Origin of the sequence: Marinobacter sp. (assembly GCF_041595835.1) — a bacterium.
Taxonomy (GTDB): domain Bacteria; phylum Pseudomonadota; class Gammaproteobacteria; order Pseudomonadales; family Oleiphilaceae; genus Marinobacter.
Genome location: NZ_JBFHJO010000002.1, coordinates 57,672 through 115,342, shown reverse-complemented (window position 1 = coordinate 115,342; position 57,671 = coordinate 57,672). Strand labels below are relative to the sequence as shown.

General features: G+C 54.3%; 55 protein-coding genes (2 of these 55 cut by a window edge). 15 read left to right on the top strand and 40 right to left on the bottom strand.

The window, feature by feature from the left end; genetic code table 11:
* The 3 genes from ABYA77_RS01815 to ABYA77_RS01805 form a co-directional block, all read right to left on the bottom strand.
* Nucleotides 1-3,506, bottom strand: the 5' portion of a protein-coding gene (locus ABYA77_RS01815) for a DNA repair ATPase (RefSeq protein WP_372964220.1). Its footprint begins 1,747 nt before the window's first position; the window shows 3,506 of its 5,253 coding nt (coding positions 1-3,506); it begins with the start codon at nucleotides 3,504-3,506; the stop codon falls past the left edge of the window.
* Nucleotides 3,507-3,589: 83 nt separating this feature from the next.
* Complete coding sequence (locus tag ABYA77_RS01810; RefSeq protein WP_372964219.1) at nucleotides 3,590-5,593, bottom strand: hypothetical protein; 2,004 nt, start codon at nucleotides 5,591-5,593, stop codon at nucleotides 3,590-3,592.
* A 44-nt stretch (nucleotides 5,594-5,637) separates the two neighbouring features.
* Nucleotides 5,638-6,264 carry a hypothetical protein gene (locus ABYA77_RS01805; RefSeq protein ID WP_372964218.1) on the bottom strand — a complete coding sequence of 209 codons (627 nt, stop codon included), beginning with the start codon at nucleotides 6,262-6,264 and terminating at the stop codon, nucleotides 5,638-5,640.
* A gap of 203 nt (nucleotides 6,265-6,467) precedes the next feature.
* Here ABYA77_RS01805 and ABYA77_RS01800 point away from each other — a divergent pair, with 203 nt between their 5' ends.
* The 4 genes from ABYA77_RS01800 (at nucleotide 6,468) to ABYA77_RS01785 (ending at nucleotide 9,127) form a co-directional block, all read left to right on the top strand.
* Entirely contained in the window at nucleotides 6,468-6,872 is a 405-nt protein-coding gene (locus ABYA77_RS01800; protein ID WP_372964217.1) for a YjfI family protein, read from the top strand.
* A 14-nt stretch (nucleotides 6,873-6,886) separates the two neighbouring features.
* Nucleotides 6,887-7,582 (top strand): PspA/IM30 family protein, encoded by a 696-nt coding sequence (locus ABYA77_RS01795; protein WP_372964216.1) that lies wholly within the window; start codon nucleotides 6,887-6,889, stop codon nucleotides 7,580-7,582.
* A gap of 46 nt (nucleotides 7,583-7,628) precedes the next feature.
* Nucleotides 7,629-7,958 (top strand): hypothetical protein, encoded by a 330-nt coding sequence (locus tag ABYA77_RS01790; RefSeq protein ID WP_372964215.1) that lies wholly within the window; start codon nucleotides 7,629-7,631, stop codon nucleotides 7,956-7,958.
* 74 nt (nucleotides 7,959-8,032) lie between these two features.
* On the top strand, nucleotides 8,033-9,127 hold the full coding sequence (locus ABYA77_RS01785; RefSeq protein WP_372964214.1) for a rhomboid family intramembrane serine protease: 1,095 nt from the start codon (nucleotides 8,033-8,035) through the stop codon (nucleotides 9,125-9,127).
* A 27-nt stretch (nucleotides 9,128-9,154) separates the two neighbouring features.
* Here the strand turns inward: ABYA77_RS01785 and ABYA77_RS01780 are convergent, their stop codons facing one another.
* The 16 genes from ABYA77_RS01780 to tssB form a co-directional block, all read right to left on the bottom strand.
* Nucleotides 9,155-9,598, bottom strand: coding sequence for a DUF4124 domain-containing protein (locus ABYA77_RS01780; protein ID WP_372964213.1), 444 nt, complete (start codon nucleotides 9,596-9,598; stop codon nucleotides 9,155-9,157).
* A 219-nt stretch (nucleotides 9,599-9,817) separates the two neighbouring features.
* Nucleotides 9,818-10,039, bottom strand: a complete 222-nt coding sequence (locus ABYA77_RS01775; protein ID WP_372964275.1) for a hypothetical protein — start codon at nucleotides 10,037-10,039, stop codon at nucleotides 9,818-9,820.
* A gap of 3 nt (nucleotides 10,040-10,042) precedes the next feature.
* Entirely contained in the window at nucleotides 10,043-13,636 is a 3,594-nt protein-coding gene (gene tssM / locus ABYA77_RS01770; protein WP_372964212.1) for a type VI secretion system membrane subunit TssM, read from the bottom strand.
* Nucleotides 13,637-13,660: 24 nt separating this feature from the next.
* Nucleotides 13,661-15,106: a type VI secretion system protein TssA gene (gene tssA, locus ABYA77_RS01765; protein ID WP_372964211.1), complete on the bottom strand. Its 1,446-nt coding sequence runs from the start codon at nucleotides 15,104-15,106 to the stop codon at nucleotides 13,661-13,663.
* A gap of 12 nt (nucleotides 15,107-15,118) precedes the next feature.
* Nucleotides 15,119-15,760 carry a type VI secretion system-associated protein VasI gene (gene vasI / locus ABYA77_RS01760; protein WP_372964210.1) on the bottom strand — a complete coding sequence of 214 codons (642 nt, stop codon included), beginning with the start codon at nucleotides 15,758-15,760 and terminating at the stop codon, nucleotides 15,119-15,121.
* Entirely contained in the window at nucleotides 15,757-17,322 is a 1,566-nt protein-coding gene (locus tag ABYA77_RS01755) for a sigma 54-interacting transcriptional regulator (protein ID WP_372964273.1), read from the bottom strand. Before ABYA77_RS01755 ends, vasI begins: the two co-directional genes overlap by 4 nt.
* Nucleotides 17,323-17,586: 264 nt before the next feature.
* Entirely contained in the window at nucleotides 17,587-20,274 is a 2,688-nt protein-coding gene (gene tssH, locus ABYA77_RS01750; RefSeq protein ID WP_372964209.1) for a type VI secretion system ATPase TssH, read from the bottom strand.
* Complete coding sequence (gene icmH / locus ABYA77_RS01745) at nucleotides 20,240-21,061, bottom strand: type IVB secretion system protein IcmH/DotU (RefSeq protein ID WP_372964208.1); 822 nt, start codon at nucleotides 21,059-21,061, stop codon at nucleotides 20,240-20,242. The genes tssH and icmH overlap by 35 nt, the downstream gene beginning before the upstream one ends.
* A 3-nt stretch (nucleotides 21,062-21,064) precedes the next feature.
* Nucleotides 21,065-22,399, bottom strand: a complete 1,335-nt coding sequence (tssK, locus tag ABYA77_RS01740; protein ID WP_372964207.1) for a type VI secretion system baseplate subunit TssK — start codon at nucleotides 22,397-22,399, stop codon at nucleotides 21,065-21,067.
* Nucleotides 22,399-22,932, bottom strand: a complete 534-nt coding sequence (gene tssJ / locus ABYA77_RS01735; RefSeq protein ID WP_372964206.1) for a type VI secretion system lipoprotein TssJ — start codon at nucleotides 22,930-22,932, stop codon at nucleotides 22,399-22,401. Before tssJ ends, tssK begins: the two co-directional genes overlap by 1 nt.
* 2 nt (nucleotides 22,933-22,934) lie before the next feature.
* Entirely contained in the window at nucleotides 22,935-24,125 is a 1,191-nt protein-coding gene (gene tagH, locus ABYA77_RS01730; protein WP_372964205.1) for a type VI secretion system-associated FHA domain protein TagH, read from the bottom strand.
* Nucleotides 24,126-24,142: 17 nt separating this feature from the next.
* Nucleotides 24,143-25,159, bottom strand: coding sequence for a type VI secretion system baseplate subunit TssG (gene tssG / locus ABYA77_RS01725; RefSeq protein WP_372964204.1), 1,017 nt, complete (start codon nucleotides 25,157-25,159; stop codon nucleotides 24,143-24,145).
* Nucleotides 25,123-26,895 (bottom strand): type VI secretion system baseplate subunit TssF, encoded by a 1,773-nt coding sequence (gene tssF, locus ABYA77_RS01720; RefSeq protein WP_372964203.1) that lies wholly within the window; start codon nucleotides 26,893-26,895, stop codon nucleotides 25,123-25,125. Before tssF ends, tssG begins: the two co-directional genes overlap by 37 nt.
* 31 nt (nucleotides 26,896-26,926) lie before the next feature.
* A complete protein-coding gene (gene tssE, locus ABYA77_RS01715) occupies nucleotides 26,927-27,364 on the bottom strand; it encodes a type VI secretion system baseplate subunit TssE (protein WP_372964202.1) in 438 nt (145 codons plus the stop codon).
* Between the two features lie 3 nt (nucleotides 27,365-27,367).
* Complete coding sequence (gene tssC, locus ABYA77_RS01710) at nucleotides 27,368-28,849, bottom strand: type VI secretion system contractile sheath large subunit (protein WP_372964201.1); 1,482 nt, start codon at nucleotides 28,847-28,849, stop codon at nucleotides 27,368-27,370.
* 63 nt (nucleotides 28,850-28,912) lie between these two features.
* Nucleotides 28,913-29,410: a type VI secretion system contractile sheath small subunit gene (gene tssB, locus ABYA77_RS01705; RefSeq protein ID WP_372964200.1), complete on the bottom strand. Its 498-nt coding sequence runs from the start codon at nucleotides 29,408-29,410 to the stop codon at nucleotides 28,913-28,915.
* 270 nt (nucleotides 29,411-29,680) lie between these two features.
* Between tssB and ABYA77_RS01700 the strand changes: the two genes are divergently transcribed.
* Both ABYA77_RS01700 and ABYA77_RS01695 read left to right on the top strand, forming a co-directional pair.
* On the top strand, nucleotides 29,681-29,941 hold the full coding sequence (locus ABYA77_RS01700) for an acyl-CoA-binding protein (RefSeq protein WP_372964199.1): 261 nt from the start codon (nucleotides 29,681-29,683) through the stop codon (nucleotides 29,939-29,941).
* Nucleotides 29,942-30,085: 144 nt separating this feature from the next.
* The gene (locus tag ABYA77_RS01695; RefSeq protein ID WP_372964198.1) at nucleotides 30,086-30,397 is read left to right on the top strand and encodes a phage integrase N-terminal SAM-like domain-containing protein; all 312 of its coding nucleotides are present in this window, start codon (nucleotides 30,086-30,088) and stop codon (nucleotides 30,395-30,397) included.
* A gap of 11 nt (nucleotides 30,398-30,408) precedes the next feature.
* Here ABYA77_RS01695 and ABYA77_RS01690 read toward each other — a convergent pair whose 3' ends face one another.
* Together ABYA77_RS01690 and greB are read right to left on the bottom strand one after the other, a co-directional pair.
* On the bottom strand, nucleotides 30,409-30,876 hold the full coding sequence (locus tag ABYA77_RS01690; RefSeq protein WP_372964197.1) for a hypothetical protein: 468 nt from the start codon (nucleotides 30,874-30,876) through the stop codon (nucleotides 30,409-30,411).
* Nucleotides 30,877-31,005: 129 nt separating this feature from the next.
* Nucleotides 31,006-31,506, bottom strand: coding sequence for a transcription elongation factor GreB (greB, locus tag ABYA77_RS01685; RefSeq protein WP_372964196.1), 501 nt, complete (start codon nucleotides 31,504-31,506; stop codon nucleotides 31,006-31,008).
* A gap of 290 nt (nucleotides 31,507-31,796) precedes the next feature.
* Between greB and ABYA77_RS01680 the strand changes: the two genes are divergently transcribed.
* Nucleotides 31,797-32,078, top strand: a complete 282-nt coding sequence (locus tag ABYA77_RS01680) for a hypothetical protein (RefSeq protein ID WP_372964195.1) — start codon at nucleotides 31,797-31,799, stop codon at nucleotides 32,076-32,078.
* 2 nt (nucleotides 32,079-32,080) lie between these two features.
* Here the strand turns inward: ABYA77_RS01680 and ABYA77_RS01675 are convergent, their stop codons facing one another.
* From ABYA77_RS01675 to ftsY, 8 genes are all read right to left on the bottom strand, one after another.
* Nucleotides 32,081-33,556, bottom strand: coding sequence for an ATP-binding protein (locus tag ABYA77_RS01675; protein ID WP_372964194.1), 1,476 nt, complete (start codon nucleotides 33,554-33,556; stop codon nucleotides 32,081-32,083).
* Nucleotides 33,543-34,223 carry a winged helix-turn-helix domain-containing protein gene (locus ABYA77_RS01670; RefSeq protein WP_372964193.1) on the bottom strand — a complete coding sequence of 227 codons (681 nt, stop codon included), beginning with the start codon at nucleotides 34,221-34,223 and terminating at the stop codon, nucleotides 33,543-33,545. Before ABYA77_RS01670 ends, ABYA77_RS01675 begins: the two co-directional genes overlap by 14 nt.
* A 109-nt stretch (nucleotides 34,224-34,332) precedes the next feature.
* The gene (gene hyi / locus ABYA77_RS01665) at nucleotides 34,333-35,106 is read right to left on the bottom strand and encodes a hydroxypyruvate isomerase (protein ID WP_372964192.1); all 774 of its coding nucleotides are present in this window, start codon (nucleotides 35,104-35,106) and stop codon (nucleotides 34,333-34,335) included.
* Between the two features lie 25 nt (nucleotides 35,107-35,131).
* On the bottom strand, nucleotides 35,132-36,043 hold the full coding sequence (locus ABYA77_RS01660) for an NAD(P)-dependent oxidoreductase (protein ID WP_372964191.1): 912 nt from the start codon (nucleotides 36,041-36,043) through the stop codon (nucleotides 35,132-35,134).
* Between the two features lie 166 nt (nucleotides 36,044-36,209).
* On the bottom strand, nucleotides 36,210-37,070 hold the full coding sequence (rpoH, locus tag ABYA77_RS01655) for an RNA polymerase sigma factor RpoH (protein ID WP_372964190.1): 861 nt from the start codon (nucleotides 37,068-37,070) through the stop codon (nucleotides 36,210-36,212).
* A gap of 202 nt (nucleotides 37,071-37,272) precedes the next feature.
* The gene (gene ftsX, locus ABYA77_RS01650) at nucleotides 37,273-38,280 is read right to left on the bottom strand and encodes a permease-like cell division protein FtsX (protein WP_372964189.1); all 1,008 of its coding nucleotides are present in this window, start codon (nucleotides 38,278-38,280) and stop codon (nucleotides 37,273-37,275) included.
* Nucleotides 38,270-38,962 (bottom strand): cell division ATP-binding protein FtsE, encoded by a 693-nt coding sequence (gene ftsE / locus ABYA77_RS01645; protein ID WP_372964188.1) that lies wholly within the window; start codon nucleotides 38,960-38,962, stop codon nucleotides 38,270-38,272. Before ftsE ends, ftsX begins: the two co-directional genes overlap by 11 nt.
* Before the next feature lie 28 nt (nucleotides 38,963-38,990).
* Nucleotides 38,991-40,187, bottom strand: coding sequence for a signal recognition particle-docking protein FtsY (gene ftsY / locus ABYA77_RS01640; protein WP_372964187.1), 1,197 nt, complete (start codon nucleotides 40,185-40,187; stop codon nucleotides 38,991-38,993).
* A 157-nt stretch (nucleotides 40,188-40,344) separates the two neighbouring features.
* Between ftsY and rsmD the strand changes: the two genes are divergently transcribed.
* Complete coding sequence (gene rsmD / locus ABYA77_RS01635) at nucleotides 40,345-41,013, top strand: 16S rRNA (guanine(966)-N(2))-methyltransferase RsmD (RefSeq protein WP_372964186.1); 669 nt, start codon at nucleotides 40,345-40,347, stop codon at nucleotides 41,011-41,013.
* A gap of 55 nt (nucleotides 41,014-41,068) precedes the next feature.
* Here the strand turns inward: rsmD and ABYA77_RS01630 are convergent, their stop codons facing one another.
* A complete protein-coding gene (locus ABYA77_RS01630; protein ID WP_372964185.1) occupies nucleotides 41,069-42,244 on the bottom strand; it encodes a fatty acid desaturase in 1,176 nt (391 codons plus the stop codon).
* Between the two features lie 184 nt (nucleotides 42,245-42,428).
* On the opposite strand from ABYA77_RS01630, the gene mutM reads away from it, so the two are divergent.
* From mutM to ABYA77_RS01600, 6 genes are all read left to right on the top strand, one after another.
* On the top strand, nucleotides 42,429-43,241 hold the full coding sequence (gene mutM / locus ABYA77_RS01625) for a bifunctional DNA-formamidopyrimidine glycosylase/DNA-(apurinic or apyrimidinic site) lyase (protein WP_372964184.1): 813 nt from the start codon (nucleotides 42,429-42,431) through the stop codon (nucleotides 43,239-43,241).
* 189 nt (nucleotides 43,242-43,430) lie between these two features.
* A complete protein-coding gene (locus tag ABYA77_RS01620; protein WP_372964183.1) occupies nucleotides 43,431-43,763 on the top strand; it encodes a hypothetical protein in 333 nt (110 codons plus the stop codon).
* 86 nt (nucleotides 43,764-43,849) lie between these two features.
* Nucleotides 43,850-44,536: a GMP/IMP nucleotidase gene (yrfG, locus tag ABYA77_RS01615; RefSeq protein ID WP_372964182.1), complete on the top strand. Its 687-nt coding sequence runs from the start codon at nucleotides 43,850-43,852 to the stop codon at nucleotides 44,534-44,536.
* A gap of 68 nt (nucleotides 44,537-44,604) precedes the next feature.
* Nucleotides 44,605-45,012, top strand: a complete 408-nt coding sequence (gene hslR, locus ABYA77_RS01610; protein ID WP_372964181.1) for a ribosome-associated heat shock protein Hsp15 — start codon at nucleotides 44,605-44,607, stop codon at nucleotides 45,010-45,012.
* Nucleotides 45,013-45,111: 99 nt separating this feature from the next.
* Nucleotides 45,112-45,966 (top strand): Hsp33 family molecular chaperone HslO, encoded by an 855-nt coding sequence (hslO, locus tag ABYA77_RS01605; protein ID WP_372964180.1) that lies wholly within the window; start codon nucleotides 45,112-45,114, stop codon nucleotides 45,964-45,966.
* Between the two features lie 174 nt (nucleotides 45,967-46,140).
* Complete coding sequence (locus ABYA77_RS01600) at nucleotides 46,141-47,676, top strand: phosphoenolpyruvate carboxykinase (protein ID WP_372964179.1); 1,536 nt, start codon at nucleotides 46,141-46,143, stop codon at nucleotides 47,674-47,676.
* Nucleotides 47,677-47,770: 94 nt separating this feature from the next.
* On the opposite strand, the gene ABYA77_RS01595 is transcribed toward ABYA77_RS01600, so the two are convergent.
* Together ABYA77_RS01595 and ABYA77_RS01590 are read right to left on the bottom strand one after the other, a co-directional pair.
* Complete coding sequence (locus tag ABYA77_RS01595) at nucleotides 47,771-49,837, bottom strand: TRAP transporter large permease subunit (RefSeq protein WP_372964178.1); 2,067 nt, start codon at nucleotides 49,835-49,837, stop codon at nucleotides 47,771-47,773.
* 26 nt (nucleotides 49,838-49,863) lie between these two features.
* On the bottom strand, nucleotides 49,864-50,865 hold the full coding sequence (locus ABYA77_RS01590; RefSeq protein WP_372964177.1) for a hypothetical protein: 1,002 nt from the start codon (nucleotides 50,863-50,865) through the stop codon (nucleotides 49,864-49,866).
* A 323-nt stretch (nucleotides 50,866-51,188) separates the two neighbouring features.
* Between ABYA77_RS01590 and ABYA77_RS01585 the strand changes: the two genes are divergently transcribed.
* Entirely contained in the window at nucleotides 51,189-51,461 is a 273-nt protein-coding gene (locus ABYA77_RS01585; protein WP_372964176.1) for an HU family DNA-binding protein, read from the top strand.
* Between the two features lie 44 nt (nucleotides 51,462-51,505).
* Here the strand turns inward: ABYA77_RS01585 and ABYA77_RS01580 are convergent, their stop codons facing one another.
* The 8 genes from ABYA77_RS01580 to gshB all read right to left on the bottom strand — a co-directional run.
* Nucleotides 51,506-52,498 (bottom strand): putative solute-binding protein, encoded by a 993-nt coding sequence (locus ABYA77_RS01580; protein WP_372964272.1) that lies wholly within the window; start codon nucleotides 52,496-52,498, stop codon nucleotides 51,506-51,508.
* Between the two features lie 236 nt (nucleotides 52,499-52,734).
* Complete coding sequence (locus ABYA77_RS01575) at nucleotides 52,735-54,033, bottom strand: dihydroorotase family protein (RefSeq protein WP_372964175.1); 1,299 nt, start codon at nucleotides 54,031-54,033, stop codon at nucleotides 52,735-52,737.
* Nucleotides 54,030-55,049, bottom strand: coding sequence for an aspartate carbamoyltransferase catalytic subunit (locus ABYA77_RS01570; RefSeq protein ID WP_372964174.1), 1,020 nt, complete (start codon nucleotides 55,047-55,049; stop codon nucleotides 54,030-54,032). Before ABYA77_RS01570 ends, ABYA77_RS01575 begins: the two co-directional genes overlap by 4 nt.
* Nucleotides 55,050-55,076: 27 nt before the next feature.
* Nucleotides 55,077-55,586, bottom strand: coding sequence for a bifunctional pyr operon transcriptional regulator/uracil phosphoribosyltransferase PyrR (gene pyrR, locus ABYA77_RS01565; RefSeq protein WP_372964173.1), 510 nt, complete (start codon nucleotides 55,584-55,586; stop codon nucleotides 55,077-55,079).
* 19 nt (nucleotides 55,587-55,605) lie between these two features.
* A complete protein-coding gene (ruvX, locus tag ABYA77_RS01560) occupies nucleotides 55,606-56,037 on the bottom strand; it encodes a Holliday junction resolvase RuvX (protein ID WP_372964172.1) in 432 nt (143 codons plus the stop codon).
* Nucleotides 56,030-56,596, bottom strand: coding sequence for a YqgE/AlgH family protein (locus ABYA77_RS01555; RefSeq protein ID WP_372964171.1), 567 nt, complete (start codon nucleotides 56,594-56,596; stop codon nucleotides 56,030-56,032). The genes ruvX and ABYA77_RS01555 overlap by 8 nt, the downstream gene beginning before the upstream one ends.
* On the bottom strand, nucleotides 56,593-57,450 hold the full coding sequence (locus tag ABYA77_RS01550) for a TonB family protein (protein WP_372964170.1): 858 nt from the start codon (nucleotides 57,448-57,450) through the stop codon (nucleotides 56,593-56,595). The genes ABYA77_RS01555 and ABYA77_RS01550 overlap by 4 nt, the downstream gene beginning before the upstream one ends.
* A gap of 32 nt (nucleotides 57,451-57,482) precedes the next feature.
* Nucleotides 57,483-57,671 carry the end of a glutathione synthase gene (gshB, locus tag ABYA77_RS01545; RefSeq protein WP_372964169.1) on the bottom strand. It continues 765 nt past the right edge of the window, so 189 of the gene's 954 nt are visible here — the last part of the coding sequence; its start codon lies off the right edge, out of view; it ends in the stop codon at nucleotides 57,483-57,485.

Sequence of the window (57,671 nt, the reverse complement as noted above, 5' to 3'; positions counted from 1 at the left end):
CCGGCGTTGAGCACCGCCACCACTTCCGGCAGGTAATGCAGTAAATGCTGCTGGTTGGCCTTGCCCATCCAGGCTTTTACCCAATGGCTGGTGATGCTCCAGCGCGCGGCAGGCTTTCCGGCCACCACATTTAACGCCGTCTCGTACTGGGCAAACTGATTATCCCTCTTCAGGGCTTCAATAAAGCCTTCGGCCAGCTCACCGGCATAGCGAGTGATTTCAAAGGCTTCTGCTTCTTCTGCCAACTGTAAAACCAGATACTGGGCTGCGGATTTCAGCAGAGTGCGTTCGGCACTGCCTTTTTCGGTTAATCTGAGCTCATGAATCTCAACAAATTCCGACAACTTTGGCCCAAGCTCCTGCTCCAGAGACTGCAGCAATTCATTGGACTGCATCATGCGCCTCAGTATGCCAGCCGACAGGCAGCGAGAACGCAGCTGTTGTGCAGAAATCTTCTGTTGAATCAGCTCTGCCCAGAACAGCATAGCCAGCGCACGGGCATTCGGGCTGAAGCGCAGCAGTCCGGCGTTTTGAATGGCGGGCCACAAGGTTCTGACAAGCAATGCGGCATCGTGGTCATGGATACCTTTCTCGTAGCCTTCACGATAACGGGGCGAAGCAAAATGACGAATATAACCAGTCAGCTCTTCAACATCGGCAACGTTCACCGGTAAATCAGACGACTTCCGGAATTCTTCAATCACCAGCGCTGCCAGATACTCAGCCCGGTAAACCTTGTCGGACTCAGACGGCTGGCTCATGTTCCAGTAACCCCGCAGGCGATCCAGTTCCGGCTCATCCAGCCGTTCGTAATACTGGGTGCCGGTGAGGTGTAGCAGCACATGGTCATCCCGGGGAATCAGAGTGAGATCCAGCTCTTGCTGGTTTACGCTGAACTTATGCCTGCCGAGACGAATAACCGCGCCACCTTCTTCGAAGATGTCAGCTTTGTCCCGCACGCTGCGCAGAGCGGTATCCTGAGTGGCTTTCAGCTGCCCCAGGCAATCGTCAGCTTCCATAGCTGCGCCCAGGTCACGAAGCTCTTCAGCCATGCTGCGCAGGCGCGCCACCATGGCATCGGAGGCAAAGAAAGCGTGCAGTTCTTCCGGGCTGGAAAAACGTTCCGTTCGGCGACTGACGTTTTTCAGAATACGTTCAGCCGCATCCGTCAACGTTGTTACCCGGCGTTGCTGCTGATCCTGAAGCTGCTGACGCCGGGCCTCAATACTTTCGTGGGCGTTTTCACGCTGTTCCAGAACGGCAGCAAGAAACTCATCGTACTCACCAAACTGGCTCTCGAGCTCTTGTAGCTGATCAAGCATGCGGGTCATCAAACCATCACATTCCCGCACATCTGAAAGCGCACTGACGCCGTTTGCCAGACTCTGCTCAAACAGCCGGATCCGGGCGGCAAACTGAGCCCGCGCCTCGGCACTGCCCTGCTCTTTCAGGCGAATTTCTGCTTCTGAACGCTGCTGATTGATACTGGCGTATATCCCCGAAATGTTATCGGTGATGGCCGTTTCCAGCGCAGCATCATCACCCGCCATGGAAGCCAGCATGCCCTGAATCATATCCAGACCGGTGGTCAGCTCCCGGTATCGCTCTACAATCTTTTTCAAAGCATCCCGGCTTCCGGCTTCCGCCAGTGCGGCTTGCAATTCTGCCAGGGTATTGCGGTAACCCTCTAAAGCTTCGGGCGAAGCAAGGAAACGGAACGTTCGATCCGTCAGCCTCTCTTCCGCCTCCGCCAGCTCCTTTTCCAGGGCCTCTATGCGGTTTTTGTCTGCGTAGCGGCGATCACTCAGCGTCCGCACCCGGCCCCGGTGTTCCCGAAGCCTGGCCAGATAACCCACAAACTGATCTGGCGCTTTCCAGCTATCCGGTTTCAGATCGCGCATCAGGGCACTCTGAACATCGGCCACTTCACTGATAGCCATTTCTGTTTGCGCCCGGATGCTCTGCACTTTTTCGTATTCGTCCAGCACCAACTCGGCGGTATTGCGAATCGTGCTCAGCTGCTCATGCAAGCCAGCAAACAGCGCTTCATCCTGCCTCGCTGTAAGCCAGTAAAACTGGTCGAGAACACGGTCTACGGTACGGATCAGTGCTGTAAAGTGACGCTCACTGGCGCTCTTGGCTTCTACCAGGGTAATAACCGTATTCAGTTCAGCAATGCCGCGCACCAAATCCGGGTTACCGATACGGGCCAGTTCAGAATCATTAGCAACACTGGCCTGTGCATGGAAACTCTCCGAGGTAAACGGCGTATCCCAAACCTGCAGCGGGTGCACCAGCGTCGGCTCATTATCCGCATTGAAAACCACCAGATGGCCATTTTCAAAGAGCGCAAACCCATGGCCGATCAACGGCACATCCGCTTGTTTACGGATCAGATTGTAGCGGAACAGAATGACCTGCCCGGTAAGCTGCTCAAAAAACACATACAGCACATCCTCACCGTTAGGCGAGCGCAACGAACGCTTGAGGCGGAAGTCGCCTTCCGGGATCTGGAAGGTTTTCAGTTCACCGGTAGTGAGGTAGTAGCCGGAGGGGAAGATCAGGCCATGATTATCCGGCAGCGATGCCACCGAACCCGCCATGCTATCCACCCGTTCAATTTTTCGCTGGGTACGGTTGAACAGGTAATAGCGCCAAAGTTTTTCATTGAAGGGCAGAATCCGCACCAGAAGAATCTCGCCCAGGTCGGCGTATTCAAACGTGGCGTCGTCCAGAGACTGAGAGTCCGATTCTACCGGATCTGCATAAATGCCTTCCCCGGTGGCAGTATTGTTTTCCACCTTGAAGGTAATGTCACCCCGCAGGTTATCCACAAACAAGGTGTCAGCAATGTTCAGGTGCGGAGAGCGGCCCTGAACCTGCAAATCACGACCAACGGGTTTCCAGGGAAAACTGAAGCGTTCAGGGAAAGTCAGATCCCGCTCACCCCGATTGTCGATATAGCGACTGACATCGCCACCCGGCGTCAGCTCCCAGCGGAAAATCCGCAGATCATCCAGCTTGTCGCCGATGCGAAACGCCATCAGCAGCATGCCTTTGAGGATCACCAGCTGAGACAGCGTGGCCGTGTTGTAGTACTGCTGCAGCTCCCGGAAGTCAGTGGCAAACCGGGCATCCTTCAGGAAAGTCCCTTCAATGGTGGCTTCGGTCATTTCAAAGCCATCATCACCGTCGTTCAGGTGATACAGGCAAAAGACATCGTCTATTTCCAGGGTTTTACGCAACCCCAGTTGCAGGTTAAAGCCAAACAACAGCTTGTCACCCAGACGCACCACATCACGTGGAATGGCGTTATTCTCGGTTCTGACCCGGGCCCGCCCGAGCACACTCATACTGGCACTGCCGAAAATTTCTTCACGGGTCTGATTCAACCCGGATACCTGCGAGCGCAGTTGCCCCCCCTGCTCTTTCAGCCGACGCTGAATGGTTTCAAAAGCAGAGCCTTCCTGAATGATGCTTTCAAGGCCGGAGCGATCCGTCGACATACCAAATCTTCCTGAACTGGGGGAGAGGAACTTGAATAAAAACTGGCACCACTCTCTTAAGAAGCAGCGGTGCCATGGGCTTTTTAAGCCGACTCAGAGGTATCGCCGGACTTGTCACCCGCAACCCGCCCGGCAATGCCCGCTAAAGCAGCCTGTAGCGATGGGCTTTTGTCCAGGACGCCCTGTACGCTCTTGCCATAACCCATTCCCTGGGCGAACTTCTCGAAGATACCGCCATCACCACCGATCATTTCAAACTTGGCATCCTTCAATGCGGCAGCCATTACCCGGCCATTTTCCAGAATGCCCGTCTGGTGAGCTTCAATCCTGGCCATTACTTCTTTCTCATGAACTTCCAGGTTCATACGGAATTCTTCAAAGTGACGGGCTTCTTCAGACATTCCATCGTACGCTTTCAGTTTTTCTACCAAGCCAGAAGCTTCAGCCTTCGCCATAGCTTCACGGGCTTCCGCTTTCGCATGGCCCATACGCTCCTCACCTTCGGCCTCAGCCAGAACCATGGCCTTACGGGCATCGGCCTTCGCCAGACCCAGCTTCTCTTCACCCATAGCTTCCGTTTCAAGCCGCTGTTCCAGCACTCGAACTTCCGCCATACCAGCGTCTTCATCCGCTTTGGCTGTGGCGGTTTTAACCTCGGCACGGGCCAGGCCATCCGCACGAATGGCAGAGGCCTGAGCTTCTCGAACCTGTGCTTCAGCCAACCCGTCAGAAGCAGACATAGCCTGACGACCACGAGCCCGTTTTTCATCAGCGATGGCTTGCTTCTCAGCGGCATCCAGCTCCGCCTGCGCCGTAACACGAATCTGTTCTGCTTCCAGTTTAGAGCGTTCAAACGCGGCTTCTGCGGCTTTCACATCCTTCAGTTTCAGTTCATCCGCATCGGCTTCAGCCGCCACCACTTTCGTAACTTTCAAACGCTCAGCTTCGGAACGGTTGCGAACATCCTTGATGTTCTCTTCCTCTTCCGCCACGTTGCGCTCAACCGCAATCCGCTGGCTGGTGATGTCGGCAATTTCTTTGCGCTCACCTTCCAGCGCTTTTTCCATACCAATCCGCTCGATTTCAACCGCACGTTCACGGTTTACATCTTCAAGTTCGCGAGCCTGGCGAATCCGTACTTCTTCAATCTGTACCGCACGTTCACGGGCTTTTTGTGCCATTTCAATCTGGCGCTGCTTGTTCTCTTCCGCAATGGCCAGCTCCTCATCGGTCTTGATGCGAGCAGCTTCAGCCCGGGCTCGTTCTTGTTCGCGCACCTGCTCAGTTTCCGACGTTTCACGAGCCTGCAGGGTTTCAATTTCGCGGCGCTGACGAGCTTCCGCATCAGCCTGACTGCGCTCCAGCTCCAGCGAGGCTTCACGGGCAGATACGTTCTTGCGCTGAATTTCCAGTTCCTGATCACGCTCTAAGCGGTTCGTCTCGACATTATGGAATGCCGTAATTTCAGTAATCCGCTTGATGCCCTCGGAATCCAGAATGTTGTTCGGATCCAGCGACGTTTTTGGCGTCTGCTCCAGGTAATCGATAGCTACGTCTTCAAGGATATAGCCGTTAAGGTCTTCACCAATGGTTTCAATGATGGAGTCACGGAAGTGCTGGCGCTCTTCAAACAGCTGCATAAACTCCAGCTTCTTACCCACGGTTTTCAGCGCTTCACTGAATTTGGCGTTGAACAACTCGTTCACCGCATCACGGTCTGAAGCACGACCAACTCCAACCGACTTGGCAACCCGAAGAACATCTTCCGGGGTTTCATTCACACGCAGATAGAAAGCAACGGTGATATCCGCCCGCAAATTATCTTTACAGATCAACCCTTCCTTGCCAGTACGGTTCAACTCCAGTGTGATAACCGAGATTTTCATGGTCTCGGCGCGGTGGATAACCGGCAACACCATGGCACCGGTGAAGTACACCTTCGGCGTTGGCGAAAGGTCGTTCACAATCAGTGCCTGGCCCTGATCTACTTTACGATAGAACGCTTTGAACAGGGTAAGCACACCCAGTATCAGCAAGACCAGAACACCAACGGTCATCAGTGCCGGCATCATCCACGATAAATCCATTTAGCAATTCTCCTGAGCTGGTTGAAAGGGAGATTAAGTCAGCGTTATCCGGCAGAATCACCGGAATGAAATTCCGATTCCGGGACCACCCACCAGGCATTGTGTTCCGGAATATGTTCAATAATGACGGCCCTATCCCGATGGGACAACGGCGAATGGCTGCGAATCTGAAGCACCAGATGAGCACCATCAAGAATACTTTCACCCCTGCCAGAGGTTTCAGTCACCGTTGAAGAAAGCACGACACAGGGAGTACCGATAATTCGCTTTTGAAGCGGCGGTAAGAATGCGCGACGGAACAGGGGCCTGAGCGGACGAACAACAACCGCGGTAGTCAGCACACCAACCACCAGTGCCACAAAAATAACGACAATTCCAAATAGCCAGTGCAACACACTACCGGGAACAAGCGCACCGAAAATAAGATCCATAAAATAACTGGCCAGCCAGCCAAACAGGAACAAAAGCGTCAGCACCAGCGGAAGCGGTACACCCTGAAGCCCCAGAGTCACCATCAGGCCGCTAAAGTCGCCACTGGCGTCAATTTCACCGTCTGCGTCTATATCCCCCATACCAAGCAGAGAGATCAGCCAATAAATAATGGCTACACACAATAGAACGGAAAAAACCACCGTTGGAAAAGAGAAAGCTACAATGAAGAATGTTTCCATACGCGACTGGACATCCGTTCTGGAAAAACGAGTGACTGACAGTTTGTGTCAAACGAAAAAACGTTATAACGCAAACAAACTAACTCTTGCAAATGTTTAATTGCGAGGTATAGACTCAGTTTATTGACATAAAATGTCAAGCCATAGGACACGGTCCGTTCGAATCGGCCGAACCGGTTCAACGCCACAGGAAGGAGCTATTTGTGGATATTCAAACTCTCACCCTGGCCCTGGGAGACGCTACCCATGCAGGCCGAACCTTCGACGTTATGCCCATTTCCGGGGATGAACCGGTACTGCAAGTAACCGTTTCCGGGGCAGAAGAAACACCGGTGTACGTTACCGTAACCGACACGCAGATTCTGTGTCTTGCGTATCTTTTTAATGAACAGGAACTGAACCCGGAGCGCATACAGGACCTGCATGAAAACATGCTACGCATCAGCGTTCCCATGCCACTAAGCTCTCTCGGTAAAACCGGGGACCACTATGTGGTATATGGCGCTCTCAGCCCAACCTCCGGCACAGCCGAAATCATGCAGGAACTGGTCACACTGGCCGAAAATGCCATCGACCTGTTACAGACATTTGAAGACTACCTGGCTTAAATGAGGGCTGAGACATGAGATCCGTACTGAAAAAGATTCTGACCGCTATGCGCGGTGGCGTTAACGAACTGGGTGAAGCCGTAGTGGATAACCAGGGCAACCGTATTCTGGAACAGGAACTACGCGATGCTGAGCAAGAGCTGAAACAAGCCAAACATGAGCTTGCCGGACTGATGGCTGAATCAGCATCTTTAGCACGCCAGATTCGCTCTGAACAAGACAGCTCCAGCAAACGAGAGCAAGATGCCCGCAAGGCCATCGCTGCCGGTCAGGAAGATTTGGCCAGAGAAGTCGCCGAACGCATTGTTGGCCATGAACGCCGTGCCGCAGAACTGACTCAGACCCGGGAATTGCTGCAACAGCGAATTGCAGGGCTGAAAGAGCGAGTACAACGCGCAGAGAAACAACTGGGTGACTATCGCAGGGAACTGCAAGTGGTGAAAACCAACGAGCGTGTGCTGCGCACCACCGCCCAGATTGACACCAACATCAACAGTCAACAATCCTCCCTGAGCACCGCCAAAGAAACTCTGGAGCGCATCCGTGAGCGCCAGGCCCGGGAAGAAGATCGACAAACCGCCAACGCCAGCCTTGAAAAAGAGCTGACCGGTGCCGATCTGGACGAAAAGCTGAAAGCTGCCGGCATTGATGGCGAACAAGACGCTGTAAATAGCGTACTAGCTCGCCTCAAAGATAAGTCCGCACAATAAAATCGATGCCCCCGCATGCCGGGGGCATAACCCTCAGGTTATACTCATGGCAAACAAACCGGATTGGTCAAAAGAAGAGCAGGCGGTTCAGGCCGTACAAATGGCCTTCGACCTCTCCAACGATATTCAAAGAGCTTTCCGGGTGTCTGCTGCCATGCAGGATATGAGCACCGCCGATATGGTACGCAAGGTTCTCCAGCTGCCCTATCGTAAAGGCAGAGCCCGCCCCCGGCTGACCATTACCCTCAAGGACGAAGACTTCGAACTGCTGGCCCGGAAGTATAACCTTGCTCCGCAAGACCGGGCGACCATTCGTCAGCGTGTCTCAGAGGACTTACAGGCCTTTGCCCACAACTACCTGACAGAATCTGACTAACCCATACGGACCACTTATTTCTACAGGCTCCGGAACAGACACCGAAGCCTCCGCTGAATCAGGAAAAGGATTTCATGCCCAGAACACACGCTAAACTTTGTCCTTCCTGCACGATTGGCAGCCTGACGCCTACCAGCAACCCGGCCATACTTAACTGCCGGCACTGCCACGGCGTCTGGTTTGAAGACGGATCACTGAACCAGGCCATTGCACAGCAGCACGAGTTTATAGAACAGTACAGTCACGAGCTTCATCTCGGCCCAGCCCTTCGCACCAGCGACCGCTTGTGCAGGCGTTGCCGGGTACCGATGACCCACTATCAGTTACTTACGCACTACACTACTGAAATCGACTGCTGCCCGGACTGTGATGGTGTCTGGCTCGATAAACATGAAATAGATCAGGTCATGCACTCACCCAGGCTGAAGCAGGCCCTAACAACCTTGAATCAGAAAGTGACCTGGAAGTCCTGGTTATTCCAGTTTCTGACGGCTATGCCGGTGGAGTACAACATACAGCCCCATCGAACCCCCTGGGTTACGCGAACGCTGGTTGTTTTGTGTGGCCTGATTTTCGGCACTGGCCTGCTGTCACCGGCAGCGAATGAATGGATTTTCCTGAACCTGGCGCTGAACTCAGAGACCCAAAGCCCCATACACTTTGCCCTGCAACTATTGACCTACCAGTTCGTCCACGGTGGCCTGATGCATCTGGCCGGCAACATGTATTTCCTATGGATTATTGGCGACAATCTTGAAGATGCCCTGGGCCATAGTGCCTTTTTGGGGCTCTACCTGTTCATGGGAGCGGTGGCAGCGTTGATCGAATTACTGGTATTCGACAGCAGCCAGGGCCCTTTGCTGCTGGTTGGCGCCAGCGGTGCGATTGCGGCTCTTTTCGGCCTGTATCTGATGTGGTTCCGCCACGCCAGCCTTACTTTCATGATCATCATTTACCAGAAAAAACTCGCACCCCACTGGTACTTCCTGATCTGGAGCCTGATTAACCTGTTCGGCATGTTCACTGCACAGGGCGGCGTGGCCTGGGCGGCACACCTGGGCGGGTTTATGCTCGGACTTTTGCTAGGTTATTTGCTCAGAGATTACATCTTCCGGAAAAATCCGTTGATCGCCATGCTGAACGGGCCGGAGGCTGTGGTACAAAGGTGAAAACCTGCGATGCAGGCGGAAGCAGATTCAAATGTCGCACTCATTCCGGACGCGCGCCCGAAACTCCTTACGGATCCTTTCGTTTTCCTCATCGTCAACGAAAACACGCTCGCCATCCTTATTTAATCTGTAGAGGCGGGACACTCTCTCAAGGTGTTTCATGCGCGCTATCAGGCCCTCACACCGAGCTTCCCGCTCGGCTGCCTGGGCCTCTTGCTCGGCCCGGACTTTTTTTCGAACCGCACGTTCTTTTTCGCTTTGCGCGACAAATTCGATCATCCGCTGTTTGCGCTCACTGGCAGCCGCATCCACCGCTGGCTGTGCTGTTTCCAGCTGCACCTCACTGGAAACAGCATTCGCAGGAGGCCGATCACCAAAGTGGGTCTGGCCGCTCTCATCAACCCAGCGATAGGCTTCTGCTTGGGCGACGGAAGCCACCAACAATAGAACGAGAACTATAAAGCCTTTCATCACGTGTGATCTCTGCATTGATACATTGGCACATTTTAGCCAGTTCGGGGGCATGTTGCGTAGGCATTTGATCACCCTCCCCAATAAAACGCCGGTCACAAACGGGGAATGAAGGCTTTGTAGTCTTCTTCGTTCATATTGCGCCAGTACGTCTTCGCGGTTGGTGGTGGCAGCAAGAAGAAGGTTGATCAACCGATAGAAAGATTCATCCGGTTCGGTTTAGCTCCTGAGTCTGATTGCTTTGCTCGGGAATCGAGTCAGAACGGTAGCTATGCGATCCATAATAATCACTCGAGTGACCGGGGCCAGTTTCGGGGTGTCGCCGTGCTGGTAGCGGTAGTGCCAGCCTTCTTCGGCGGCCAGTCGTTCCAGAAACTGAAGGTCGGTTTCCCGGTGCCGGCTCCCGCCAACCCGGGCACACATACCCGGGCGACGGGACACAGTTTAATACAAGCTGCGGGGAATTCGGTAGCCTGCAAGTAGCTGCTGTGTGAACGGGTTGGTATTACTGGCCGCATGCAGGCGGTAACGCATCTCGCCATCATCCACTTTGAACATCACGTCCACCGCGTTACTACTGACGCCAGTGATATCTGCTTTATCCAACAACCGGAACAATGCCCAGGGGCCATTTTCCGAAATACTCCTGGGCGAACGGTTGACCTGTACCGGCACCAAAGTAATTCGGCTTTCTACCGCATCCCGCAAGGTATTGGGCCATACCAAAGGTATGCTCTGGCGCGGCCCATGAGAGAACTCCACCAGTTGGCCATCAAGATTGACAACGGCTCGGCGCTTATTATTGGAGAGGTTCAAAGGCTCCAATGCAAACTCTACATCCAGAGTTCCGCTTCGCGTAAAGAACGCCTGGCGAATCTGTCGTGCCCGGTTCAGTGCAGCAAGTACATCCCGACGCACCAGGCTTGCTTTACGGGCATCGCCCACCTGTTCAGGGTGATCTTCCAGGAACAGTTTCAGGTTGTCGTTGTAGAAGTTTTCCAGTATGCCGTCCGGTGCGAAAAATCGCTCAAAATCCTGCAGGGCAGCGTCCCGACCCGCTTCGGAGGCAAATGGGTAGTGGCGAGCCAGATTCTGCTGGAATGGCTGATACACCTCCCTGTACCACTCTCGCTCAAGCTGAGCCACAGCCTTATCAAGCACAACCCGCCAGCTCTCGGTCGCAAGGCGATTCAACAAGCGGTTCAACGGCTCTGGCTGATGGCCTGCCATGCGCTGTAAAGTGAATATAGGGTCTGCACCCTGAAGCCCCATGCGCGCTCGCGCTGCGCTCAGTGCTGCTTTACCAGCATCCGGCGACTCCTGAATACTGCGCATATATTCGTGCAGTTCCGTGACCACCACCATAATTTCATCCAGCCCCGTCGGATGATCACCTTGTTTTCGCGTTAACTGATTCAGTTCATCAAACTGGCGCTCGATATCCTGGAGCATTCTGAAATGAGGTGACTCCTCAAGCAGCTTCCGGGCTATTTCGGCTTCGCCCTCACCCACAGGAATCAGGCGAGTATTATTCTGAATCTCACCTAAAAAGCGGGCCAACGGTTGGTGGCCGCTGGTGAGGCTTTCCAGAATACGCACCCCATGATTGAGATCTGTAAACCGGTGAATGTCGACTCGACTCAGCGCAGTGCGCCAGGTGTTTGCGTAGTTCTCTGCATACAGGGTTTGCAGGCTGGCCAGTAATTCAGCTTCGTCCGCTTTACTGAAGTCAACGTCATTCCGGCGCCCAAGCACCCAGGCATCAACCAGCGCCAACTCGGTCACAGAGCCAGATTTACGCAGGAACCACTTCTCCAGCCCCTCTCGCGTCAACAACATATCGATTGCGATGGGGTCCTCTTCAGTTGGTAGTTCTCCGGCAAGTGGTTCCCCATATGCATCAACTCGGGTGAACACGGTGGAAAATGCCGGGCCCGAACTGCGCGCCAACTCCAGAGGCGACTGCAATTCCCGGCGCGCTTCTGCCTCCAGATCCTGGTAAACGCGGTCCGGTGTACTGATGCGACCCAGTTCATGCTGCGCCCACTGAACACTACTGCGGAACGGTGCCAGCGCCATAATTGCAGCCTGGTCACCTTCTGCAGCCATTCCAGCCAGATTGGTATGGGTCATGGCGTACTGTAAATGGCTGTACAGGCGATTTTGCACATCCCGCTGACCGGGGAATCGAACTTGCCAGTATTCCCGCATGTACGCAAAGACAATATCGCTGCGACGCCCGCTCTCATCGTACATCATGCGAAGCACTCGCAAGTGCTCCAGCCGTTCCGTACTGTTGTCGGGTGCCTGGCCCATTTCTTCCATCACACCGAACATCAAAGTCGGCAGATATTGATAGGCCAGCATGTCCAGATAGGCTGTATCAACTTCCGGCCCGACTTTATGGCCCTGATACAGTCCCATATCGGTGACCAACGGCCATTCCTTGCGGTAGTCGCCGAAAGCCAGCGTGGCTTCCCGCAGTTCATCCAGTGGCTGGAGCAGGTTTCGGCCAGTACTGTCTGGCTCGTAACCCACAGGCTGCCAGTTGTTGAGGAAGGAGTTAACCCGGTTTTCCACCTGGACAGCGGCTTCAGCATTTTTGATAAAATAGTGCTGCCAGCCGGCAGTTATGCCAGCTCCGGCACAAAGGGCAACCATAGCCGCGAACGCAACCTTCCTGCGGCGCTTGATCACAACCTTGCGATTGTCACCGGCCAATCCTGCTTCCCGATAAATTACTTCAGGAAACAGATCTTTGGTAAACAAGCTGACAGACTGCCCACTGCGCTGGGCCGGTTGAATGGGGCTGCTGATCTGGTAATTGCGGGCCGCTGCAGCCACAAAGGCATCTTCCGGCACACCTTCCTGAAGAACGGAGGTGAAATAGGAACCTCGGACCAGGGCCGGGGTTGAAAAGGCATCGGCTGACAGCAGGTCACTGAGAAATTGCTCAATGGCCGGCTTAAGCCCGGCCAGTTGACGGGTAAACGAATATACGGCAGCCCGTTCTTCGGGATCTCGGGTATCTGAAAGTACATCCGGTAAGCGCTGGCTTAACTCGTCCACCATTTGTGCATATCGGTCAGCAAACTGCTCAAGCCATTGGTCATGGTCTTGCTGGCTCTCCAGCCGGAAAGTAAAGCCAAGTGCTTTCTCTTTTTCCAGCTTCGACAAGGTGCGAACAAAAGGCGTAAAACCGTACAGCAGGTCCATTTTCGTGAAGGTGACATACACTGGCAGGCGTGAGCCTAGTTGCTCCATCAATTCCCGCACGCGCGTCCGCAGCAGAATCGCCTGGGCTTGACGTTGCTGATCGCCCTCGGCGCTCAGTCGAGCCAAATCTACAGCCAGAATAATACCGTTCAGAGGACGTTGCGGCCGGCTGCGTTCCAGCCAGCCGATAAAGTGGTTCCACAACCGATTCTGAATTTCGCTCGTGGCACCTTCGCCCTGGTTTTGACTCAGCAGCTCACCATCCGGATCAATCAGTACGCCGTGGTCACCAATCCACCAATCAAAACCAAAGGGGTTACGCTCTCTCCGATTGTTACGGGTGACATTGGTTAGTGTGTAGGTTTGCCCCGAACGTTGAATCAAGCTGGTTTTACCGGCATCTTCCAGCCCCATCACCAGATACCAGGGCAAGCGATACAGCCCTTTGCGACCGGGCAAATTGCTTTTTAGTGCCTGCAACTGCCGGTCGAGCAGGCGTTGCTGCCGCCGCTCCATGGGCAGAATCGGATCTTCCTGCTCCTGTTGCTCAGCGGCCTTGGCCTTGTTGACCTTACCCAAGCGACGAGCCAGGGCCATGCCCCAGAACATCACGACCAACAGAATCACTCCAAGGGTAACCAGAGCCCGCATTTGCCAGGCAACCAAAGGGTATTCATCATTAATTTCCAGGCGAGGGCCAAGCCACCAGGTTGCCACCAGCAGGGCAATAAGGCTCAACACGAGAACAACCGGAGCAGCGTTCCGGAGGTACGGCAGAAGCCAACGTCCAATGAGTAATGCTTTTCTCCACATGGTATCCATTCCTGCGTTTAATGCGGACGGGCGTTACGCCAGTCGTTCCATTTGTTTGATAAGGCCTGGTTCCCAGTTTTCGAGAATCAGCCCGCGAACCTGCCCCTGCAGATCCTGAATCTGTTGTGCCGCCATGGCTTTCAGGCCGGTTTCTTTCATCAGCTTTGCAATAGCCAGACGCCAGTAGAATTGCTCCCGAGGCTCCCGGGCATCGGCCAGCCCCTGTTCCAGGAGTTCCAACGCAGATGACAACTTGTTTTTCTGCGCCAATTCGAGGGCGCTATCCAGCGCCTGCTCCCAGGGATTGGTTCCACCACCACTGGCCCCGGCTGAAACGGGAACCGTGTGCATCCATTCCGCAGCCTCTTCACTGAGAAACGGTGTTTGGTCATTGAAGGTCAACTCTGCCAATTGCGGCAACTGTTCAACAAAAGCCTTCAAGGCTTCCCTGATTGCTTCAGCACAACGGCTTTTACCTAAAGCCTGGGCCACGCGAGCGCTCAGCCAGTGGCCGTCCAGCCAGAACGGACTTACCGATAAACTCTGCTCAATGCGTTGCCACAACTGGTTATCTGGCAATTTATCCAGCGCTTCTTTGTAATCCGCTACCCGGTCTGCGCTGACAGCAGCCAAATCTGTACGTTTGCCATCCCGGGTTGGAGGCAGGCTGGTGATACTCTGCCAGATGGCATAACGGCGAACCTGGTAACCCAGCGGGTTGCCTGGCTCGATACTGGTCAGCCATTCCGCAACTTTCAGTAAACTCTGGCGGGTAGCCCGCTCATTGCCCGGGTCCAGAGTGAGACTCCCCAAAGCAGCAGAGGCCGTACTGGAAGTAGGTTGTTTGGCCGTCGGTGCGACCTGAGTACTGGCCACACTGTCTGTCTCAGCATCAGAGGGCATCGGGTTATTGGCGTCCTGATCCGGTTTCGGCAGTTTCTCTACCGCCCGTTTTAAATCAAACAGCGGGTCATCCGGCAGGCCTCGCTGTTTCGCCTGGTCATCGAGTTTGCTAATCAGATCCAGACAAAATTGACGTCCGTCGCCTACGCTGGCGTCAAAGTCCAAACCTTCGACGCTTTTCAATGCCCTCTGCAACATCTGGTTAAACAACATTTTACGAGCCCGTTGGCCCTTTGCGCCGGGAAAGGGCCAGGCCTTTTCCCACCAGTCATCCAGCACCCGGTGCAGCACGTAAAGGGACAAGGCAAAGCGCTCACCATCGCCGCCCCGCTGCAAGGCCAACATCAGGAAACCCAGCACTTTGATATCTTTGCTACGATCTGCCAGCAGTTGCAGCGATTCGCTTTCAACCCTGTTCCAGTTGATGTCGTTGTGGGCCAGCGAGCCTACTTTCCTTACTTCGTCTTCCAGAAATTCCAGTACGCAGTCATCTTCAAGACTACCACCGGTACTGGAATCTCCCGGAATAGCGGTGAGTATTTGATCGACGTAAGGATGCTGTTCGATTAACTGCATGAGGCTCCCTCCTTACCAGCCGCAAGCTTTTCGTAACGGCTTGATAGCGTCTTCATAGCCGCTCAGGTCAAACAACAGACCATCCAGTTCCGGTGCATTGGCGTGAATTCTGGCGTCGGGCTGGCTGGCTACCCCCGACACCAGCCGAATGGCGGGCAGACCTCTACCGGCACTTACCACTAAGCCTTCGTCCCGCACTCGCCATTGGCTGCGCTCCGAGCCCAGAGTTACGTCAACCCGCTCCAGGCCTGTCGGTTCGGGTAGCATCACCATCAGCTCGGTGATGTTGTTATGGCACTGCAGCGTCAGCACCGGCCGTGGAGGCTGAGTACCCAGGGCCGTAACCGTCACAAGATGCCCGGCCACTGTGCCGGTATTCCGATAAATCACGCCTCCGGTGTCATCATGACCTGACTGTGCAAAAGCCTGGCGCCAGCGCTCAGATTGATGAATTACCACCGCCTTTGTGCCTTCTTCATAGCGAGCCAGTGGTGTGCCAAACACCTCATCAAAACAGGCCAGCCTTGCCAGCCGGTTGGCTTCTTTCGAGCAGGTTTCCGCTCTGCTCAGACGCAGATCAGCCAAGCTGCTGCTGCTCGCCAACAACAGCACCAGACCAAGCAGGCCATGTTGGATTTTCTCTTTCAGGGTCATACGTCGGTTACCTGATACTTCAGACATTTATGGGCCAAGGTACGCTTGGGCAAACCCAGGCTTTCGGCGGCTTGTGCGCGGTTGCCGTTGTATTGCCGCAGGCGATCTCGGATAATCGCTGCCTCAAACGCCTGCGCCGCGGCTTTCAGGTCACGAATTTCGTCGGTCATCGGCACACCGGGCATGATGTGAGCTTCTGCTTCAGCATTTATGGGCCGGCAGGTATCCGAGAGTGGATCATCGAGCCTTAAGGCTTCAGGCTGAATATCGTCACCCTCCGGGGTTTGCAGGCACGCGAGTTCGATGATATTGCGCAACTCCCGCACGTTGCCCGGAAAGTTATAGCCTGCCAACGTATGCAGGGAGTGACTGCTGATACCGAGAGGGCCACTGCCTTCGCGCTCGGTGTATAAGCCAATGAAATGGCGACTCAGAGCTTCCAGATCTTCGGTCCGCTCACGCAGCGGAGTCACACGTAGCGGGAACTGGCTCAGGCGGTAAAACAGGTCCCGACGGAACACGCCCTCTTCGATGCCCTGCTGCAAAGGCTGATGGGTAGCAGCTACCACACGAAAATCTGAATATTGCTCTTCCCGGGCTCCCAAAGGCCGGAACTGTCGGCTTTCGAGGACTCGCAACAGTTTGGATTGCAACGCCATAGGCATGTCGCCGATTTCATCCAGAAACAGGGTTCCTCCATTGGCCTGGGCCAGCAGGCCATCTTTGGCTTGATCCGCGCCAGAGAATGCGCCCTTGGTGTGACCGAACAATTCGCTCTCCAACAGGGTGTCTGGAATGGCCGCACAATTCACCACCACCAGAGGCCCACTGGCGCGGTCAGACATATCGTGAATACCTCGGGCAACGACGTCTTTGCCACAACCAGTTTCACCCTGGATCAACACTGACAGCTGGCTACCCGCCGCACGCACCACCTGGGCCCGGAGGTTGGCCATGGCTTCGGAATCACCCACCAGGGTGCAGGCCAGCTGCCTGCAGCGCTGGCGCAGGCTTTCAGCATCGTGCAGGTGGTCGAGGGAGCGCTTGAGCAGCCGCCGTTGCCACACCTGATCACGGGTTTGCAACTGGCTGATCCATTGATGCACCAGTAGCTGCTTGAGCCCGCTGTACAGTGACTGAGCAACGATGCCTTGCCAGTCAGGGTGATCGCCGCAAAGTACAAGCATGCCAAGGGTCCGGCCGTCTTCGCCTTTGAGGGGTTCCAGCCAGAAGCTTCTCGGGCGGCCACTAAGTTCCAGGAGCGTCTGGAAGCCGGCATGGTCCAGGCGATAGCTGGCAGCACGGGTGAGCTCCCTCGGCTGGCCTGTCTGCAGCACGTGGGCGAAGGGGTGGCTGAAGTCGTTACAATCAAACTCGCCCGCTTCGTCCAGTTTGCTGCAGTGCAGGGTCCGGCCGCTGAGGTCGAGTTCCAGCGCCCAGCACTTGCTGAGTCCGAAGGCATGTTCGAGTTGCCGGGTGGCGGTGTCCAACAGCGCTGTCAGCGTGTCCTGTTTGATCAGTGCCACGGCCAGATCGATGCCGGTGTGCAGTTCCTTCTGCATCCTTCCCATGTTTCTGTTTCCAAAATGATTACTTGGGAGTTCGTCGCCCGCGCATCCTGCGGGGTGGCTTTCCAAAACACGCTGTGAATACATCCCTGTACGCTCCGCTCCGCCCTCACTGCTTACTGCTCCTGCGTCGCAGTGAGGGTCCTGTCTTAGCCATCCCTGGCCAACCCGTGAAGGGCTTTCACCCTTCACCCATGGCTCCGCAGGGTTTTGGAAAGCTATCCCCCACGGTGCGTTACGATTCAGGAAGCCTCCAGGCTAAGCGACGATTCCTGTGAATTTGTTTTCTTCCACACCCAGTGTGACCTTCGTCACCGGCTCCCTGGCCGCCAGTTTTTCCAGCAACGCCAGCGACACCGGTGGCAGCAGTTCGCCTTCAATGATCGACTCCAGCATCCGCGCGCCGTTTTCACTTCTGGTGGCGCGGCTGCGGATAGCTTCGACCAGGCCGTCTTCCAGTACCACCTCGGTGTGGTAACGGGCTTGAATCTGGTCAGCCAGACGCTGGAGTTTGTCGCCAACGATGCGGTTGAGGGTGTCTTCACCCAGCGGCAGGTAGGGCACCACTTCCATCCGCGCCAGCAACGCCGGCTTGAAGAAGCTGGCCAATTCCGGATACAGGGCTTCTTCGATCTTCTCCGGCTCGTCGGCGTGGTTGACGATGGTCTGGAAGCCGAGGTTGGAGGTCAGGAAGAAGACCACGTTTTTGCAGTCGATCAACCGGCCTTCACCGTCGGCCAGTTCGCCTTTGTCGAAAGCCTGGTAGAAGAGGTTGAGCACTTCCGGGTGGGCTTTTTCGACTTCGTCGAGCAGCACCACGGAATAAGGCTTCTGGCGGATGGCTTCGGTAAGAATGCCGCCTTCGCCAAATCCGACGTAGCCTGGGGGTGAACCGATCAGGCGGGAGACGGTGTGCTTCTCCTGGTATTCAGACATGTTGATGGTGGTGAGGAACTGGCGGCCACCATAGAGCAGTTCGGCCAGTTGCACCACAGTTTCGGTTTTACCTACGCCGCTCGGTCCCACCAGCAAAAAGGCACCCATCGGGCGGCCTGGACGACGGAGATCAGCGCGGGCGGTGAGCAGGTGCTGGTGCAGGCAGCTAATGGCGGTGTCCTGGCCTTTGATATGGGCCTGCAGATACTCCGGCAAATGGGTGATTTTTTCCAGCTCGTCGGTGGTCATGCGATTAACCGGGATGCCGGTCCAGTCAGCGATGACTTCGGCCACCTGGCGTGCGTCCACCCGGGCGTGTACCAACGGTTCGTCGGCCTGGAGTTCAGCCAGTTCCTGTTCGATGGCGGCGGCTTCGCTTTTCAGGTCCGGGCGCTCTTCATGATCGCTCTCGGCTAACTCAACTGCAGCGTCATCGGTGGTTCGGCCCTCAATATCCTCCGCCAACAGCTGTTCGCGGACCTCGACCAATCGGGCAACAAGTTCGCGCTGATCATTCCAGCTTTGTTCCAGCGCTTCGGATTCAGAGGTTAAGTCAGCAATCTGTTGCTCCAGGGTCTGCTCCCGCTCGGCATCCACGTTCTGGCCAAGCGTGTGTTCCCGGTTCAGAAGCTCCAGCTCCTGGACCAGCTGATGCAGTTCACTTCGCACATGGCTGAGACGGCGTGGCGGTGTGCTCAGGTTCAGGCTGACTCGGGCACAGGCAGTATCCAGTACGTCGATGGCTTTGTCCGGCAGCTGGCGACCGGCCAGGTAACGGGCGGACATTTCAGCAGCCGCTTTCAGGGCGCTGTCAGCGATCAATACGTGGTGGGCCTTTTCGTAGACCGTGCGCAGGCCTCGGAGGATGTAAACGGCTTCACCCGGTGTCGGCTCATCCAAAGCCACCGGCTGGAAGCGACGGCTAAGAGCCGGATCTTTTTCGAAGTATTTCTTGTACTCGCGCCAGGTAGTAGCAGCGATGGTGCGCAGTTCGCCCCGGGCCAGAGCAGGCTTTAGCAAGTTGGCCGCATCCGAGCCACCTTCATTGTTACCTGCGCCGATCAGGGTGTGGGCTTCATCGATAAACAGGATAACTGGGATAGCCGAACCTTTAACGGCTTCAATCACGCCCTTCAAGCGTTTTTCAAACTCGCCCTTCACCGAGGCACCAGCCTGCAGGGCACCCATATCCAGGGTCCAAAGTTCGACGTTCTTCAGGCGGTCCGGCACATCGCCGTTAACGATACGCAGGGCGAGCCCTTCAACCACAGCACTTTTGCCCACCCCGGCATCGCCCACCACGATGGGGTTGTTCTTGCGGCGACGGCACAGAATGTCGATCATCTGATCGATCTCGGCATCCCGACACACCACGGGGTCCAGTTTGCCTTCCCGGGCCAGCCTGGTGAAGTCGGTGGCGTAACGTTTGAGCGGGTCCATATCGGCCTCAACCGCTGGATTGGCACCACCGCTTTCCATCAGCTGCGGACGTTCCACAGAACCCTCGGTTACCCGATCAAACTGCTTGCGCAGCTGTTCCCGGTTGATGTCCACTAATGCCTGGGCGACCCGGGGCATCAGGTATCGGTCAGCGTTCATCAACAGCGCCAGAAACACCCCCCCTGAGCGAAGTTCCGTGTGGCCCAGTTCAGCCGAGGCCAGCAGCCAGGCATCCTGCATCAGCTCTACCAGCAGCGGTGAGAACGACGGGTACGGCTCAGCGGTTTGCGGTTCGCCATTCAGGCTGTCACCCACCACGGGCTGCAGTTGCTGGTGGTTGATGCCCGTGTGTTCCAGAATCTGGCGCACATCCGAGAACGGGGTTTCCAGTAATTTAAACAGAAGGTGCGCCGGGGTGATTTCCGCACCCTGACGACTGATACACAGGGCCGCTGAGGCTTCCAGTGCCTGGCGTGAAATGTCGTTCAGGCGCCCGATCAGCGCCGGCAGTTCTACCCGAATCACAGTGATATCCTTATTTTGGTAGTTGGTCCAGAACGCTGAGCACATCCCTGATGCGTTCGTTCAGCGCCACGTTATACAAGTGGTAAATGCCCGCCATCGCTGCGATAAACAGACCTCCAATACCCCAGACTGGCAAGCCGCTGCGCAAACGGTTACGAGCCGGAACCACGTTTTCTGAGGCATCAGCCAGCGGCCGTGGATCCCTGTCGCCTCTTAGGTCTCGTAACTGCTCATACAGACCACGTACAATCTGATCGTATTCTTCCCGACCGTTTTCCATCACCTTGTAACGACCTTCAAAACCCAGGCACAGGCACAGATAGATAAAGCCGAGCATATCCCTGTAACGCTCCGGCTCTTTCTCCATGCGAGCCAGAATGGCGAAGACTTTTTCCCCACCCCAGGTTTCGTTGTGGAATCGCGATAGCAGAGAATGCTGGGACCACACACTGTGAGCCCCCCAATCAGTCCCCAGCACTGCTTCGTCGATGAAAGCACACAATACATAACGGTAGGCCACAACGGTGGGACGCTCATACCCCTGCTCGACCAACTCTCGGTCGATAGCGGCGACCTCGTCCAGTACCTGCTGGTACAGACTTTCCACATCCCGGAAGTCCGCCAGCCGGCGAACCCGGATAACCAGACCCAGTAACGATGTGGCGGCATCGATCAAGCGGTTTTCTTCCAGCCCTCTAAGCTGAAAAGCTGTGTTATTAAACTCTGGCCGGTCGCCGGTATTCCCGGAGCCCGCAAACAGAAGTTCACTGAATGCACGATCACCCGAATCCGTGGTGCTACCTGGTCCATCCATTACCGGTGCATCTGCCATGATTTAGCTCCTGATTGCCCAGAATTGCATCTCCAGCCCCGGATAGCTGCCCGCCACATGGAAGGCGAAACCGCTGGCGTTGTCGAGCATCTGCCAGGCCTGGCTCTGATCATCCAGCCGGAAGTACACAAAGCCCGCATGATAAGGCAATTGGCGCGGGGCTACCGGCAGTGCGGACAACGGAATGCCCGGCAGCTGCAGGCTGATAAGGTCGCGAATTTTCTCCACCGAGGCCACCTTGCACTGCTGAGTAAACTGTTTGCGCAGGTCGTCCAGCGGCATATCGGATTTGACCGCCAGAATAAACTCGGCATCGTTGATTAGCTGACTGTCCTGCACCGGTGCAACGGTCAGTCCGTACTGACGCTGCTGCAGAGAAATAGACAGGGCCCGTGGTTCCAACACTGTGCTCAGAGCCTGACGCAAGACTTGCATAAGTGGGCTGAAACAGCCCTCCGGAAGGTCATGGTCGTAGGAGATAAACTCACGTGGCATACGGCTTTCATCAGTGAAGGTCACCAACTCTCCACACAGCTCCAGCAAGGCTTCGTAGAGCCTCTCCGGATGCAACTGACGCAAACGTGCCAGATGCATAAACTTCGGGTGCGCCCGATTCAACAGTTGCAGCAGCATGAAATCTGAGACATCGGCAACACTACCCTGGCCTGGCGCGCCCACGCGCTCAGCAATATTGCGGGCGCGCTCCTGCATCAAGCCTGACATTTCACCCACAAACCGGTGCAGGCGTGGCGCTGAACGCACACTGAGCATGGTTGGCAGGAAATGGGGGTCCATCACCAGGCTGCCATCCGGGCGTTTTTCCAGAATCCGACCAATAGCCAGTGCCGCGTAGGCGCTTCGGTCTTCCCGTTCCAGCATCAGCCGTGGCGCCACTCGCCCGACATCAATGCTATAGGTATCACCGTCGACCGAATGCAGGTCTCGGATTTCAACCGAGAGCGCACGAAACCGGCCAGCGACAGGGCCATCTGGCCACTCCACTTCGGCCAGAGAGTCACTACCCAATGGCAGAGCCAGGTACACCACCTGGTTGGCTACCGAGGCATCCGTGATTTCCAGCGGATCAGGCATTACATCATCTTGAGGCAGATTGAATCGGGTGCCATCCGGGAACAACCCGGATGCCCGCACCAACCCGATCCGGCCAAAACTCAGATACTCGGCATTCAGCTCCAGATTACTGAAACCGTATAAGTAATCTGAGATCGCCAAAGCCCGTTCATTGATCTGGTGCTCAAGATATCGCTGCTGTTGCTGGAAGTGTTGCGGCTTGATGAAGAGTCCGTCACTCCAGACTACCCGATTGATTGCAGTCATCAGCTTTCATCCGAAGGTGTCAGTTTCACTTCCCGCTCACGCAGGTTTACCAGCAGGTGATAAGTACCTCCGATCGGATTAACCTTCACCACTTTTTTCCACTGGGACAAGTTGGGGTAGGCATAAAAGGCAATCACCCCGATAAACCGCGTGTCTTCGCTGATTTCAAAAGGTTCGACAAACTTGAACTGGCCAGGCACCAAGGTGTAATCGCTATGATCCACGTAGTTCCGCCCGAGCGAGCCCTCAAGGTTGTTCAGCAACTGATCGAAGTCACCCGCCATCAACAACGAACTGTCCCGCAATTCGATGATCTGAAACGCGATCGGCGTCGGTGCCAAAGACTGATTCGGGTTTACACTCGGTTCCGCAAGCATGGTGAGATCCACAAGAGTGGGCTGATCTTCCGGATAGCCCACAGGGATATCAGGGTCCCACAGCACTTTGGCCGTTTTGGTAACTGCGTTATAAGGGGTACTGCACCCCACCAGAAATATCACAATAGTCAGCAAGCTCCATTTGCAGTAATTCACAATCAACTTTCCCTCTGTAATTGGCGCAAGTGTTGGTCGTATGCCTGGTCGAACACTTCCTGAAACAGGCGTTCAAAACCCTGCTGACGACTGGACCTCAGCTCTTGGTAATAGTGTTGGTACATGTTCCAGGCCCAGCGGCCCTCGTCTTCGTTATCCTGCAAGCCCCGGCGATAGCCGTGGAACCTGCGCAACAACGCTTCTGGCGAAAAGGCATGAAGTATCGCTTCCAGCGCTTCACGGATTGCCTCCTGCGTTGCCTGTTGGTGATGATTCAGGCTCTCCAGGCTCTCCCTCACGGCGGCCGGGGCAGACAGATGAACCGGGCTTCGCTCGGCGGCAAACAGTGCCCGGATGGTACCGGCGTAGTCATTGCCTAACCGCAACGGGTTATCTTCGATAGGTTGAAGCCGGGTGCGCAGAGCTCGATGCCGGGTGTCTTCGCCCATATGTAGTGCCAGCAGACCATTGACAGCCGCCTTCAGAGTCTGGCCGGCTTCTTCAAGAAACAGCCGCATGTCATCACTGTCGGCAAAATCAATTTCAGTGCCCAGGCCACGCATCAGAGGAGCCCCGCTGATGTGCTGACGGCTGGCATCCGGACCCGGTACCTTGCTCTCTGACATTCCGTGTCGCTCCTTTGTTACGTATCTGTTATTGCAGCTATCTGGCTGCTGCCAAGACGCCAGCGGATCCGTGTTTTGCACGTTATCATCTGATGCCTTAAGACCTTCCAGAGGTTCACGGCCTTCAGATACATCCTGTTCATGCCCGGAACGACGTAACTCACCATCGCCAACATCCACAAGCTGATGATCCAGCCCCTCCTCTCCCTCAAACCATGACGTTCCAGAAGAACAATCATGGAGCTCTGCTCTCATCTGGTAGCGCCCGATGGTCACCGTGTCACCATGGCTAAGGCGTGCGCGACGCCCCCGCCCAACGGGTTGACTACTGCTGTTGATGAATGTTCTGCCACTACGGTCAATCAGGCAAAACTCACCATCCAGATAACGCACCTCAGCATGGCCAGGCACAGCGCCCGTGCGATGTGGAGACAAGCGCCAGGTATCATTAGCCGCCGTTCCGATAGAGCCACCTGTCGAGCTGAAACAATGCTCGATACTGGCCCCCCCGCTGATTTCCGTGGGGTTGGTGATCACCAACGTCAGTTCTGCTCTCTGTTTTGCCACGTCTCCGGCTCCTTGCCTTAACGTCGAATCTGGATTCGCACCGCAGGGCGCACACTGGCCCGTTCCGGTGTCACAAATGAGTTCCAGCCCAGGCGCACATCTTCGCCCAGCTGCATCGGCCGGATATCCTTGGGGCGCATCGCCAACTCCAGGTCATAGGCCAGCTGTTCGCGGGTCGCAAATTCCACCAGTTTGAGCAACCGCTCATGCTCTGCCCCGTTCGGCAGAAAATCAGCAAAACGTTGTCGGGTCAGGTTACGTAGCCGAAGAATAAATTTGCCACTACGATCCCGAATGCTGGAGCCCAGCAGCGTGTCGTACCCAAGGCTGGCACTGTTTTGGCCCAGTCGGGTTTGCTGGTCTTCCGCAATCACCACTTTGCGCAGTACCCATTGCTCAATGCTGACATCATCGAGATCAAAGCAATGAGCAATCATCCCGCTGACCACTTCCGGGGAGCGACTTCGCCCTGCCATCAAACCGGCATAGGCCAGCATTTTCGACCAGTTTACCGGCGTCGCTTCCCGTAAGCGGCGGTCACCCAATCCGGTCAGGGAAAACACCAGTTCAGAAAACCCGTCACTGGCACCTGGCTGGAACCGGACGTAATACCGGTATTTGCGCCACGCCCTATGAAACAGAGTCACCAGCCGGTGATTAAAGAAGTCCAGAAAGTGCCGGCGCACCCCCAGATTCTGGCCAGCTTCCCAGGCCATATCTTCCAGGTAATACCCCGGCAATGGCGACTGAGAGCCGTGTAACCCAAGAAAGCTGACTTCCATTTGATAGGGCGCGTGCTCATGCTCTGGCGATAATGCCGACACGACATCACTACCCGGAAAACCCAGCCCTGCCGACGCTGAAAAACGGATACGCTCCTGCAAGGGGTCGCCCGAACCTGAGCGTTCCAGATCGTCACCATGGTGTCGGTGAATAAGATCAACCAGCTGAAAAAAGCTGTAGCGCCTCGCGTTTCCGAGAATGGGTTCCAGCCCGGCTACATCAGCGGCTGCTGACCTTGCTGTAACGTCCATGTGTACCGTTCCTTATTCTCTGTATTCACCACTTCCAGCTGGTGAAAGGCGTTAATACTGGCGTAAAGCGCAAAAAACTGGCTTAACACCGAGCCAAACAGGTATAAATCCCCTTCACTGGCAAAGTTCTGCTGATCCAGCGTCAACACGGAGCGTATGCCACGTACAGGTAACCCCCGGATCATCCGGTCCACCGGTTGAGTCGTTATTTCGCGGATACCCGCCAGCCGTTTCTGGGAGACCCGCTCCGCCTGACGATCAACCAAAGCCCGAAAGTCATACACACGCAACACCGTACGCAGAGCATCCACATCCAGCATGGACAGGTAGTTCAGTGAAAGATTGGAGATCAACGTCCACAACAAGCTACCGTCCAGTGTTGGCCGCAAGGTGGCTGTAGGCCGGGTGATGTTACTGAAAGAGGCGAAGGCCGGCGTAGTTTCCGTAGCCATACAAATCTCGCCTACCGCCAGTTGCTGAGGCAATTGCCGATTAGTACAGGTGAGCGTCAGAGAAACCGCTTCCTGTCGGTTCATACAGTCGGACTCATCCCCCCGAACAAAGGCGATGTAGTGATCAAAGCCGTCACCCCGGACGCTTTCCCGGGTGCGCACCCGGTAATACAGTGCGGCACGGCCACGATCCCGCTCCACTTCATGCTGGAAGCTTTCAAACCCGGTATAGATACGCGGCTCACCGCGGCCAGAGCGGCCTTCCAGCCAACCTTCAACCTGTTCAATGCTGAACACTTCATAGTGCTCAGGGCAGCGACTGGACGGTGAAATCCGATACTCGGTTTCCCGGCCGTTCAGGTCTACCGGCTCACCCTCATGGCGGAACAGGTTTACCGCAGGTGTACAGTAAAGCTGCATGGAGTCGCGGGTTACCCGAGTGTCCGGAGGCAACATACGGCTAAAATGGAAACGAAGGCTGACTTCATCCGCTTGTACCGATGGCAACCGTAATTTCAGGCCGGTGACATCGATAAACCTGAATGTCTCCGGAAAGCTCAGGTATTCCTGAATAATCCGGTAACCTGCATAGGCATTTTTCGGATAGGGCAAAATGGCCTCTTCTGACGCAAACCCGACAGGCTTCAGCAGAGACGGTGGCAAGTTATAAACACTCTCCCCCACCACCAACTCCATTCGGCTGAGGTAGTGATTTAGCCACAGATACAAGGTTTCAGCCGTATGGTTATCACCACCCAGATAAAAACGCAGACATTCAAGACTCAGCGTGTTCAGGGGCTGATCGGTGTGCAAGGCCAGGTCTACAGAGACAGAAGATACCTCCCGTGAATGTTCGGCGTGAGCCTCTGCCACGCTGATTGGGAAAATATCTACGGCCCGGCAGGTTCGGAACCGGCACTGGGTCTGGCGGCTGGATTCGCCCACAGGTCGGCTTTTGATTTCGGTATGACGCTCAACCCGCTGACGTTCACTGATAGCGTGAAGCTGTGGGTCAAAACGCATAATGGTGCAACTTGGCACTGGCCGCAGGTAATTAGGCCAGAGCATGTTTAGCAGCGAGTGCGTAAGCTCCGGAAATTCGTCTTCAACTTTTTCTCGCAGCTTGCCGGTCAGGAAGGCAAAGCCTTCCAAAAGGCGTTCTACATCCGGGTCGGTGCTTTGTTCAGATAAAAATCGGGTGAGCTGCGGATGTGCATCGGCAAATTCCCTGCCTTGCCGCCGCAAAAAGTTCAACTCATCCCTGTAGAACCGATTCAACTTCATAAATACTGCACCAGTCTGACTCCGGGCGGATTCATGCTATCCGGTAGTACCGCTTTTCATCTAAAACCAGGTCTATTGTGGTTCTGTCATCACTTCCTGTGACGCTCAGATAAACCGTAACCTGAAACTTCAACTGCAATGGGTTTGGGCCCGGCGGCAACGCCACCACGTCCACCCGTTTCACTCTGGGCTCAAACTTCTCGATACACTGACGGATCGCCCCGCGAATCTGGATACTCAGATCGTGAGTACCCAGGGTGGCGTCGTTGAAATCCAGCAAGCCCAGGTCCGGCACGCTTGCGCTGTTGCCTGGATGAGCGTTCAGCAAGCGCACTAAATGGCGTTTGATGGATTCCACCACATGAGTCACTTCTCCCATGCCTTGCCCCGCGGGGGCAGCAGCCTGCTCGAGTCTTTCGAACAGGCTGCCTGTGTTGCGAACGCTGTCAGTCGCAGTGTCGCCAAACACGGATTAATCCTTGTCCAGCCGGCCAACCAACGAGAGTTCGAAGTTCGCACCCATGTACTTAAAGTGCGGGCGTACTGCCAGCGAGATCTGGTACCAGCCCGGGTCACCCTCTACATCAGACACTACAACCTGCGCGGCACGCAGTGGGCGACGACTGCGAACTTCGGCCGGCGGGTTTTCCTGGTCTGCCACGTACTGGCGGATCCAGGTATTCAGCTCACGCTCCAGATCCTGACGTTCTTTCCAGGAACCGATCTGTTCACGCTGTAGCACTTTGATGTAGTGAGCCAGGCGGTTCACAATCATCATGTAAGGCAACTGAGTACCCAATTTGTAATTGGTTTCCGCCTCCTTACCCTCTTTGGTATTCGGGAACTGCTTAGGCTTCTGCACCGAGTTGGCCGAGAAAAAGGCTGCGTTGTCACTGCCTTTGCGCATGGTCAGGGCGATGAACCCTTCTTCAGCCAATTCGTATTCACGACGATCAGTGATCAGAACTTCCGTCGGGATCTTCGCTTCCAGCTGACCAAAAGATTCGAAGGTATGTACAGGCAGATCATCAACCGCACCGCCGCTTTGTGGGCCGATGATGTTCGGGCACCAGCGATATTTGGCGAAACTGTCCGTCAAACGGGTGCCCAGCAAGTAAGCCGTATTGCCCCACAGGTAGTGCTCGTGATCACCTGAGACGTTTTCTTTGTAGTTAAAACTGCGCACGGGATTTTCTGTCGGGTCATAAGGCGTACGCAACAGGAAGCGCGGTGCCGTCAGGCCCAGATAACGAGCATCTTCAGATTCGCGCAGAGAGCGCCATTTAGCATATTTCGGTCCCTCGAATACTGCGCTTAGCTCTTTAATAGCCGGCAGCTCCTGATAGCTATCGACACCAAAGAAAGATGGCGCTACCGAAGACAGAAAGGGTGCGTGAGACATAGCCCCCACTGAAGACACATACTGCAGCAACTTCATGTCTGGCGTCGCCGGACTAAAAGCATAGTTGCCAACAATGGCACCAACAGGCTCGCCACCAAACTGACCATATTCTGCAGCGTAAACATGCTTATAAAAACCGGTCTGGGTAACGTCCGGAGCAAATTCAAAGTCTTCCAGCAGTTCCTGTTTGGTTGCGTGCAGAATGTCTACCTTGATGTTTTCTCGGAATTCAGTGCGATCGATCATCAGCTTCAGCCCACGCCAGGAAGATTCCAGTTCCTGCAGCTTCGGAGCGTGCAAAACTTCATCCATCTGAGCGCTGATCTTGCGGTCCAGTTCTACCACCATCTGGTCCACGAGGGCCTTATTGACCGGCTGGCCTTTTTCATCGCTTTTCAATAGGTTGGCAATAAAGGTTGCGACACCCTTTCGGGCAACATCGTAACCTTCATCGGCCGGCGCCATGCGGCTGTTGGCCATAACCTGGTCAAGCAGAGAGCCCTCTGCCACGGATTCGGAGGCAGCAGATTGCTGCACAGCAGTATCAGACATACCACATCCCTTCAGTACGTAATTGATAATTGGTGTTGGTTGTACCCGGTTCCGGAAACGCGATTACTCGCCGCTTTCAGTCGCCAGTTCCAGCTCAGCCAGCAGCGATTCCCGGGCGCTGTCGTTATCCAGCAACTCCTGAAGCTTGGAGCGGAATGACGGAACGTTACCGAGAGGGCCCTTGAGGGCAACAAGCGCTTCACGCAGTTCAATCAGCTTTTTCAGCTCAGGAACCTGGCGCGCGATGCTGTCAGGGGAGAAATCTTCCAGCCCTTCTATCTGCAGGTTAACCGGCAGGTCATCAGCATTGTCTTCAAGCTTGTTGGGTACAGAGGTAGAGATAGTAAGCCCAGCTTCCTTCATAACAGAACGGAAGTTGTTCTTATCAACAGAAATGGCTTTACGGTCTTCAATGGGGGTTTCTTCAGCATGCCCCTTGAAATCACCAACCACGAACATCTTCAGCGGCAGTTCAGTTTCAGCCTGCTGATCTCCTGTAGCGGGGACATACTTGATATTGATGCGCTCTTTTGGCGCGACAGAACCATCTTTGCCAGACATGACGTGCTCCCTGTGCAATTCATTTGCAGCGTATTTCAGTCCTTTATGCCTGCCTTCCTAGCAGACAACGGCAGGAACTTTACACCGGAGCCCGGACTTTCTCAACCAACAACTGGCCAGAAATGGCTCAAAATGAGGACTTGGGCAAACTTTTGCCAGATCGCCATAATGCCAAGTCTGACGCTGTTTCAGTCAATGACGGAAGTGATTGCCGCAGCTATACTCCGGAATCGTTAAGGGAGACAACCTTTCAATCCAAGGAGCACAACAATGAGTGACCTGAAAACAAAATTTGAAGAGTCGGTAAACTACATCAAGACCGCCGATGGCGATTTCCAGCCATCAAATGAACTGAAACTCGAATTCTATGCCCTGTACAAGCAAGCCACTGAAGGTGACGTTTCCGGCAAGCGCCCGGGCATGATGGATTTCGTTGGCCGCGCAAAATACGACGCGTGGGAGAAACTGAAAGGTGCCTCCAGCGATGAAGCCATGCAGAAGTACATCGATAAACTGGAATCCCTTAAGTAAGCCGTTCGAGTAACCTGCCGGCACCTGCCGGCGGGTCCCCGCTTTTTTATCACCTTGTCCTGTCTCTGTATTTTTGCGCCTTTCACACGTTTGTCATATGATGCGCGCAACATAAGAACAACAAATCATACGGAAGAACCTAAAATGGACATCACTGAAGCGCTGGAGCAATCACGCCCCGGCATGGTAAACCTTGTTCAGGTTGCCATCCGAAAACGTGAACTCAACCAGCGGGCAGAACAGACCTACCTGCACTGGATCAGCCGTTTTATGCTGTTTCACGGCCTGAAGGACCCAGATAGCCTGGCACAAGAAGACCAAACTCTGTTTCTTGGCTACCTGAGTGAAAAGGTACGAGTATCAAGGGCAAGGCTTAATCAGGCAAAGCATGCGCTCGCCTTCTTCTATGAGGATGTACTGAACAAAGCCGCCCAACCCGATACCGCTGCAGCCTGAAGCTACGGCAGTTAAGGGCGCTCTGTCATATTCACATTGAGCGCGTCGTAGGTACGATTTGTAGGCTGGCGAATCAGGTAGTTGTTACTGTGTGTCTGACCAGGCACCACCTTAGGATTCTCGAAGCGAATATCCACCGGAATTTCAGACCGGCCCAAATCGGTTCGCTCATCTCTCGGCTGAAGCGCCAGTGGATCGAGATAGAAATCAGCATCTTTGCCTGACTGCACAGGAACACCCGCTGCCGGAGCGGCCAGACCACCCTCTATAATCGTATTAGCGAGAGCCTCTTCCTCAATGGAATTGAATGGAATGGTATGAATGGTTGAGCGCTCTTCGTACTCAAAAGCGGGCACTTCAGAGGGTTCCGGCTGAGCAAAGGCCATCCCTGAAACAATCAATCCCATCGACAGACCTGCACAACCTACTATAAGACCCGGCTTTGTGACTTTTCCAGCGAGTTGATTCAAGGCATCCATGACAGCTTTCCTGATTTATTATTCGCACCCCACCCATCAAGAGTGACAATATTCAATCAGTGTATAGCCAAACTTTACACTTCGCTCAATAAAAAGACTGTTTTGTGACAACTCTCACTTGTCGGACAATCATGCGCTATAACGAATATCTGTAATCAAAACCGTTTTCCAGCCCTCTGGCGTCCTCACAGACACTTCATCATCCAGATGTTTACCTATCAACGCTCTGGCCAGAGGTGCATTAATGCTCAGATAGCCTTTGCTGAGATCAAATTCATCTGCCCCCACCAGCCGATAAGATTGTTCATTACCCTCGTCGTCTTCAACGGTTACCCAAGCACCGAAGTACACACGGCTCTGATCCTCCGGCAGGCGATCCACCACCGTCAGCTCATCCAGTCGTTTGCTGAGAAAGCGCACTCTTCTGTCGATTTCCCGCAACTGCTTCTTGCCGTATATATACTCTGCATTTTCAGAGCGATCACCTTGCGCAGCAGCTTCTCGCACAGCTTGAGTCACCTCCGGTCGCTTAACCTTCCACAAGTACTGTAGCTCTTCGCGTAAGGCGCGCTCCCCTTCAGGGGTAATGTAGCGAGGAGCATGCCCGGGAGTCGCTGTCGTTTTCACCATGTCGCGTTATGTCCAGCCTGGCTCAGAAGTTTTGAGGCAAAAAAAACCCCGTGAATCACGGGGTATAAGGCTAGCGCTGTGCTGGAGGAAGAAGCAAGCTTGTTGCGGACCAGCTCCCTCACCTACACCTCTATTCTGCATGATGCGCATTACCCTGCCGTGGCCACCAGGTTACCTTTTAGCAAGACAAGCCTTTCGGCGGACACCTGAAATTAGGTTGCACACTCTAGCCTCGATCGATAGCGTTCATACCCAATAAACATTAACCATCGTCTATTGGAGACACCAAAATGAACACTCAAAAGATTGTAGGCCTGGTACTGGAAGGCGTTGATAGCCTGGGCTTCAAGCTGGACGAGATGGGCATCACCAACAAGCTGAACCGCCATAACATCGCAGCTTTTTTGATGGCAGAACAGAAGCACCTGGAAGGTGAATGGGACAGTCTGCAGGCAAAAGTTGACCGACGCCGTTCACAAATCGAGCATCTGACCCAACACGTAGAAAACCGTGCCGACGCGATTTTAAGCCCTGTGCTGACACACGTTAATCGCTTTCGTGCCAGCCACTGAAATCATGCCTGAGAGCCCGCGGATGAACCAAGCTCATCTGCGGTCTCATTCTGCTCAATCTGAGTAGCCTTTATACGCTTCCTTACACCGGTAAACGCCGGCATCCTGACCGCAACGGTGAGCCCCGGCGGATCGTCTTCCGGGGCAGTGTCTTCCAGAAAAATCTCGCCCTGATGGATTTCCGCCACGGCACTCACCAGACTAAGGCCCAGCCCGTTGCCCGGTAACGAACGACTCTTGCCGACCCGGTAAAAGCGCTGAAACACCTGATCTTTTTCACTATCGGGAATCCCGATGCCAGAATCCTTGACCTCAAATACCGCACTGGCCCCCTCCTTACGCACCACCACAATAATGGCACCGTGTTCCGGGGTGTATTTAATGGCATTGTCGATCAGATTGCTTACCATCTGGAACAACAAATCCCGGTCGCCTTCAATCATCACGCCGGTTTCCAAAGACTGGCTGAAGTCCTGCTCTTTATCTTCCGCCAGCGCTTCATAGAGTTCACAGGCATCGCTGACCAACTCATCCAGCGACACGACTTTCATATCAGCCGAATTACCCCGGGTTTCCAGGCGGGCTATGCGCAGCAAAGCGTTGAAAGTCGCCAGCAGCTGGTCCGCTTCTGAAACTGCGCGACCCACTTGTTCGCGGGCTTCGTCGTTATCAACGGATATCAGAGTTCTTTCCAACTGGTTCCGAAGGCGCGTAAGTGGAGTGCGGAGGTCATGGGCAATGCTGTCGGATACGTGTCGAATGCCTTCCATCAGAGACACGATACGGTCAAGCATCTGGTTCAGGTTTTCGGCAAGCTGATCAAAATCGTCGTCTGTACCGCGGGTGGGAATTCTTAGCGACAGATGGCCATTCATTATTCGACGAGAGGTATTATTAATTATTTCGATTCGCCGCGTAGTGCTTCGGCTCATCAGAAAGCCACCGAGCAAGGCCAGCGCCAGAGTAATTCCCATACCCCAGTTGATAGCACCTTCGATCACCCGTTTGAGATTGGTCAGGTCATCAACATCACGGCCCACCAATAAACGAAGACCGCCCTGCACATCAAAGATACGGGCGCGCGCCAGTCGCTCTGGCCCATGCCAGCCAACAGCTGAGTCCAGAGTAAAGTTAATCCAGCCGCTTTCTGCTGAACGGCTACCTTCCGGCCAGGCCTCAATGTTGCCCGCAAGTTTCAGAAGATCATCCGTGGTAAGAAGATAAACAGATTTGGCGTTCGGATCACGGGCTACACGTTCCCGAATGATGGTGATCAGCCCGTTTACGCCGCGCCCCCGATACTGCTCCGCCAAGCCTGCAATTTCAGCCTCAATGGTTTCATCGGTTTGGGCGGTCATGAACCCAGCTGTGCGCCAGTATATAAATGCCAGAAGCAAAAATACCGAGGTGGCAAACACCACCATATACAGCAGCGCCAGCTGGAAAGAGGACGTTCTAAGCTGACTAAGCAGTTTCACGCAACATGTATCCTGCACCCCGAACCGTCTGCAACAGGGGAGTATCGAATTCCTTATCGATTTTGGCGCGCAGGCGACTGATGTGCACGTCGATCACGTTGGTTTGCGGATCAAAGTGATAATCCCAGACCTTTTCCAGCAGCATAGTACGGGTAACCACTTGGCCGGCATTACGCATCAGGTATTCCAACAAACGAAATTCCCGCGGCTGAACATCAATGTTCTGGCCGGAACGCTTGACTGTGCGAGCCAGCAGATCCATTTCCAGATCTGCCACTTTCAGCACAGTTTCCGTTTCTGCAGCCTGCCGGTTACGACGAATCAAAGATTCGATTCGGGCCAGCAATTCCGTGAACGAAAACGGCTTGGTGAGATAGTCGTCACCGCCACCACGCAAACCTTCGACCCGGTCGTCTACATCACCCAGAGCACTAAGGATAAGAACCGGCGTCTGGTTACCCGTCGCCCGTACAGTTTTAATGATGGAAAGGCCGTCCATGCCCGGCAGCATGCGATCGACAATCATGATGTCGTATTCTTCACTTGCCGCCATCATCATGCCGTCTTTACCGTCGGCAGCGTGATCCACCACGAAGTCAGATTCCTTCAGCCCCTTTAACAGGTAACTTGCTACATCCTGATCGTCTTCGATTACCAGTGCTTTCACCGGTGTGTCCTCCTGATAGCGGAATACATTACCTGTAAGGTTACGAATAACAGGTAGAGCGAGCCAGTTACGATCTTGTAAGAGGGTGTCGCCTCTGGCGACGGTCAAACTAGACCTTGAACCAACCCAAGGTGTGCTCGGTCACTGCTGAAGGCCTGTACTCTGCGCTGGCCCAGCCTTTGTAACCCATTTTATCCAGCGCAGCGAAAACATTCGAAAAGTTAATTTCTCCGGTTCCGGGCTCGTGTCGGCCCGGATTATCTGCAAACTGTATATGCGCAATCCACGGCAACAAACACTCCATGGACCGGATAACATCCCCTTCCATGATCTGCATATGGTAGATATCGTACTGCAGGCGCACATTATCAGCATCCACTGCGTCAATCAGCGCCATCACTTTACCGGTAGTATCCAGCATGAAACCGGGCATATCTACGCGGGAATTGATGGCTTCGAGACATAAGGTCAGCCCAGCTTCCGAAAAAACCTCAGCGGCATACTGAACATTTTCGGTCAGGGTATTCCAGGCGTCTTCCTCGCTCAGCTCTTCCGGCTTCACTCCGGCCAGACAATTCAGCTGCTTGCAGCCCAATGCCTTTGCATAAGCAATGCCCTGATCGACGCCAGAGCGAAATTCTTCAACCCGGTCCGGCAAACAGGCAATCCCACGCTCCCCGGCCCCCCAATCTCCTGGTGGCAAGTTGAACAGTACCTGTTCCAGCCCATGTGCCTCCAACTCAGCCGCAATCGATTCTGCGGGCCATTCATAAGGAAACAGATACTCAATCCCGGTAAACCCGGCAGCCCGAGCCCTGGCAAAACGCTCAAGAAACGGTACTTCCGTGAACAACATGGATACATTAGCCGCAAAGCGGGGCATGGCAACCTCCTGATTCAGCAGACTATTATTCTTTAGGCCCACGGCCCAGAGAACCCATCAAGGTACTGTTCATATGCTCGAGCTCCAGCAGCAATCCGCTGTGATCTACATCACTATGACCATTCGCCACTAGAGACAAATACTCATTATGAACCTGCTGCGCCAAAGGCAAGGTCAGACCTTCTGCGCGAGCCTCATCCAGAATCATCCGCATATCCTTCAGCTGAATCCGCGACGGCGCACCCGGGGCAAAGTCCCTGTCAATCATCCGCTGACCATGCAGTTCCAGAATCCGACTCCCGGCAAACCCTCCCATCAACGCTTCACGAACTGCCGCAGGATCTGCACCACCCTTAGCTGCCAGCAACAATGCCTCAGACACTGCACCAATAGTAATCCCGACAATCGCCTGATTCGCCAACTTAGCCAGTTGCCCCGCCCCAACCGGGCCTATACGAGTGCATTTGCCCAGCACATTGAACACAGGCAACGCCCGGGCCACATCGTCCTCGGAACCACCCACCATAATACTCAACCGCGCTTCGGCCGCACCGACAGTTCCTCCGGACACCGGAGCATCCAGATACCCAGCCCCCTTCTCCGCCGCCAACGCAGCATGGCTACGAGCCACCGAAGGTTGCACTGAGCTCATATCAATCAGCAGTGCTCCGGCCTTCAACGCTGCAATCCCGCCTTGCCCCACCAACACATCATCCACTACCTGTCCGTTCTCCAGCATGGTGATAACGACATCGGCATCAACGACGGCTTCGGCAGGTGACCGGGCAATCGTTGCCTCTTCAGCAAATGGCTCGCATTTACTCCCGGTGCGGTTCCACAACGTCATTGGATAACCTGCATTCAGCAGGTTTCTGGTCATGGGTGAGCCCATCAGACCAATACCGAGAAAAGCGATACGAGGAAGCTCTATGTTCATCTTCTGGAATCCCACTCAAGTATTCGAATGAAGGGGTTGGAAAGCGCGTTCCAACCCCTTCTGCCCCAAGGCATGTTTTGTAACAGGTGCGTCGATTATACAAACAAAAACGCCACCAGCCGCGAAACGGTGGTGGCGTTTTCAAACACTCAAACTAAAAGAACTGCTAGGCTGCTTCCGTCATCTGAGCCTTAATCTTCTTCATGGCATTCTTTTCCAGCTGCCGGATCCGCTCAGCAGAAACACCATACTTATCCGCCAGCTCATGCAACGTCGACTTACTGTCTGTCAGCCAGCGCTCTCTCAGAATATCCTGACTACGCTCATCCAGCATGCTCAGAGCCTGCATAAGGCGGCCGTTTGAATCTTCGGACCAATCGGAATTCTCCAACTGCACCGCCGGATCAGCACGACGATCTTCAAGGTAATGCGCAGGAGCCTGATACGCCGTGTCGTCATCATCGTCCATCGGCCCATCAAACGAGGTATCGCGAGACGCCAGGCGACCTTCCATCTCACGAACCACCCGGGGCTCAACGCCTAAATCTTCGGCTACTGCTTTGAGCTCATTGTGATTCAGCCACAACAGTTTCTTCTTCTGACTACGCAGATTGAAGAACAGCTTACGCTGAGCCTTAGTCGTTGCCACTTTCACAATGCGCCAATTGCGTAAAATGAACTCGTGGATTTCTGCTTTGATCCAGTGCACGGCAAAAGAAACCAGACGCACACCATATTCCGGGTTGAAGCGTTTAACCGCCTTCATCAACCCGACGTTACCTTCCTGAATCAAGTCAGCCTGAGCCAGACCGTAGCCGGAATAACTCCGGGCAATATGAATCACAAAACGCAGATGAGAAAGTACCAGTTGGCGTGCAGCCTCCACATCACCATCATAGTAAAGCCTTTCTGCCAGATTTTGCTCTTCATCCACGGTAAGAATCGGAATGCGACTTGCCGCCTGAATGTACGATTCAAGATTCGCACCCGGAACCAGTCTGTCAGCCAGCTGTAAACTCGTACCCATGCATTAACCTCCGAACCTGACGGCCGTAAAATATATCAATTAAGCGTAAGACCGCCAAGATCTTGATAAGTTCCCGAGAATTCCAGTAAAACGTTAATTATCAACAATCTGGAAAACCCACCGTGCTTTTCTGACTTTTGCGCTGCAGCATCAAGCTACGCCAGAATCGGCCCTCTATTCAATACGGTATTGCCCTGACAGATCACCCGCCCGCAATTTCGCCTGGCTCTATGTCGTCCAAGTGGCGCTTCACTGCCACCCAGGCACCTGACCAGCCTAACAGCATTGCGATGATTATCAATGCAACTGCACCCTCAAAGCCCAAACCCTGCAACGAAAACTCACTCTGGTATAAACCCGCGAGCCGTTCAATCGGACCACTCAACCACCACAAAGATATCTGAATCAGCAACCAGGCAACGAGACCGCCGCCCAAGCCAAACCATGCGCCAGCATACAAGAAAGGCCGACGCACAAAGGCATCGGTGCCACCTACCAGCTTTGCCACCAGGATTTCATCCCGGCGATTTTCAATAGCCAGGCGAACCGTATTTCCGATCACCAGAATAACCGCAGCACCCAGAAGTATCGACAAGGCCCACACAGCTCTGGCCAAAATGTCGGTCATCGCGTTCAGGCGCTGCAACCAACCAAGATCAACCTGAACCTGATCCACACCTTCAATACCTTCAATATAAGTAGCCAGAGCCCGCACGCCTTCTGCAGTGCGAGCGCTGTCTTCCGGCGTGATAAGCAAGGTATGCGGTAACGGATTTTCACCCAGAAAGTCCAGCGCATCACCGAGCCCCGACGACGCCCGGAATTCCGCCAAAGCCTGATCACGTTCTACCAGCGCAACCGCTGTAATACGGCCATCGTTACCAACTTCAGCCGCTAGTTCACGAGCCTGTTCCGCAGTGACATCCATTGCCAGATAAGAGGTTATCCGGGCACCGCTCTCCCACCCAACACTCACACCCTGCAAGCTGGCCAGCAATAGCAGCAGTGCAACGGGCAAGGCCAGCGCAACCCCCATTACCGCCCAGGTCATCAGGCTGGACACGGGCGTTTTCAGGAGGCGCCGGGCCGAATCCCGGGCCACCTTCCGGTGATGATCCAGGTAGCTTCTGGCCTGCGCATTAATTGGAGACTTCGTTTGTTTCGCTGCCCCTCGCGGGTTGTCAGTCCTTTGTCGTGGATCAGCGGCCATTCAGACCTCCTGCCACAGACGAACCGCCACCAGCAATCAACTCACCCTGATCCAGTGTCAGGCGTCGCCGACCCATTTTATTTATCAGTGCAATGTCGTGGGTAGCTATCAGTACAGTCACCCCAACCTGGCTGAACTCGGTAAATAGTTGCATGATGTCCGCTGACAACTCCGGGTCCAGATTACCGGTCGGCTCATCCGCCAGCAATACCGGCGGTTTATTCACCACAGCCCGGGCAATGCCCACTCGCTGCTGCTCACCGCCCGATAATTGCATGGGGTTCATTTTTTCTTTACTCAACAACCCCACTTTATCCAGAGCTGCCCGCACCCGACGGCCAATATCATTTGGCGACACCCCCATAACCTCAAGCGGCATTGCCACATTGTCGAATACCGTGCGATCAAACAACAACTGGTGATTCTGAAAGACCACACCAATATGCCTGCGAATGTAGGGAATCTGGCGCTTGGGCAGACTGTTGAGCTGCTGCCCGCCAACCACTACTTCACCAGCAGTTGGCCGCTCCATAAGCATAATCAGCTTTAACAGGGTGCTTTTACCCGCCCCAGAGTGACCGGTCAGAAACGCCAGTTCGCCCCGCCCCAGATGAAAACTCACCTGACGCAGGGCGGTATGGTCGGTATCGTAGCGCTTGGTAACCTTGCGGAACTCTATCATCTGGGGTTGTGGCTCCCGGGCCAATATATCAGTCGTCGAACAAGGCGCTTACAAAGGTTTCGGCATCAAAGCTGCGCAGGTCTTCAGCCTGCTCGCCAACGCCAATATAACGGATGGGCAATTGCAACTGACGCGCAATAGCAAACACGATACCGCCTTTCGCGGTGCCGTCCAGTTTCGTTAAAGTAATACCTGAAACACCCACCGCCTGCTGGAACACCTGCGCCTGGCTCAAAGCATTCTGGCCTGTACCCGCATCCAGCACGAGCATAACCTCATGGGGTGCAGACTCATCCAGCTTTTTCATTACCCGAACGACCTTGGTCAGTTCGTTCATCAGGTTATCTTTGTTCTGCAAGCGCCCGGCCGTATCAGCAATCAGAATATCGGTACCCCGGGCTTTAGCCGCCTGAATGGCGTCGAAGATCACTGAAGCGCTATCGGCACCAGTATGCTGGGCAATAACAGGAACGTCATTGCGCTCACCCCAAACCTGAAGCTGTTCAACCGCAGCGGCACGGAAAGTATCACCGGCGGCCAGCATGACAGACTTACCTTCATCCTGAAATTTACGGGTCAGCTTTCCAATAGTGGTGGTTTTACCAACGCCGTTTACGCCAACCATCAGAATGACATAGGGCTGTTTGCCTGCATCAATCTCCAACGGCCTGGCAACATCTTTGAGCAGACTGTGCAGTTCGTCCCGCAGGGCTTGGCGTAAAGCATCGCCATCTTTCAACTGGTTACGCTCCAGCTTCGCGGTCAAGGCATCAATGATTTCAGACGTTGCTGTTACACCTACATCCGCCATCAGCAGTGTGGTTTCGATCTCTTCCAACAGGTCTTCATCAATTTTTTTACCGACGGAAAACAGGTCTGCCAGACCGCCAGCCAGGCTTGCCCGGGTTTTACCCAAGCCCTTCCTGATACGTTCAAAGACGCTAATCTGCGGCTCTGGCTCTGGCTCTGATTTTACCGCCGGTTCGGAAACAACCTCAGGCTCAACAACCACTGGTGTTTCAGGCTGAAGTTCGGCGGCCGGTTCACCCGTTTTGTCCCCGGCTTCCGGTGCTGGTGCAACCGGCGCCGGGCCCGTTGTAATGTCAGGTTTGCGCTGTGGCACAGGCCTGGGACGAGGAATCCGTTTGCGATTGCCGGCTACATCCAGCAAAAAGAACAGAACAAGAAGGGCCAACAGGCCAATTGAAATCCACTCTGCCGTCATAGTCTTACCATCTGTCTGAAAATGGGCGGGCGAAATAAAGCGGACATTCTAACAGACTGCCCGCCCTAAGTGATGTGTCGGACGGTTATCGCCAGCCGTCGCCTTTCCGGTACTATGGCGCACTTATATCAACTCATCCAAAACTCCGGAGCAGACTATGGCGAGACGCAAACCAGGCCCCAGAAAATCCGGCGCTGGCGCTTCAGGAAACGCCGGGCAACATGGCAGTGGTGAGTTACGCATTATTGGTGGCGATTGGCGTAGCCGTAAGCTGCGTTTTCCGAATGCCGGCGGCGTTCGCCCCAGCCCAGCCCGAATCCGTGAAACCCTGTTTAACTGGCTGAGTTATCATCTGGCAGGAAGTGACTGCCTGGATCTGTTTTCCGGTTCCGGAGCGCTGGGACTGGAAGCATTGTCTCGTGGCGCAGCACAAGTAACACTGGTTGACCACACGCCAGCTCTGGCGCAGGCCCTTCGGGAAAACTTAAGGCTCCTGAAATCCGAAAAGGGCACCGTGATTTGCCAGGATATCGAACGCTTCCTGAGCCACCGCCAGCAAGCACCCTTCGATATTATTTTTATGGACCCACCGTTCCGCCAAGGGTGGCTTGATAAATTGTTCCCATTGCTGGAATCAGAACATTGGGTGAAGCCCCGCGGCTGGATATATGTAGAGCATGAAAGCGAGCTGCGCACCCTGCCAGCCCCCGCCAGCTGGGAGCTACACCGACAAAAAACGGCCGGCCAGGTTACTTACAACCTGTATCGAGTGAAGGCCGAACCGGAGGAGGAACAAACCTACTCCACCCACGTACGTTCGCCTTAAACGAATAAAGCCCGGATGACATTGTCATCCGGGCTTTATTCAATACCGCTCCATATCAGGCGGGGCGCAAAGAGTATGCTCTCAAATGGGCAGAAAACTCTTCCAGGTACCGAATGCCACTGGCTTCGGCATCTTTACACCATTCCAGCAATGCCTGCAGTTTTTCCTGCGGTTTCAATCCACGCTGACGCCACAGAGCCTGCAATTCCTGATTCTTTTCATAAATTTGCCGCAAGATCTCATTACGCTCTAACAATGTATCCAGATGTACTTTCTCCCGCGGCTTAATAAGCGCCTCTTCACGGTACAAAAGCCGTTTCAGCTTACGGTACAGCGGTCGGATTTCATCGTCCATCAATGTCCGCTGCTGGCGCAACACCGGTTCCATCACTCGCTTACGATACTGGCGCATAATGTCGAAACGATTATTGGCAATGGCCTGCACAGTTTCCACATCTACTTCTGACTTGCCCGGTACATAGTGAGCGATCGGGCGGTAACCTTTTGGCTTGGCTAAACCAAACAACTGGAACAAACGGATATAACCCCAACCAACATCCACTTCAAACCAGCGCCGGGAAAGCTTGGCAGAATTTGGGTAGGTATGATGATTATTGTGCAGCTCTTCACCACCAATCCAGATACCCCACGGTGAAATATTGCGTGCATTATCTGCACACTCGTAGTTCCGGTAGCCCAGATAATGGCCAATGCCGTTGACAACGCCAGCCGCCCAGACCGGAATCCACATCATCTGAAGTGCCCAGATCCAGATGCCATTCACACCGAATAACAACAAATTGATAATCGCCATGAGCGTAATGCCCAGGTACTTGTGCGGGGTATATACCTTACGTTCGATCCAGTCTTCCGGCGTACGCTGGCCATAACGCTGAAGAATTTCCGGTGTGGCGGATGCGGCATACAACTCCGCGCCTTCAAAAAGCACTTTGCGAATACCCAGCACAACAGGGCTGTGGGGATCTTCTTCGGTTTCACATTTGGCATGGTGCTTACGGTGGATAGCTGTCCACTCCTTGGTGTTCTGGGCCGTAGTCAGCCACAACCAGAAACGGAAAAAGTGTTTCAGTACCGGGTGCAGATCCAATGCATTGTGGGCCGAATGGCGATGCAGATACAGCGTTACGCTGACGATGGTGATGTGCGTCATCACCAGAGCAGCTGCAATCAACTGCCATACAGAAAGGTCTAGCAGACCGTTAAACCACATAAAATTTCCTCAAAAATCAATCATCTTCGAAAAGCGGCACGGTTGAAATTTCGCGGGCACTCGAAGGTGGGATGTACAACTAACACTTTAGCTTACAGGTGTACGCTTGAACAACTATGTTTGGCTGACTTTTAGATACTGTCTACACTAATCGCCCTGAGAAGCAGCCGTTCGTGGAGGCCCTGTGCCCGAATTACCTGAAGTAGAAACCACCCGCCAAGGCATCGCGCCACACTGCGAGGGACAAGCAATAACGAAAACACTCATACGGAACGGGAAGCTACGCTGGCCAGTACCTGAAGACCTTCCTGACCGACTTCAGGGACAAACCATCCGATCCGTTGATCGCCGGGCAAAATATTTATTTCTTCACCTTGATGGGGGGACTGTTATCGTCCACCTGGGCATGTCCGGAAGCCTGCGTGTAATTACGAACAACGCCCCTGCCGACAAACACGATCACGTAGAACTGACCCTGGAGAATGGCCGAATTCTTCGCTTCAACGATCCCCGGCGCTTTGGCTGCTGGCTCTGGGCCGATGATTGCAATACTCACCCCCTGATTAAAAACCTCGGCCCCGAGCCCTTATCAGACGAATTCGGCGGAGCTACCCTGTACCGGCTGTCGCGAAACAAGCAAACACCTATCAAATCGTTCATTATGGATAACCATGTGGTGGTCGGCGTCGGCAACATATATGCCAATGAGGCCCTGTTCAAAGCGGGAATTCATCCAAAACGCAAGGCGGGGCGCATCAGCCTGGACCGCTATCACAAACTGGCCGAGGCAATAAAAGAAACCCTGAGGGCGGCCATCCTGATGGGAGGCACCACACTTCGGGATTTTGTGAACAGCGATGGCAAACCCGGGTACTTTGCACAATCGCTGCTGGTTTATGGCCGGGGCGGAATGGCGTGTGCCGAATGTCACGTCGGCCTGAAAGAAATACGCATGAATAACCGATCTACTGTTTATTGCCCTCGCTGCCAGCGTTAACCGTCTAAACAATTCGTGCGCCACAACACTTTTCGCCGAAAATCCGTTTGAAAATGCAGCAATATGATTCATAGTTAACGGAGTATTAATGACTATGCGCTACAATCAAGCCCGTCATTTTTTGCCTGCAGATATTTCGGAGTAGATATTCCGGTTATGCCGGGCCGATTCGTTCAGGAGAGAATAACCATGATTCGCAAGATTTCCCGTACAATGGTGGCAACAATCGCCGCTTGTTTACTGGCCTTTTCTTCCTTGGGCCATGCCCGGGCGATTGACGAAAGCCCATCAGCACTCGCCATGACAACGGATGCTGTAATCCTGCGCCCAGCACTGCTGGCAACCACCATTGTGGGCGCTGCAGTTTATCTGGTTTCTCTGCCGTTTTCGGCCTTGGGCGGCAATGCCGGGGAAGCAGGCAAAACTTTAGTTGTCGGCCCGGCCAAAGCCACGTTTGTGCGCTGCCTGGGCTGCACCATCAGTGGGCGCAAGCAAGAAACCGTTGAACAATCCAACAACTGACAGCCCGGCGTTATCGGTATAATTCCGTCTTGCCAGAGCCCAGAATCTAAGGCAGCCTGAAGCAAATTCTTCAGGCTGTTTTTTTTATGGTGGATTGGTCAACGCTCGACACTGTGTTCCTGGATATGGATGGAACACTGCTGGATCTGCATTTCGATTCTCATTTCTGGCTTGAGCACTTGCCGAAACGCTATGCGGAGCAGTTCAACCTTCACCCCCAACAGGCGAAGGATCAACTGATCAGCATGATTATGGCAGAGCGGGGAACCCTGAACTGGTATTGCACCGATTACTGGAGCGACCGGCTCTCCATCGATATTACCCGATTGAAACAGGAAGTAAGCGAGCGGATTGGCTACCGCCCCCATGTTCAGGATTTTCTGACCTCGATACGCCATGCCGGGCTTCATTCTGTAATTGTAACCAACTGCCACCCGGACCCACTGGCTCTGAAGCTGAACCGAACCGGCCTGGATCAACAGGTAGATATGATCATCTCCAGCCACGACCTGGGCCACCCCAAAGAAGACCAGAAGTTCTGGCAGAAACTGGTGGACAGGGTGAGCTACCGGCCTGACAGAACGCTGATGATAGACGACAGTTTCCCCGTACTTGAGAGCGCCCGGCAGGCGGGAATTGGCCAATGCCTTGCCATTCTGGCACCCGACAGCACCCAGGACGCCACCCCTCATCACCCAGAGATTCCGGGCATTCTTCATTTTGATGAAGTTCTGCCCAGCCTACGGTCACACCTGATACTGCCATCAGAATGACCAGACAGCTATAATTCACCGAGTGACAGCAAGAGCCACCCTGAGGAGACCCCGGCAGGTGAGGAGATATGAAGGCAACAAACACTGACGATCAGAAAGTCCGGCTCGATAAATGGCTGTGGGCTGCCCGTTTTTACAAAACCCGTTCTCTGGCCAAGGCAGCCATTGAAGGCGGCAAAGTCCACTACAACAGCCAGCGAACCAAGCCCGGCAAAATCGTGGAGTCTGGCGCAAAAGTCACACTACGCCAGGGCTGGCAGGAAAAAATCGTCGTGGTCGATGATATCAGCGACCGCCGCCGGGGGGCCCCGGAAGCTGAGAAGCTGTACCACGAAACGGAAGACAGCACGAAAAAGCGGGAGGAGCTGGCCTGGCAACGTAAAACCATGCAAACAGCCCAATTGCCGCCGGCGCGTCGACCCAGCAAGAAAGACCGCCGCAATATACAGCGATTCCGGGAAGAAAACGGCCTGTAAGCTATTCCAGCCGTGCGCTCACAATTCCGATATCGACGTTTGTATTCCTATGCCTTGATGGCACAGACACCCAATTGACCGACAGCTTCAGGAGACACCATGGCATCCCGAGACCAGTTTCAGCGTTTTATCTTTGAGCACAGCCAGGTTCGGGGTGCCTGGGTGCAACTCGGTGACAGTTTTAATGAAATCACCAATCAGGCACCCTACCCGGCCTCAATCCGCCAACTATTGGGCGAATCTCTGGTCGCCAGCGTGCTGTTAAGCAGTACCCTCAAGTTTCAGGGCACAGTGTCACTGCAGGCGGCCGGCGAAGGCGCATTGCGTACCTTGATGTCCGAGTGCAGCCATGACCGGAATATTCGCGGCCTTGCCCGCTTTGACGAGCAAGCCATGGGTGACCACTCTCTGCACGAGCTTTTAGGTGAGGGCCGCATGGCCATTACCATTACCCCGGATCAAGGCCAAAGATATCAAGGGGTTGTTCCGCGGGAAGCAGACACTCTCGCCGGCTGTCTGGAAGAGTATTTTGAGCGCTCCGAACAGCTTTCCACCAGCCTGTTTCTGTTTGCCAACGAAGAGTCGGCTGCCGGGCTTCTGCTGCAGAGGCTGCCAGGGCACACCGAAGAGGACGACGATTTGTGGAATCGGGTTAACCATCTGGCCCGCACCGTTGAGGCTGACGAACTGCTGAACCTCGACAGTGAAACCCTGCTTCACCGCCTGTTCAATGAAGAAACCGTCAGGCTGTTCGACCCCGAGCCTGTGACCTTCCATTGCAGTTGCTCCCGTGAACGCACTCTCAACGCACTGGAAGCGATAGGCAAGGAAGAGTGTTACAGTATCCTCGACGAACAAGGCAGCATCAATATGGATTGCCAGTTCTGCCATGCAAACTATCAATTCGATAGAAACGATATTGACCACCTTTTCACCGGTCATACGTTACACTAGTACTGACTTAACGTACCTGAAAGCCGCTTCTGGAGCCGCTTTCAGGGCATTCGTTTTTTTCCGGCGTCTCTGGCATAATAGCGCGCCTGAATTGACCCGATTGTTCAGATTTCCGCCAGTTTTTTGGAGCTACGGCCTGAACAATCACTAAGACATCCCGAGGGCGAGGTCGAAGTGAGCAACACTTATAATGATCTGAATGCAGCACGACTGGTCGAGCTGGCACTTGCAAAGAACGAAGGCCAACTGGCTGCTAACGGTTCTCTAGTGGTAACCACTGGTGAGCGCACCGGCAGGTCTCCGATGGACCGTTTCATCGTTCAGGAGCCCAGCACATCTGACGATATTCACTGGGGTCCGATCAACCGCCCCTTTGACGCCGACAAGTTCGACGCCCTCTGGGATCGCGTTGAAGCCTATATTGCCGAAAAAGACCAGTTCGTGTCTCACGTTCACGTTGGTTCTGACCCAGAGCATTATCTGCCGGTCAAAATGACCACTGAAACCGCCTGGCAAAACCTGTTCGGCCGCAACCTGTTTATCCGCCCGGAGTCTTACAACCCTTCCGACAAGCAGGAATGGCAAATCCTCAACGCAGCTAACTTTGAGTGTGTGCCTGAGCGTGACGGCACCAATTCCGAAGCCTGTGTAATCCTTAACTTTGCCAAGCGCAAAGTACTCCTTGCAGGCATGCACTACGCTGGCGAAATGAAGAAAGCCATGTTCTCCGTGCAAAACTTCCTGCTGCCGGAAAAAGACGTTCTGCCAATGCACTGCTCGGCCAACGTCAGCGAAAATGGCGAAACCTGCCTGTTCTTCGGCTTGTCCGGCACCGGTAAAACGACACTGTCTGCCGACCCGCACCGTTTCCTGATCGGTGACGATGAGCACGGCTGGGGCCCTGGCACAGTCTTCAACATTGAAGGCGGCTGCTACGCCAAGTGTATCGACCTGAGCCAGAAGAACGAACCGATCATCTGGAACGCAATCCGCTTTGGCGCGATTGTTGAAAACGTCGTCATCGATCCGGAAACCCGTGAGCCGGATTACACTGACGTTTCTCTCACAGAAAACTCTCGCTGTGCCTACCCGCTTGAACACGTCGAGAAACGAGTTCTGGAAAACCGGGCTGGCGAACCGTCACACATCATTTTCCTGACCTGTGACATGACGGGCGTTCTCCCTCCAGTTTCTATCCTGAGTCGTGAAGCTGCGGCCTATCACTTCCTGAGCGGCTACACAGCTCTGGTTGGCTCTACCGAGATGGGTTCTTCTTCCAAGCTGAAGTCTACCTTCTCTACCTGCTTTGGTGCCCCATTCTTCCCACGCCCTGCTGGCGTGTACGCTGAACTCCTGATGAAGCGTATCGATGAGTTCGGCAGCAAAGTATTCCTGGTCAACACAGGTTGGACAGGCGGCCCCTACGGTGAAGGCAAGCGCTTCAGCATTCCTACGACCCGCGCCATCATTGCCGCCATTCAGAACGGCGACCTGGACGACGTAGAAACCGAGCACCTGGATGCACTGAATCTGGACGTGCCCAAGCACATCCCGGGTGTAGATAGCGAATTGCTGAACCCACGCACCACCTGGATCAGCCCGGAATACTACGACGGCAAGGCTCAGGAGTTGATTGCTCAATTCGTTGAGAACTTCAAGAAGTTCGACGTAACTGACGCCATTGTTGAAGCTGGTCCGAAGCTGGGCTGAGTTTCAACAATCAAAAAAAGCGCCCTGCGAAAGCACGGCGCTTTTTTTATCCCGGTTTACCGGGAACCTTCCGGCTCCCGAACGCTATGACTGCTTAATGAGCGTAAAACATCAAAGGTACAAAAGCGACCAGAACCAGAGATATTCCCATGGCGATCAGCGGCATAATAATGCGCTCGTGGCGCTGATAGAAAGTCCCGCCCTCCTCTTGTGCAGCCAGTACTTCTGCCTCCCCGACCACTTGCCGGGTAAGTAGATGGTTCAACGCAACAGGAGGACTCAGGTAACCCAACTCGAATGCCACCAGCGTCACCATCCAAAAGTGTACCGGATGAATACCACTGGAATAGGCAATGGTTGCTACCGTCGCTGTAACCAGAATAACCGCACCGAAGGCATCCATTATCATGCCGAGAATGACCAGAATGACCACCATCAACAACATTGCAGACCAGGCACTGTCAAAAGCCTGAGGGAAGACGTCCATAATATGGGAGCGTTCGATAACACCGCCCACACTGACCGAAAGCCCCAGCAACAAAAGCAAAGCCCCGATTTCTGCCGTAGTATCATTAGTTGCATTACGAACACTCCGCTCCAGCCCCTGGTGATTAATTTCACCCGAAGCGCGGCCACTGCGGTTTTTCAAGCCGATGTGCTCATACAGCAAAATCGAAAGCATAATCACCGGCAATAGTCGTGGTGCAGAAAACTCATCCATTTTTACGTCAAGCGCAAACCGGTACAACAACACCACCGACATAATCACCAAGACATATGGAATCAGCGGGCGCAGAGCCATGATGGATGCAGGAAATGCCTCAGAGCTCGGGGCCAGGTTGAACTGGCTTTGTCGATTGACCGTCGTGGCCACCACACCAAACAGCGTCGCTGTTAATACAAATACCCAGATACCCCAGCCGAAGAGCTCATCGGTGGTCACTTCACGATTCAGGTAAGCGATCACCACCACTAACAGGCAGGGCCTCAACACCACACCCAGAGAACCGGACATCGCAGTTGCCGCCAAAGCGAGATGACGCCGGGCACCCGCCGCTCGCAACTCGCTGTATATCACTGCGCCAGCGGCTATAACAAAGATACCAGAGGCTCCGGTGTAGGCCGTCGGAATGGCCGCAACCAGTACAGCGACAACCGCCAACATCTCCGGCGGCATACGCCATGGCCGGAACACGTCGAAGACCAACGTCGCAAGCCTGGTTTGCTTGAGCATCATGCCCACCCAAACATATAGCCCGACATTCAGGAACATGTCCGCCAACTCAACCATCTTTCCGAGATAGATGCCGATCCCGGACGAATGGCCAATTAACGCAAAATAGCTCCCGGAAATCAGACACATCACGGTATACAGAGGTACCGCCATAAAAGCTTTGCTGGGATTACCACCTTCTTCCAGATCATCCGGGACATTGAACAGTCGATACAGGCTGGCCAGCGTCAGGCAGGCAAAACCAATAATCCAGAAATTGTGGAGCAACAACTCCTCACTCGATATGGCCGTACTACTGCCAAGGCTCGACTGCCGGAAGATCACACTCGATCCGAGTAGCATGGCGTTAGCAATGGTCTGGAGGGTCAGGGAAACCGTGTAATCCAACCGGGTTTCCATGGCACGCATAGCAATATGGTGACGAGTCAGTGTTGCGGTAACTGCACACAGCATGACCAGTATCACCAGTGCATAACGCTGGGCAGCAAGACCAAAGGCAATCAGATCCGCAACAAACAGCTCAACGGCCCGATACGCCTTAACCCCCGGGGTAAGATGATCTTTCAGATTTTGATAACTGGCGTGGGCAGCCCGACAATCTGCCACTGAACGCTCTATTGCCAGGCGCACCTCTGCGGGATCTTTCTCATAATCGCCGAGCAGTGCCGCCATGGGGTCGTCCGCAGGGGCGGCTTTGGCCATTTCTTCAGCCACCGCCGCATCAATATCCTGAACAACCTCACATTGTGGTCTCACAGGGTCCATGCGGAGCTTGTAATAGCCACTCCACATCTGTTCCCCACCCCGGAGCATCTGGTTATGGATATCACTGCTAGTCGAGAAAATGACAACAGCAAGTAACAACAGACAGGCTGGCAGTGAAGAGAACCACTCCAGCCCACTACGACTTATTCGACCCTGAGTCATAACAGCCCACTCTGGAATATGACGGTTTACAACAGATCGTCTAGATCCATGGTTTCGACAGGCTCCTGCTGGTCATCCCAGAAAGTGCCGAATTGCCCCATCGGGGTACGATGGCCGGTGTTCTCCATCCAAAGCCTGTCAGATATTGAAACCAGCATGCTTTCAGCCATGGCATCCACAAAACGCCAATCCTCATTCGCGTTATCTGTTTTCACAGATTCTGAGTAATCACGGATGATCGATTTAACCAAGTCACTGTCATTTTTATTGGTTGCTGCGATAGCGTGAAAAACGTGACCCAGGCGAACACCGGCTTTTTTACCCTGCTCCTGTGCTATCGCCAGCCGTTCAAAGGCATCTTCACCTTTTGGTTCGGTGCCTGGAACCATGGCCCATACGGTCGCTCTCAGCGCCATGGGGGCGCCCCACCACTTATTGTTATCCAGACACTGACTTGCCCGGCCAACAACGGAGGCCGTATTAAACGGAACACCAATAGAGGAAGTCGCCTGAACCTGCCCGTTCAAGGCTTGCAAGCCGGACAAAAGCCCCGCCATGTAGATGAACTCATCCATCTCATCATCAAAATCCGGACATTCGCTGTCATCCGGCTTGCCATAATATGCATTATGGTGCTGCCAGCCTTTCAGATAGCGTTTTGCTGCCAGGCTGTAGGCTCGTTTTTTCTGGATAAATGCATCTTCGGCAGCGGTGCCGTCCATCGCATACATCTTCGCAAGCCCTGCAAGCTCATACTCGTTGGCCTTTTCTTCGGCACAACTGCCAGCAGAGAGGTACAGCATAACGGCCAGCTGGTCCGGTTCGCTGGTGACACGACCAAAGGACATCAGCAAGGGTGCGGTTGCTTCACTCATCGCACAACCCATTGCAAGGTCGTCTGATTCCAATAAGTAGGGCACTGTGTGATTACGGGAAAATCCTTGCATCACATCACCAGTGGTTTTGTAGATCATGTTATTCACAACACCACAGCCACTGAGGGCAAAACTTGCTGCCAGTGCTGTCACCAGCCCTCGCCCCCTTACACCAGAAGAATTTGTTTTCCGGAAAACTGCCATAACATCTATACCCTTTTATTCTTGTGCGTGCTCGACAATCGATGCGGACCAAGCTTCCATGCCACGTCTGTGACATTTTGTAACCAGTTGAGCATTATGGCTAAGTTGAGCGCTGGTTAATGAGACAAACCCCGCAAATGACGCCATGAAGGGCGTGTCGCCACAGGCTGGGGTTTGCACATTACAACCAAACACACTATAGATTGCATACGCTGTCTGTATCCGGCAGCTCATACATAGGCAACAATCAAAATAAAAGACAGGAGTACTTCATGCGCAAACCCGAACTAGCTGCCGCCATCGCGGATCAAACCGGGCTCACCCGTGAAAAGGCCAGCGAAGTGGTTAATGCGGTCACCGACCAGATCACTGCGGCAGCAGCGCGAGGTGAAGATATAAGCCTGATCGGCTTCGGAACCTTCTCTGTACGCAAACGGGAAGCTCGGACTGGCAGAAACCCCCAGACAGGAGCCACTATTCAGATAGCCGCCAGCAAAACGGTAGGATTCAAGCCCGGCAAAGCGCTTAAAGAGGCTGTCAGCTGACCGGATTCTGGCCCGCCATCTGGCGGGCCACCGTCAGGTTCAGGTCACGATGCACATTCAGATCTGGAGCCATCAACCCTGCAGCGTATCGCTTTCATTAACTTGATAGCACGCTCGTCATAGACCCCTTCCTCAAGCAACGACAAGCGTACCTTCTGAAGCATCTTGTCGTACTCAGCCGTGTCTTCCTGCGGCAGGTTCACCCATACTTCATCCGGAATACCGGCTTCTGCCTCGGCAATGATGTCGTAGGCCTGATCAATGCGCTTAATAGACTCGTCCCGCACCATTTGAGCGGCATCGTCCGGAAAACGATCACTGTGGATGACCACCTGGAAATTCATATAGCCCAAGGCGTACTTAAAAACTCCGCCCTTAGTGCCAATCCCCTTGTACAACTCCAGAGGCTGATAAGCCACGGCTGGCGCGTAGGCGAAATCAACACTGCCATTATTGAACTTACCGGCAAAGTTCGCAGAGTTAGAGCCCACAACGGATGCGCCTACGTGGCGAACCATACGAACGGAAGCAGTATCGTAGTCGAGCGTAGCGACCCGCTTGCCCTGCAACTTCTCAACGGTATCCAATGTCCTGTCACGGGCATGCAAGTAAACTGCCCCACCCGGGAAAACACCAGCAACTTCGTATGGCCCTTCAATCAGGAACGGACGAGCTTTTGGCTGACTCAGGGTATTGAACAGAAGGCGCATTTCCTGTTCTCCAGGTACCGCTCCCATTGCCTCAAGCGTGCCGGTAAACTTGTTGAACTCCCTGGCCCGGGTGCCGGTTAGCATAACCGCATCACACTGACCGGCCTTAAAGTCTTCTGCCGCCACTTTTTCATCGGTGTAGGCCCGGAGGTCCAGCTTGATACCAGCTTTCAGAGCTACCGGCTGAAACTCTTTAGTGATGGCAAACAGTGGGCCATTGGCACCTACCGGATCGAAAACGCAGAATGTACGCTCAAGCAGTTCCGGCTGAGTCTGAGCGTTGGCCAGGATAGGAGCAGCCATGCCGACACACAGGGCTGCAGCCATAGCTATGCGGGAATATTGTCTTGATTTCACGGGATGACTCCTGATTATTATTGTTGGAAGCTGGCACCATCGAAGCACCAGCAACGTATTGGCTTATTTCAGCCATAATTTGGTTCGGGACAATAGGATACGTTGGCGGAGGTGCCCGGCAGCAAGGCTTTTCCTGAAGTTTGAGCGGAATCTGTGATGGGGTCGACAGAGGCGAGGCCGCCTCTGTCATTCTCAGTCCTTTCTGATCAGTTCATGTCTGACCAGACCGGACGGCCGCCGACCAGCGTCAGTCTGACCCGTCCTTCCAGGTCCTGGCCCAGCACCGGCGCATGCATACCAGAAGACACCAGTGTTTGTACCGAAGGCTGCCACCGGGCAGTCGGATCGAAAATACACAGATCCGCCTCTGCACCTTCCACCAGGTCTGATGATAGACCAATAATACCGGCAGGCCCCTTGGTGAGCGCCACCAGCAATCGCTCCCGGCTTAACTCACCCTTACTGACCAGTCCCAAACCCAGTGACAGCACGCTCTCGATGCTGGAAAGCCCGGGCTCGGTGGCCCCTAACGGCGCCTGTTTGGCGGCGGTATCATGGGGTTGATGCTGACTGACAATGGCGTCAATCAGGCCATTCTGAACACCCGCGACCAAAGCCTTGCGGTCAAGCTCCGAACGTAACGGCGGGCGAACGTGGAAACGGCTGTCAAAGCTCGCCAGAGCCTCTTCGGTGAAGCACAACTGATGCATTGCAACATCAGCGGTGACCGGGATGCCTCGCTTGCGTGCATCGGCCAGCATCTCGACACTTCGTCCGCTGGAAAGCTGACTTAAATGCAGTTTCACACCGGTTTCTTCCGCCAGTAATAACATTTCCATCACGGCCGCGGTTTCTGCCACTTCCGGAATTCCCAACAAGCCCAGGCGAGTAGTCACCTGACCATCGTGAGCATAACCATCGGCAGCCAGTGACTGGTTTTCAGGGCTAAACATGACCGTCAGCCCGAAGGTCTGGGCGTAGGACATGCACCGGCGCAGAATCCGGGCATTTCGAATACCGCGAGAACCATTACCCACCGCGACGCAACCAGCATTTTTCAGGCCCGCCAAATCGCTTAGCAGCTCACCGTCCAGCCCCCGTGTAATCGCCCCTATCGGTAACACCTCTACGGAACCGCGAGAAGCTGCAACATCACGAATCAAATTGGTCACAGCACTGGAATCATTAACCGGCGACGTTTCCGGAGAAGCGCAAACGGTTGTAAAGCCACCGTGGGCCGCCGCAAGGGTTTCTGAAGCGATATTACCTTTCTGACCGTTACCCGGCTCCCGCAGATTGCAGCAAAGATCCACAAAACCCCGGGAGATTACACAACCCCTGGCATCGAACTCCTGTTCTGCTACAGCATTCAGGGCCTCCTCACCAATAGCTGCAATTTTGCCTCCCTGAATCAACAGACCTGGGTTATCTGCTTCTGATGCTGTCCCGTCAAACAGGGTACCGCCGGTAATTTTCAGACTGTCATACTGCTGCCCAACCTTCATGCCCGGCCCCCTTCCATTGCCACCTGCGTTTGCTGGCGTTCCGCCACCTGCCCACCCATCGCCATGGACATCACCGCCATGCGAATAGCAATACCATTGGTTACCTGATTAAGAATCACTGATTGAGGGCCGTCTGCGACCGCTGACTCAATCTCCACACCCCGGTTAATCGGGCCAGGATGCATCACAATACAATCCGGCTTGGCCAGAGCCAGTTTTTCCTGATTAAGACCGTACAGGCGATAAAATTCACGCTCACTCGGCAATAAAGCCCCTTCCATGCGCTCATTCTGAAGCCTCAGCATAATCACCACATCCAGATCTTTCATACCCCGGACCATGTCGTATTCCACGGTACACCCCAGATCTTCCACATCCCGAGGAAGCAAGGTGCCAGGCGCAATCACTCGAACCTCTTCAGCCCCCAACTCATTCAACGCACGAATCTGAGAACGGGCCACTCGGGAATGAAGAATGTCACCTACAATTGCCACCTTCAGACCAGCGAAGGAGCCCTTTTTCTGACGGATGGTCAGCATGTCGAGCATAGCTTGAGTAGGGTGTGCGTGCCGGCCATCTCCTGCGTTGATAATCGCCACGCCAGGAGTCACGCTCTGAGCAATAAAATGCGGCGCACCACTCTGGGAGTGCCGGACCACAAACATATCGCTCGCCATGGCCTCAAGATTCAGTAAGGTGTCGGAGAGCGATTCGCCCTTGGAAGTAGCAGAAGTGGATATGTTCAGATTAAGTACGTCTGCAGACAGACGCTTGGCCGCCAACTCAAATGTACTACGGGTGCGGGTACTGGATTCAAAGAACAGGTTTACAACGGTACGCCCCCTCAATAGGGGGACTTTCTTAATACTGCGTTCTCCCACCTCAATAAAGGAATCGGCGGTGTCCAGAATGTCCGTGAGCAGCTCGCGGTTCAGGCCATCCAGGGTAAGAAAATGCCGCAACTGACCATCCCGGGTCAGCTGCAAGTGGTTCGGGGAAGGGTCATTCGCGGTCATGGCTCGCCTGTTGTCAGTTGGGAGGTGTTACTGCCCGGTTTCCTGAAGTTCAATGTGCAACGGTTCGGGACCGCGCAGTTTTACTCGTTGATGGGCTTCCAGTTCAAGGACTTTGCCGACCACATCCGGCTGAATCGGCAACTCTCTGGCGCCCAGATCAATCAATGTAGCCAGTATGATACTGGCTGGACGGCCGTAATCGAAGATCTCGTTCATAGCGGCCCTGATCGTTCGCCCACTCATAATGACATCATCAACCAAAATTATATCTCGACCTTCAGTGTCGAAACCCAGGCTGGACGGCGTGACCTTCGGGTTCAGCCCGATGCGACTGAAATCGTCCCGATAGAAGGAGATATCAAGTTCCCCGAGAGGCTGTTCCAGACCGAGACGCTTGTTGAGAACATCCGCCACCCAGACGCCACCAGTGCGAATACCGATCAACGCCGGGTTGTCGACACCACGCTGTTCCAAAACCCTGCGTAAACCGGTTTCCAGTTCGTCAAGTAACTGGTTGATATCAAGCAATGCAGTCATTAAAACCTCATCAATCAGGTCAGCCGGCCTGTTCCCGGCACCAGGTTTCCAGTATCAATACGGCGGCCAGGTCATCAACACCATGCCGACCGAAATCCCGGCTACCACCAGCGGCCATCACATGGCCTTTTGCTTCGAAACTGGTCAGGCGCTCATCCACCATTTCAACGGGCACATGATAGCGGCCGTGCAGCCGCTTTCCGAACTTCCGGGCCCGGGCACACATATCGTTTTCAGTATCATCCATGTTCAACGGCAAGCCGACCAGAACCAGGTCTGGCTGCCACTCTTCCAGCAATTTTTCAATGTGACGCCAGTCCGGAATTCCATCGCGGGCTGGAATCATCGCCAGCGGCTGGCCGGTACCCAGCATTTCCTGGCCCGTGGCCACACCGATGCGCCGAGTACCGAAGTCAAACGCCAGAACGCTTCGGTTACCGGAATCAGGCATGACCCACCGAATCGCTAAGCTGATTCAAATCCACCCCGATCAGCCGCAGTACAGCTTCATAACGCTGTTCGACCGGCGTGCGGAAAAGTACTTCTGTATTGGCCGGGCATGTCAGCCAGGCACTGCTACCGAGCTCTTCTTCCAATTGACCTTCACTCCAGCCTGAATAGCCAAGAGCAACAAAAAATTCATGCGGCCCATCATCCTGCCCGATACTTTCCAGCACATCCCGGGACGTCGTCAGCAAGACATCGTCGGTCACCTGCGCGGTATTCTGCCACTTACGGCCCGGTGAGTGCAGGACAAACCCCCTTTCGGGCTGAACCGGCCCACCGGCGAACACCGGCAAATCCAGCTCTCCCCCCTGCAGGTCGAGCTGCTCCAGGATTTCACCCAGATGAATACCCAGCGGCTGATTGATCATCAACCCCAGAGCTCCGCTCTCAGAATGCTCACACAGATAGATAACGCTACCATGGAAACGAGGGTCTGAAAGCCACGGGGAAGCCGCCAGAAAGTGGTGTTTTAGACTGCCGGCAGACTGAATATCATTCATCATCCTGAACTGAGCCCCCGCTTCTGAAATGACCAGGTCCGTATGATTTCCAGCTCATCGGCTTCTTTTCGCATCGCCTCCGGGAAAGGTGCAAAAGGCGCAGCCATACGAACAATTCGGATCGCCGCATCGTCCAGCACTGAACTACCAGAAGACTGGAGAATAGCCACTTCCTTGATTGTGCCATCTTTCCTGATAGATACCAGCATCCTCAAATCGCCATAAATCCCGGCGCGGCGCGCCTCTGTCGGATAATTAATATTACCGATCCGGGTCACCTTGCTTACCCAGTCCTGCACATACCAGGCATTATTGGACTTTAAAGTAGACGCTGCGGTTACCCGCATAACCCGGGGTTTACGTGCATATGCCTGTTGCTGAGCATCAAACCGGGCCTCAAGACTGGCGATTTCAAGGCTGCGCTCCATCAGCGTTCGCCGTTCACTCCTGGGCAATGGCTCCTGCTCTACGAGATCATCAGGTTGCACGACCTTACGGCTAGCGCTCAGGGTATCGACCACAGCCCGTTCATAGACTGGTGCAGAGGCCGTGGTGGTTTGAGGTTCCGGCTGCACCTGGACAACCTCCGGTTGAGAAGAGTCTGCGGGCTGGGGCGAGGTCATTTCCAGCGGCTCATCTTCTGTTCCGCTGCCCTGCTGGTTGGTCTGGGCGAGAAAATCAGCCTTATCCGGAGCTGCCTCGTCTTCAAACTGCGATAGAGTGATCTCCATGGTTTGCGCCGAGGGGCTCGGCAACTCCGGCGCAAACGTAATACCCAGCACCACAACGGCGTGAACCACCACTGCCATGAAAAGGGTAAAGGAAAACCGGTCGAAATCGCTTACCTGAACTGCCATCACTTGTCCTGATTCTGCATCCCGGGCCTGCTTCAGCCTTGTTTCAGGTGCCGTTCCACCGCATCCATTAACATGCCGGCGATATCGATCCCGTACTGAGCATCCAACTCCCTGATACACGTGGGGCTGGTAACATTGATCTCGGTGAGGTAATCACCAATGACATCAAGCCCGACAAACATTAACCCTTTCTGCCTGATCACCGGTGCAACCCGTGCACA

Coding starts and splice junctions, on each gene's coding strand:
- ABYA77_RS01620 (WP_372964183.1), top strand. CDS start 43,431: ATGATTCGCAAGATTTCCCGTACAATGGTGGCAACAATCGCCGCTTGT.
- ABYA77_RS01790 (WP_372964215.1), top strand. CDS start 7,629: ATGGCAAACAAACCGGATTGGTCAAAAGAAGAGCAGGCGGTTCAGGCC.
- ABYA77_RS01780 (WP_372964213.1), bottom strand. CDS start 9,598: ATGAAAGGCTTTATAGTTCTCGTTCTATTGTTGGTGGCTTCCGTCGCC.
- ABYA77_RS01575 (WP_372964175.1), bottom strand. CDS start 54,033: ATGAAGGTTGGGCAGCAGTATGACAGTCTGAAAATTACCGGCGGTACC.
- tssA (WP_372964211.1), bottom strand. CDS start 15,106: ATGCAGTTAATCGAACAGCATCCTTACGTCGATCAAATACTCACCGCT.
- hyi (WP_372964192.1), bottom strand. CDS start 35,106: ATGCCCCGCTTTGCGGCTAATGTATCCATGTTGTTCACGGAAGTACCG.
- hslO (WP_372964180.1), top strand. CDS start 45,112: ATGGCATCCCGAGACCAGTTTCAGCGTTTTATCTTTGAGCACAGCCAG.
- tssG (WP_372964204.1), bottom strand. CDS start 25,159: ATGGACGTTACAGCAAGGTCAGCAGCCGCTGATGTAGCCGGGCTGGAA.
- ABYA77_RS01795 (WP_372964216.1), top strand. CDS start 6,887: ATGAGATCCGTACTGAAAAAGATTCTGACCGCTATGCGCGGTGGCGTT.
- yrfG (WP_372964182.1), top strand. CDS start 43,850: ATGGTGGATTGGTCAACGCTCGACACTGTGTTCCTGGATATGGATGGA.
- ABYA77_RS01570 (WP_372964174.1), bottom strand. CDS start 55,049: ATGACCGCGAATGACCCTTCCCCGAACCACTTGCAGCTGACCCGGGAT.
- ftsX (WP_372964189.1), bottom strand. CDS start 38,280: ATGGCCGCTGATCCACGACAAAGGACTGACAACCCGCGAGGGGCAGCG.
- greB (WP_372964196.1), bottom strand. CDS start 31,506: ATGGTGAAAACGACAGCGACTCCCGGGCATGCTCCTCGCTACATTACC.
- ABYA77_RS01630 (WP_372964185.1), bottom strand. CDS start 42,244: ATGTGGTTTAACGGTCTGCTAGACCTTTCTGTATGGCAGTTGATTGCA.
- ABYA77_RS01660 (WP_372964191.1), bottom strand. CDS start 36,043: ATGAACATAGAGCTTCCTCGTATCGCTTTTCTCGGTATTGGTCTGATG.
- tssK (WP_372964207.1), bottom strand. CDS start 22,399: ATGACTGCAATCAATCGGGTAGTCTGGAGTGACGGACTCTTCATCAAG.
- pyrR (WP_372964173.1), bottom strand. CDS start 55,586: ATGACTGCATTGCTTGATATCAACCAGTTACTTGACGAACTGGAAACC.
- hslR (WP_372964181.1), top strand. CDS start 44,605: ATGAAGGCAACAAACACTGACGATCAGAAAGTCCGGCTCGATAAATGG.
- ABYA77_RS01680 (WP_372964195.1), top strand. CDS start 31,797: ATGAACACTCAAAAGATTGTAGGCCTGGTACTGGAAGGCGTTGATAGC.
- icmH (WP_372964208.1), bottom strand. CDS start 21,061: ATGGCAGATGCACCGGTAATGGATGGACCAGGTAGCACCACGGATTCG.
- ABYA77_RS01695 (WP_372964198.1), top strand. CDS start 30,086: ATGGACATCACTGAAGCGCTGGAGCAATCACGCCCCGGCATGGTAAAC.
- ABYA77_RS01805 (WP_372964218.1), bottom strand. CDS start 6,264: ATGGAAACATTCTTCATTGTAGCTTTCTCTTTTCCAACGGTGGTTTTT.
- ftsY (WP_372964187.1), bottom strand. CDS start 40,187: ATGACGGCAGAGTGGATTTCAATTGGCCTGTTGGCCCTTCTTGTTCTG.
- tssH (WP_372964209.1), bottom strand. CDS start 20,274: ATGTGCTCAGCGTTCTGGACCAACTACCAAAATAAGGATATCACTGTG.
- ruvX (WP_372964172.1), bottom strand. CDS start 56,037: ATGCCTGATTCCGGTAACCGAAGCGTTCTGGCGTTTGACTTCGGTACT.
- tssM (WP_372964212.1), bottom strand. CDS start 13,636: ATGGATACCATGTGGAGAAAAGCATTACTCATTGGACGTTGGCTTCTG.
- tssB (WP_372964200.1), bottom strand. CDS start 29,410: ATGTCTGGCAAAGATGGTTCTGTCGCGCCAAAAGAGCGCATCAATATC.
- ABYA77_RS01550 (WP_372964170.1), bottom strand. CDS start 57,450: ATGGCAGTTCAGGTAAGCGATTTCGACCGGTTTTCCTTTACCCTTTTC.
- ftsE (WP_372964188.1), bottom strand. CDS start 38,962: ATGATAGAGTTCCGCAAGGTTACCAAGCGCTACGATACCGACCATACC.
- ABYA77_RS01595 (WP_372964178.1), bottom strand. CDS start 49,837: ATGACTCAGGGTCGAATAAGTCGTAGTGGGCTGGAGTGGTTCTCTTCA.
- tssF (WP_372964203.1), bottom strand. CDS start 26,895: ATGAAGTTGAATCGGTTCTACAGGGATGAGTTGAACTTTTTGCGGCGG.
- ABYA77_RS01755 (WP_372964273.1), bottom strand. CDS start 17,322: ATGCAGAAGGAACTGCACACCGGCATCGATCTGGCCGTGGCACTGATC.
- ABYA77_RS01690 (WP_372964197.1), bottom strand. CDS start 30,876: ATGGATGCCTTGAATCAACTCGCTGGAAAAGTCACAAAGCCGGGTCTT.
- vasI (WP_372964210.1), bottom strand. CDS start 15,760: ATGACCCTGAAAGAGAAAATCCAACATGGCCTGCTTGGTCTGGTGCTG.
- ABYA77_RS01580 (WP_372964272.1), bottom strand. CDS start 52,498: ATGGCTGCAGCCCTGTGTGTCGGCATGGCTGCTCCTATCCTGGCCAAC.
- ABYA77_RS01555 (WP_372964171.1), bottom strand. CDS start 56,596: ATGATGAATGATATTCAGTCTGCCGGCAGTCTAAAACACCACTTTCTG.
- ABYA77_RS01785 (WP_372964214.1), top strand. CDS start 8,033: ATGCCCAGAACACACGCTAAACTTTGTCCTTCCTGCACGATTGGCAGC.
- rpoH (WP_372964190.1), bottom strand. CDS start 37,070: ATGGGTACGAGTTTACAGCTGGCTGACAGACTGGTTCCGGGTGCGAAT.
- rsmD (WP_372964186.1), top strand. CDS start 40,345: ATGGCGAGACGCAAACCAGGCCCCAGAAAATCCGGCGCTGGCGCTTCA.
- ABYA77_RS01810 (WP_372964219.1), bottom strand. CDS start 5,593: ATGGATTTATCGTGGATGATGCCGGCACTGATGACCGTTGGTGTTCTG.
- tssC (WP_372964201.1), bottom strand. CDS start 28,849: ATGTCTGATACTGCTGTGCAGCAATCTGCTGCCTCCGAATCCGTGGCA.
- ABYA77_RS01585 (WP_372964176.1), top strand. CDS start 51,189: ATGCGCAAACCCGAACTAGCTGCCGCCATCGCGGATCAAACCGGGCTC.
- ABYA77_RS01700 (WP_372964199.1), top strand. CDS start 29,681: ATGAGTGACCTGAAAACAAAATTTGAAGAGTCGGTAAACTACATCAAG.